Here is a 57671-nt window from a genome sequence, read left to right as displayed (position 1 = left end):
CAACGTGCAAAGGAGCGTCTGTAGTTGGGTGGAACTGGATCTCCTTCATAATAGCTGTGTGGCTCTCACCGTCGATGATGAGGTTGATAACATATACGTGAGGAGTGTAGATAACCTTACGCAACTCAGCGAAAGGAACAGCGAATGACAATGCCTCTGGAGCACCGTTCTCACCCTTCTTCTCACCATACAAGTTACAAGGAATAAAACCTTCCTTACGCAATGACTTAGAAGCTTTCTTGCCAAGGTCTGTACGCTTCTGACCTGTTACATTAATCTCTTTCATTTGTGTTACTCTAAATTAAGTATTAATAATTAGTGCCTTAACTCGCCATCACACGGATAAGCTTTGCAAAAGCGGGTGCAAAATTACAACAAATATTTGAAATAAGCAAATTTATGAAGAAAAAAATGCTAAAAAGTAATTCTTTGAGGACTCAGAAGGGGGTAAACGGGCTTTCTATCCTTAAAAAAGTAGAAAATATCCACTGGTTTCTTGCATGTTCCATATAAAATATGTATTTTTGCCGTGTCAAATAACGACAGTAATATAAACCTTTAAATTATTAGAGAATGATTAATAGGGATTTAATTAGAAGAAAGATTGTACAGTTAACCTATGCGTACTATCAAAACGGCAATCACAACATGGATAATGCTGAGAAGGAATTGTTGTTTAGTCTTTCTAAAGCGTACGACTTGTATAACTACATGTTGCAACTCATTGTGGCTGTCACTAAAGAGGCTCGCAAGCGTTACGACGTGGAGTTGGCTCGTGCTCAGCGTGAAGGGGCAGAGGCTCCATCGCAGAAATTTGCGTTCAATCGTTTTGCTGTTCAGTTGGAAGAAAACAAAATGTTGGGTGATTGGATTGATGCGAAACATTCTTCATGGGATGATGACATTGAATTCGTGCGCAAGCTCTACACTAACATTACAGCCAGCGAGGCTTTTCAGGAGTACATGGCTTCAGAGGAAGACAACTATGAGGCAGACCGTGAGGCTTGGCGTAAGTTCTACAAGAATTTTGTGATGAACAATGATGAGCTGGATGCTCTTCTGGAGGAAAAGAGCCTCTATTGGAATGATGACAAAGAAGTGGTTGACACATTCGTGCTCAAGACCATCAAGCGTTTCGAGCAGGAGAATAAGGCCGACCAGGAACTTCTTCCTGAATATAAAGATTTGGAGGATCGTGACTTTGCCCGTAAGCTGTTCCGTTCTACCATCCTCAATTGCGACCAGTATCAGCGCTATATGAGTGATGCTTCCCGCAACTGGGATTTCTCCCGTCTGGCTTACATGGATGTGGTTATCATGCAGATTGCCATTGCAGAGATGGTCAATTTCCCAAATATTCCTGCTTCTGTCACTATCAATGAATATGTTGACTTGGCCAAGGTGTATAGTACTCCTCGAAGCGGCGGATATGTGAACGGAATGCTCGACAATATCGGCAGATTCCTCATCGACCGTGGTATCATTGCCAAGGAATTGCCTCCTCGCAAGGAACATCACAGAAGATAAAGTTCCGTAATGAAAACAGACTGAGGTCGATAGACTGAAGTTGAAAAAAGAATATTAATAACATTTTAAATAATAGCAACTATGAATTTATTATTGGTAGCACAAGGTGGTGGTGGTAATATAAGCTTCCTCGTTATGATGGTAGCAATTTTTGTTATCATGTGGTTTTTCATGATTCGTCCTCAGCAGAAGAAGCAGAAGGAAATCCGCAAATTCCAGAACTCTCTGCAGGAAGGTTCTAAGGTTGTTACTGGCGGTGGTGTTTATGGCACCGTTAAGCGTATCAACTTGGAGCAGAATACTGTAGATGTTGAGATTGCTCGTGGCGTAGTAATCACTGTAGCTAAGGGCTACGTGTTTGCTGATGCTACTGCTCAGACTCCAAATGCATAATATAGGAAAAATATGGCAAGTGATTAGAAACTTTTTGTTCAGTGCGCTGAACAAGGAGTTTCTGATTTTTTTGTTCTTTCTCTTTCTCAGCGGTGCTTTCTGGCTGATGATGGTGCTCAATGAGACTTATGAGGAAGAATTAGAGGTGCCTGTGCGCCTTGTCAATGTGCCTCGTAATGCCGTTGTGACCGACGAACCTGCTGATACTGTGCGGGTTATGGTGAGGGATAAGGGTTTTACATTGGTTACCTACAAATATGGCAAATGGTTTAAGCCGCTCTCGTTCAAGTTTGCTACTTATGCAGATGAGGATCAGGGGCACGGCGTGATTCCGAATGCCGACATGGTGAAGCAGGTGCAGAGCCAGCTCTATGGCTCCAGCAAACTTCTGTCAGTAAAGCCTGAAAAGCTGGATTTCTATTTCACATATGGTGCTTCCAAGCAGGTTCCTGTCAAGTTCAGGGGAAGGATTACGACGAGCAAGACTTATTATCTGGCTCATACGGAATTTCTGCCGGGTACGGTGACGGTTTATGCCAACAAGAAGCGGCTCGACCAGTTGCGCTATGTGGAGATAGAACCATTCAACTATCGCAACTTGCAGGATACGATCCACAAGACGGTGCACTTACAGAAGATTGTGGGCGTCAAGATCGTTCCGAATGCGGTGCGCCTTTCAGTCTATCCTGATGTTCTGACCGAAGAGACAATCGATGTTCCGATTACGGCCATCAATATGCCTCTGGGCATGGTGCTCCGCACATTCCCGTCTCGTGTCACCGTCAGATTTACGATAGGTGCCAGCCTGTTCAGAACTGTCAGTGCCGACCAGTTCAAGGTGGTTGTCGATTACAACGATCTGTCTTCCAATCCGGCTGATAAGTGTACGCTCCAGCTGCGCAGTGTGCCACGAACCGTGAGCAAGGCAAGGCTTGATGTGGAGAAGGTGGATTATCTGCTTGAACAGCAATAGGGAATAGGAGGATCTATAAAAGTAGAATCTGATGAAAATAGCTATTACAGGAGGAATCGGAAGCGGCAAGAGCTTTGTTTGCAGAGAACTTGCCAAGCGTGGAATCGAGGTTTACGACTGCGATGCTGCGGCCAAAAGGCTGATGCGTAGCGATGAGCAGTTGCAGGCTGCACTAAAGCTGCTTGTGGGCAATGAGGTCTATGCGGACGGAGTGCTTCAGAAACCAGTTCTCGCTCAGTTTCTTTTGGCGAGTGAGACCAACAAACTGGCAGTCAATGATGTGGTTCATCCTGCTGTGGCTCGCGATTTCGAACAGAGCGGAAAGAACTGGCTGGAAAGCGCCATTCTCTTTGACAGTGGTTTTGTTCATCGCACCCGTTTCGACTATGTGGTCTGCGTGACGGCTCCACAGGAAGTCCGTCTGCAGCGGATTATGCAGCGCGATCAGATTTCCCGCCAGAAAGCAGAGGAATGGATAAATGCCCAGTTGCCTCAGGCTGATGTCGTTTTGCAGAGTGATTTTGAAATCAGAAATGATGGAAAGGAAGATTTGAATCTGCAGATTGACAGACTCCTGAATCAGGTGAAATAGGACTTCTGCTGAGAAGCGATAGGAGTTTTCTTCCTTCGAATGAAAGAGGGGAGAATTTCTTCTTTGAAAAATAAAAGGAAAAAGTAAACAAAGAAATAATAAATAAGAAATAAAAAGAACAATGGAAACAATTCTTTCAATTGCAGGTAAGCCAGGCCTTTATAAACTGGTATCTCGTGGAAACAGAAACCTCATCGTGGAGACTATTGATGAGACTCACAGACGTATTCCAGCTTTCGCTACAGACCGTGTAACAAGTCTTGGCGACATCGCTATGTACACAGATGCTGATGAAATCGCCCTCTGGGAGGTTTTGGAGAGTGTAGGCAAGAAGGAGAACAGTCAGGTAAGCAGCCTTAACTATAAGAAGTGCTCTGCTCAGGAACTTCACGACTATTTCGCAGAGGTTTTGCCTAACTACGACCGTGACCGTGTACACGATAGCGACATCAAGAAGTTGCTCCAGTGGTACAATATCCTCGTGAAGAACGGCATTACTGATTTCAAGGCAACTTTGGCTCCAACAGATGGCGACAATGTAGATGATCGTCAGGAGGAAGCAGCTGCTGAGTAATCCCTATACATTATTATATATATAAGAGGGTGTGTTATAAGTCACATTCAGTGCGCCCGAAAAATGTCCCACAGATATTACAGATGTTCACAGATTTATTTTTTTTGTTTCAAAAAATCTGTGTAAATCTGTGAAATCTGTGGGACTATGTATTTTAGCAATTTCAAAAATCCTACATTTCTATGCTAAAATTTGGAGAATTCAGGAAAAAATTGTAATTTTGCAGCCGCTTTTGCATGGTGAACAGATTTCCACCTTGTCAGGAGCAAAATCTGAGTGCTTGGTAAACCTCGTAAAAAACAAGAAAAATGGAAAAGAAAACAACTCAAGTGAGTGTGCTGTTTATGCTTTTCAGCATCCTCTTTTGCGTTTGTCTGATTGCGGCAAACGTGCTCGAAACAAAGCAAATCGCCTTCGGGCCAGTATCTCTGACCGGTGGACTCATTGTATTCCCAGTGAGCTACATTATCAATGATGTCGTTTGTGAAGTGTGGGGTTATCAGAAAGCCCGCCTGCTGATATGGACAGGTTTTGCCATGAATTTCTTCTTCGTGGCTCTCGGTGCCATCTGTGATGTGATTCCTGCAGCACCTTATTGGACCAATGATGCTGGTTTCCACGCCATTTTCGGTCTGGCTCCACGCATCGCTGCCGCTTCCTTCGTAGCCTTCATCGTAGGTTCATTTGCCAATGCCTATGTGATGAGTGTGATGAAGATTCGTGATGGTGGCAAGCATTTCTCAGCCCGTGCTATTCTCAGTACCGTGGCAGGAGAGAGTTGCGACAGTATCATCTTCTTCCCATTGGCATTGGGAGGCGTAGTTCCTGCTTCTGAGTTGCCTTGGCTCATGCTCTGGCAGGTTATTCTCAAGACAGTATATGAAATCATCGTGTTGCCTGTAACCATCCGTGTGGTCAAGGCCATCAAGAAGCATGAGGGTGAGGATGTTTATGACAACAACATCTCTTATAATGTCTTCAAGATATTCAGTCTCAACTAATTACGTAATTCACAAATAAAAATTTACCAAGACAGTGGATAGAAAACAAGATGGTTTGCAGGCTCTCGGAGCCAAAACCGAATATAGAATGGATTATGCACCTGAGGTGCTGGAGACCTTTGTCAACAAGCATCCGGGCAATGATTACTGGGTACGTTTCAACTGCCCTGAGTTTACATCGCTTTGTCCGATTACCGGTCAGCCCGACTTTGCGGAGATTCGCATCAGTTATATTCCTAATGTGAAGATGGTGGAAAGCAAGAGTTTGAAGCTCTATCTTTTCAGTTTCCGCAATCATGGTGATTTTCATGAGGACTGCGTGAACATCATCATGAAGGATCTCATCCGTCTGATGGATCCTAAGTACATTGAGGTGACTGGTATTTTCACTCCTCGTGGCGGTATCAGCATCTGGCCTTATGCCAATTACGGCAAGCCTGGTACTAAGTACGAGAAGCTGGCAGAGCAGCGTTTCGCTACGCATGAATAAGTAAGATAATGATTATTCAAAAGAAGAAGCTACATCTTCGGCAGAAATGCTGGAGAATGTAGCTTTTTTCGTTTATATAGCATGGAAAATCCGCTCGGCATCGGTTACCTGATTATCCAGCTATTATAAATGAGAAATGACAAATGAGAAATGAGAAATGGGGGGGATGAGGAATGGGAAATCAAATAAACGCTTGGATTAAAATAAAATCGCAGAATCTCCGCCTCTTCCTCGCCTATACCGGGCGCAAGTATGATTACAGTAAGGCTTCCGGGCTCACCGATTATAATACAGACCGTATTGAGATCGGAATGCTCTACAGGCTGAAGGCTTATTAAAAGAGGAGGGGAAAAAGGAATCCTCTTGGTTTTTATTGAGGGGACTTTTCCTTTCCTTTGATAGAGAAGGAGTCTTTCCTTTTCTTAGATAGAGAAGAAACTTTTCTTTCTTCTTATAATATATGGAGAAGAACTCTTTTGAAAGAGGAAAAACTAAGATTTCAGTTCCCCTTATTTCCTGCGAGGATAAAAATAAAGAGGAAAAGTCCTTGTTTGAAGTAGGGGAAATTGAAAAAATCACAAAAAATCAAACCAAGTTTGCTTTTTACAAATAATGGTTCGTTTTTTATAAATAACTTCAGCAAAAATCATCGTATCTTTGTATTAGAAACAATAACTAATAGAATAAATACTAACTTAAACGACATAACATGATGGCTGACGAAAAGAAATTCAGAGTAGAGTCTGACCTTTTAGGTGAACTCAAAGTTCCTGCTGACGCACTTTACGGTGTTCAAACTCAGCGCGGTATTAACAATTATCATATCTCTCGCAAGACGATGTGTGATTATCCTGATTTCATCATCGCTATTGCATACGTGAAGCTGGCAGCTGCCCAGACCAATCATTCTCTCGGAGTTATCAATGATGAGATTTCCGGAGCTATGGCTGAGGCTTGCCGCGAAATCATAGACGGCAAGTGGCACGAGAACTTCCCTATCGACATGGTACAGGGTGGTGCTGGAACTTCTGTCAATATGAATGCTAATGAGGTAATCGCCAACCGTGCCCTCGAAATCTTGGGACGTGAGAAGGGGGACTATCTGTATGTTTCTCCTAACGACCATTGCAACTGCGGACAGAGCACCAATGATGTTTATCCTACATCCATCCGTCTCGCTCTCATCCGCATGAATGCTCATCTCGTGGGCGCTCTTACTGGACTTATCAGTGCTTTCCGCTACAAGGCTGAGGAGTATTTCGACACCATCAAGATGGGACGTACTCAGTTGCAGGATGCAGTTCCGATGACTATCGGACAGGAGTTCAACGCATACGCCAACAACCTGGAGGAGGAAATCCTCAATCTGGAGCGCAATGTGAAGCTTCTCCACGAAATCAATATGGGCGGTACTGCCATCGGTACAGGTCTGAATGCTGTTCCGGGCTTCGCTAAACTCTGTGCTGCCAACCTCAGTAAGTTGACCGGTGAGAATTTCATCTCTGCCAGCGACTTGGTGGAGGCTACACCAGATACAGGTGCTTACGTAAGCTATTCTTCAGCTTTGAAGCGCTTGGCAGTGAAACTTTCCAAGATCTGTAACGACCTCCGTCTGATGGCTTCAGGTCCACGCTGCGGTCTGAACGAGATCAACCTTCCTGCTAAGGCTCCTGGTTCATCCATCATGCCGGGCAAGGTAAATCCAGTTATCCCAGAGGTGACCAATCAGGTTTGCTTCAAGGTAATCGGCAACGATACAACTATCAGTTTTGCAGCCGAGGCAGGTCAGTTGGAATTGAACGTGATGGAACCTATCATCACAGAGAGCCTCTTCGAGAGCCTTACCTGGATGAAGAATGCCATCGAAACCCTTACAGAAGAATGTGTATTGGGCATTACTGTCAACAAGGAGCGCTGCTATGAGATGGTAAAGAACAGTATCGGCATCGTGACTGCCCTCAATCCGATTATCGGTTATAAGGCCAGCACCAAGGTAGCCAAGGAAGCTCATGCCACAGGCCGCTCAGTCTATGACATCGTGATAGAGCAGGGACTGATGAGCAAGGAGGAGCTCGACAAGGCACTCGACCCTAAGGAAATGCTTCATTCTCATAAGTTCACCTTGAAATAAATGTGGGATATGAAGAGTTGAAAAACAAAACTTTCCATAACTAATTGAATCCAAGTATATACATTCATTGAAGAAGCCTGCAGGCGAATCCAACTATCTCTCTCTCGGATTCCGCTTGCAGGCTTTGATTTTTTATTTTGTTTTCCAGAAATTTTCTCTTTTCTTTTAGGGAAACTTTCTCTTTTTTGGGGGAGAACCCTTCTCTTCTCTTTTAGGGAACCCTTCTCCTTTTCTTTTAGAGACCTTTCCGGAGATTTTTCTTTTATTTTTTCTTATTTCTTTCCCCTATACGCCAGTGGCGTCATTCCCGACCGCTGCTTGAAGAAATTGGTCAGGGCGCTCTGGTCGCTGAAGTTCAGATAGTCGGCTATTTCCCCCATTGTCATGTCCGACTGGGTGAGCAGGTTGCATATTTCCTTGTAAACCAGTGATGTAACGTGCTCATTCACCGTAGAACCGCTGATTTCCCTCACCAGTCTTGAGAGATAGGCGGTAGAAACATTCAGCTTGTCGGCATAGAATCTGATCTGTCGCTCCTTGCGGAAGAAGCGGTAGAGGTGATGTAGGAAAATTTCATACACTTCCTTCTTGTGCCCCAAGTCGTTGGAAACGGAACATTGCTCGTAGGGCAGTTCCTCGATGATGAGTTTGAGCACGTTGAACATACTCTTGATCATCTCAATCTTGTTGATGTGCTGGTGCCTTACAATGTCTCTCACGAAGTGGAAAATATCTGCGATGCTTTTCATCTTTTCAGGTGAAGGCTGGTATCGGGTAGGCTGGTCGGTGAAATGCTCGTCCACCAGAATACATTCCGCCTCAAAGTCGGGCGAAACCTCCTTCAACTCTACGATTTCCTTAGGCGAAGCAATGAGAAATTCGCCCGTTTTCACTTCCAGGGCTTCGTCCTTATTGCTGTTGAAATGCAGCAGGCATTTGCCCTGTTTCAATAGCAGCAGTTTGGTGAAGAGTGTACGTTCCTTCACCATTTCCGCCAGTTCTTCCGAGCTTACGCAGTTGTTTTCCTCGCCGTTGATGGCGAAGTGGGCAGCGTAGGCGCCATAAATGTCTGTCAGATGATATTTGGCAGCAAATTCTTCCAGGTTATAGACTATCTGTTGTTTCATGTTTACTTATATCCTTATAGAAAAGTTATTTTCTGGGGGCCGGTTCCCCCGATGAGAATCCCCAGTTACCCTTGGGTTTCCCCGATGAGAATCCCCGGTTTCCCTTTTGGGGGATGATTCTATGAGGGCAAAAGTACAAAATATCCATCAGACATCAACATTTTTTTTCTAAAAAAATGTTTTCCATTTTCTTCAGCTCCTTCTCAAACCGGTGTTTGTAGAGGAAACCGGCAATCGTGAGGCCGAACGGGAAGGCGATCCATATGCCCAAAATACCGATGCCGCAAGGAAAACCGAGCGTATAACCCAACGGCAGACAGATGATGAAGTAGGCAATGAAAGCATAGGTCACCATCGGTTTCACGCAGGCAATACCCCTCAGTGCATTGGCAAAGGTATATTGCAGACCGTCGCCAAACTGGTAGATCATCATCATGATGATCAGCAGGGCCACGTACTGCTGCACCTCCACATTATCATTGAACCATCCGCCTATCTGATGTCTGAGCAGCAGCACCGGAATGCCCATGCAGAGGGAGAACAGCAGGTTGAGTCTCCAGCCGTCGTAGGCATTTCTTCTGACTGCAGCAAAGTCGTTCTGTCCCACGAAATGGCTTACTCGGATGGCCAGCGCCGCAGCCATACCGGAGAGTACGAGGTAGAACAGTTGGGAGATAGTTATCATCACCTGATGGGCAGCCAGCGGAATCGTTCCGAGCCATCCCACCATCACGCAGCTCAGCGTAAAGGCGCCCGATTCCAGCGCCAGTTGCAGCGCCACAGGCCAACCCAGGCGGTTCATCTCCCGGAAGTCAGCCCCGTTGATGCGGCTTGCTATGATATTGTTGCGATATTCCCTGTATTCCTTCGTGACGGCGATGATGCCTACCATCGCCACAGCCATGAGTACACGACTTGCCAAGGTAGAGATTCCGGCACCTAATAATCCCATTTCCGGACAAGGTCCCACACCATAGATGAGCACCCAGTTGCCGAAGATATTGACGATGTTTCCCATGATCATCACCCACATCGCTACTTTGGTATTTCCGATTCCGTCGAGAAACTGTTTCAGCGTATTAAAAACGCCCACGAAGAGCACCGAAACGAGGTTGACGATGAAGTAGGGGCGTATGAGCGTAAGGAGTTCCTCGGGCTGACCGATGCGATGGAGATTGAAGTAGAGGACCACCAGGGCGAGCGAGAAGATTACGCCCACCACCATATTGGCGAAGAAGGAATTTTTCACTTTTTGTCCTATTTCGTCCGTTTTCTCCATGCCGTAGAGTCTTCCGATGATAGGGGTGAGACCATAGGAGAAACCCATGTAGGAAACGAGGATGAAGGTGATGATATTGTTGACGAGACCTGCCGCAGCCAGTTCCTCCGTACTGTGATGTCCGATCATGAGCGTGTCGGCGAATCCCAGAATGATGGTTCCCAACTGTCCGATGATGATAGGAACCCCGATGCATAGGAGTTCCCGATAGTAATGTCTTTTATGTTCCGTGATGGAAGTATTATTGCCCATAGTTAGTAAAATTAAACCTAATTGTTTGTAAAAAGCAAAGATACTGCTTTAGAAAAGTCGTGCAAAGTTACTGCTTTTTTCTGATATAAGCAAGAAATTGGTGTGAAATAAAGGATAAAGTGATTGTAAAACCTTAATGACACTTAATGACACCCACTCTTCATGACACCTTTCCTTCGTGATGCCTTCCCTTAATGACTGGAAGAGTGTAAATAATGAGCCTAAAATTTTGCATTATCAAATGACCACCATCATGCCTTTGCTCTACCAGAGTGGCTATATGACCATTAAGGGCTACGACAAGATGAGTAAACTCTATGAGTTGGCCTTGCCTAATCAGGAGGTTAAAGTCGGTTTGTTCGGCACAGTCTGCTTCCGCATTATCTGGAGCGTCACACCGCCAAGGGTAGGCTTGATGTGATGATGGAGACAAGGGAAACAATCTATGTGATGGAAATGAAGTTTGATAAGAGTGCAGATGAGGCTTTGTAGCAGATCAACGACCGCAAGTATGCCGATAGCTTTGCCCATAGAAGAAAGCCTGTGATAAAGGTCGGTTTGAACTTCCTGCAGAAGGACGGAGTGAGCAGTTTGGAGTGGAAGATAGAATAAATTAATCTGGCTTGCCATTCAATAAAGTTATAGTATTTGTAAATTCAGATACTAAATCATTAAACAGAGGATTGTCTCTTCTGATAATCAATGCTGCGTAATTCTCATTTTCTTCTTCATCGTAAACAACTTGAGGGAGAAAAAGAAAATCATCATTCTCTGCATAAACAGAAAACCAATAACTGAATAGACGACTTCTCATTTTTTGCATTCCATCGCCAGTTTCACATATATATAATAATGCAGCTTGATTTTTACGAAAGAATTCATCCACAATACACATTACCGTTTCTCTAACTTTGGAATCTCGTGGTGATTTGGTTCCTTCATAATTAGTCAACGCAAACTGATATGACTCTCCGCTTTGCAGCAATTCGTCTTTTTCAAAAGCAACACTAAAGCTTACTCCAAAGTCGCTTACAAACTTGAATAAGCCTGTTGAAAAATCCAATTCAACAATATAAGGAGAATTGGCATTTATTCTATCTAATTCCAATTCTTCCATTACAAGACATTAAAGTTTACAGGTTCTTCGCCCGTACGTAATTTGTAGTCTTCATAAAGCATCTTCTGCATCTTGTCAACCATGGCTTTCTTTGTTGCCTTGGCTGATTCCCAACGTCTAAGAGCCTCTTCTCTTGTTAATTTATTCATATTCAATCCTCCATTATTAATAACCAAATATATCCGTTAAAACCTTAAAGGCACCCACTCTTAATACTATCCCCTCTGCATTTCCATGATGAAGTCGTCGGCAATGTAGCTTTCTCGCCGTTCCCTCCACGCAGGATGCAGCGAAGGCAAGTTTGATTTCTTCCAGGGGCAATTGTATTCTGTTGCGTTCTTGTACCATAAGCTCCCCCTCTTACTCCTCAATATCTCTTTTTCTGAAATTTTCTGCAAATATAAGCATTATTTTTCTAATATGCAAGCTTTTCCGATTTTAATATTAAATAATTGAGTCTGTTTGAGTGATTTTAGAGTGATAACTATCTGAAAATCAAATAGATAACGAGTTGAAAAAAGTTCTTTCTAAAGCTGTGTCATTTTGCAGGATGGTTCCTACAGGGTGTCATTAAGAGTGGGTGTCATTAAGTGTCATTAAGAAAAAATGGAAGTGTCATTTAGGGCTATAGTATAATATATAAATTTTATATATTATACTATAGAGCAAATTTGCGCCCCCGAAAACCTTAATGACCCTTAATGACACCCACTCTTAATGACACCTTTGTTTTCCCAAAGATATTAAATGCAAAATTCAATTTTATATATATCGCTATAAATCAGATACTTACAGACTTTTTTATAACTTTTTTGCCATATTCTTGTTTTCTGCTCAGAAAAATTGTACCTTTGCACCAGCATTGCGAAAGAAAGCTCCTCTTGTACTGAAAACAGCCATAAAAGACGACTCTCCTTGGTCTAAATTGATGACAGGCGCCGCTCATCAATAACGGCCAAAATAAGGGCAAAGGATGACAAACTCGGAAGAGCATTACAGGATATGGGACTGAAGAATCGGCACATTCCACCTCTTCGGGTGTTTTAAGTTGCGTGTGATATAGTATAAAAAAATAAAAACCTCCAGCTTCACAGTTGGGGGCTTTTGGAGAGTACCGGGGAATTATCCCCGGAGTGATTAACTTACAAACACAAAAGCTCTAATTAGAGCTCTTGCCAGTTCTCACTTCTCTCACGAGAAATAAAGAACTTTTATGCAAAGATAGTATATTTTTCCCGAACCACCCAATTTTCTCTGATTTTTTTTACAACATTAACATTAGCGTGTGTTTTTAGTGATATTCACACATAAAGAAGTAAAGTTCCGAAAGTTTTTCACTACCGTAATAAGAGCTTTCGAGAATAGACAAAAGAGTTTGGGAAGATATACTGATACATATGAAAATGCTAAAATCTTCGAGAAGAGGTGTCATTAAGGGTAGGTGTCATTAAGTGTCATTAAGGTTTTCGGAATTCTCCCTATCCCATAATAATTGTTTTTTTAGGATGCGAAGATATGAAAAATAAGCGGAAAAGTGAAGTATCTGGATTCTTTTTTGTATTTTTGCAAGCAAATTGTAAAGGCTTATGAATTCGAGATTTTTAACTAATTATACCGAGACATCTTTTCTGTCAACCATTCAGATGAATTTACGACGTTGTAAATCATTTGATTTCTCAGTCAGTTTTATCAAGAAAGCTGGCTTAGTACTTTTGGCGAAAGACATCAAGGCTGCTTTGGAACGTGGAGCTAAAGGCAGAATCATCACTTCTACCTATCAGAACTTCACGGATGTGGAATCTTTGAACTTTTTTATGAGCTTAACGCAATTTCCTCATTTCGAATGCCATCTGGATGATGAATGCTTCCATGATGAGAAAAACTATTCTACCAATGGATTTCATTCCAAAGGCTATATTTTCGAGATGGAAGATAATAGGGTAGAAATGGTTGTGGGATCATCCAATATCACTCGTTATGCTTTGCTGAAAAACATAGAATGGGATTTGGTGGTGGATTGCGAGCGAGATGCAGAGGCCTATCTTGATGCAATGGCTGAGTTTGAAAAGCTATGGAGCAAGACTTATGAATTGTCTCAGGACAGAATCAAGACTTATGCCACCAAACTCAACTTTGCCATTGAACGCTGGGATATGGATTATGATATGGCTAACTCTGACATCAAGCCCAACTATATGCAGCGCAAAGCACTCAGAGAATTGAATCGCTATCGTGCCATCGGACAGGAGCGTGCATTGGTAATTTCTGCTACGGGGTCGGGAAAGACTTATTTGGCAGCTTTCGATGCGCTCAATTTCAATCCAGACAGATTGCTCTATATCGTTCATGAAAGCTCTATCCTGAAGAAATCATTAGAAACCTTCCAAAAGGTATTTGGTGGCGCTAAGACTTGCGGATTGTATAATGCAGAGGCTAAGGAGTCTGGTGAGGATTTCCTGTTTTCTACCAATGTCTCTATGTGCCGTTCGCTCGAACTCTTTGATAAGAAGGAATTTGATTATATCATTATCGATGAGTGTCATCATGCTGTGGCGGATAGTTATCGCAAGATTATCGACTATTTTGAACCAGAGTTCTTGTTGGGCTTGACAGCTACAGAAAATCGTATGGACAATCAGGATGTGGTAGAAATCTTCGGCAATAATATCCCTTATGAGTTGAGGCTCCGAGATGCAATCATCAACGATCTGATTGTGCCTTTCCATTATTATGGTATTCGTGATGAATTGGTAGATTATGGCTTGACCTCTTCAGGTGAACGCCGATTAATATCGCAAATCTCTATGCCTGAAAACTGCGAGTTTATTCATCAGCAGATTGAAAAACATCGTATGGAAGGACAGAAACTGAAGGCGCTGGCTTTCTGTAGAAACATCCAGCATGCAAGGATGATGGCTGATAACTTAGGCGATTATTATCATACAGCATTCTTGAGTGGGAAGAACAAAGCTGGTGAACGTATTCGTGCTTACAATGATTTGCAAGATGAAAACCGGGATTTGGAAATCTTGTTTGCTGTAGATATTCTGAACGAGGGTGTGGATATTCCGGGTGTCAATATGGTGCTCTTTTTGCGCCCAACGGAGTCGAGTACTATCTTCTTACAACAATTGGGTCGAGGTCTTCGTAAATATACCAATAAGCCCTACGTTACGATACTCGACTTTATCGGAAATAGCTATAAGCGCAGCGTTCATATCGCTTTGGCGCTGGGTAGTCTTTCTCGCAATTCCATATTAGAGAAGAAACTCCTGAAGTTTATGGTGAGGAATGATTTCAAAAGTTTGGGCTTGAGTGATTATGGTGTAGAAATCCACATCGACGATCTTTCAAAAGAGGAAATCATCGATAAAATAGAGAGCGAGAATTTTAATCGCATCAACTATCTGAAGATGGATTATCAGAACTTCAAGGCTTATCTGAAGACTCCATCTTATCCATCGCACATGGATTATATGAATAGTGATTATGCTCCTAATCTCTTGAAATTCATGAAGATAAAGATTGGCTCCAAGAAAACAAATTCTTATTATGGCTTCTTAAAGGGTATAGAGGAAGAGGATTTACCTGTATTCTCAGAAGAGCAGATAGCTTGCATCAATTATCTTTCAAGTCTTTTGCCATTGGTAAGAGAGCATGAGTATTTGGTAATCAAAAATTTACTAAGCGGAGAGACTGCGTTATCTCATATAGAAGCCAATATCCAGGAGGAGATTCCTGGTTTTAAGCCAGAGCAACTGGAGCATGCTTTGCGATTCCTTGAAGATGGAATGGCAGTGAAGATAGAAGAGGGTGAAGTGCATTTATGTGGTGAAAGAGAACAGGAATATGAGGCTTATCTGCAAGATTTACTCAACTATGGTTTGACACAATATGATGCAAGATATGCTGATGAAACAGAGGATTTCCTGTTATGGCAGGATTATCGCCAGGACCAGGTGCTCTTGAAGATATTGGAGAATCCGAAGCACAATCAGTATGGCACATACTATAAAAATGGCAATATGTATGTCTTTGCTGGTTTGAAGAAGGATGCTTCCCTGGATGATCATTTGAAGTATAATGACAAGTTCTTGTCTCCAGATGTTTTCCAGTGGGAAAGTATTGCCCATATTTCTGCCAAGGATGAGGCTTTGCAGCGGGCAGCCAAAAGGGTATTGGTATTTGTGAGAAAGGTGAGTGCCGAGAATGGTATCACCCTGCCTTATACATATATAGGTACTGGTCACTTGGAGAATGCAAGAAAGGGTGTGACAAAGAATGGATCTATATTATATGATATTCACATGGACAATCCGTTGCCGCAAGAATTGCAGGAAGATTTCCAATGGATGGAGTAAATGATATTTTAAATCGAGTAGATGATATTTTAAGTTGTTAAGACAATGATACATTATAATGTGGTAGCAGCCGTTGTTTGCCATAATGGCAAGTACCTCTGCATGCAGAAAGGCAAGACGAAGTTTGAATATACCAGCTATAAATGGGAGTTTCCTGGTGGCAAGATTGAACCTGGGGAAACTCCTCAACAGGCATTGGCTCGTGAGTTGATGGAGGAGATGGAGTATCCTGTAGAAGTAGGAGAGGAGTTGGTAACCGTGAATCACGAATATCCTGATTTCTCGATAACCATGACAGCCTTTCTGTGTACGCCAAAAGGCGATGCTGATGGGTTCAAGAGGCGTGAGCACGCTGATAGCAAGTGGTGCAGGCCTGTAGAGTTGAAAAATCTCGACTGGGCTGCAGCGGATGTTGATGTAGTTAGAATTTTGCTATAAAATACTCGATGGCTGCTAACAAATCATCGAGATTGTTCTTGATGACATCTAACACTATATCCCCGTCTATATTAAAGTAACCATGTGCAATATGGTTACGTATGCCAATAACATCTTGCCATGGTATTTCTGGACGTTCAATTAATAGGCGAGATTGAGTTAATCTGTCAATTTGCTTGACTCCTTCTCCAATTGCCTCTATAAGCATACAACTAGCTGCAAGATTCTTCATTCCCTCAGGCGTACTATAGTAATCATCAACAACCTGTACATCTCTGTTCCAATCTTGCAATTGTTTGATAGCTTCCTTAATTTGTATTAAGGTGCCAACTATTCTATTTGATGATGTATATTCCGTCATGTTCTATTTCTTTAAGAAGGAATGGATTTATATGCTTGTGCATTCTTACTATATCAACAGAGCATTCTAATAAGTTTTCTAAAAAACGCTTTAATCTAACCACAAGGAACATTTTGGGTTCCATATCTACACATATATCAACATCACTACCTTCTTTCTGTTCATTTCTGGAAACTGAGCCAAAAAGGCGCAATGACTTTACTCCGAAGTTCTTTTTCAGCTCTTCGGCATGAGATAAAATCAGTGATATATAGTATTCCTTTGACTTCATAATCATCATTTTTGTTTCTACCGCAAAGATAAGATAAAAACTTGAAACTACCAAGCATAAGCCTTCTTTTTTATGAATTATTACACGATTATAGATTTGATTCTATGTGATATTCGATTTTGGGATATCCGATAAAAGAATATATATTTGCGCCTAAAATTAAAGTAAAAATGGACAAGAGCATACATTCACATTTATATCACCAAGTCATTGGTCGCTTGCGCAGCAAGCGCGAAATGGGGGGGTAACACAGGCTCAACTCGCTGAACTACTGAAAGTTAATCAGGCGTTTATAAGCAAGATTGAGACTTGTGAACGCCGCCTTGATATCATAGAACTTCATCATATTTGCCAGGTTTTAGGCATCTCGTTTGTCGACTTCATTCAGGAAGTCGATAGGGATATACTGTGCAAAAGAGAAGGTGAATGATTAAAATAAGCTAAAAAAGAACAATGGCTAATAGAAAATATACCTTTATAGATTTGTTTGCTGGTTGTGGAGGTCTTTCTGAGGGCTTTTATAGAGTAGGCTTTAAGGCTTTAGCCCATGTTGAAATTAATCATTGGGCATGTGAAACCTTAAGGACTAGAATGCGCTATTATGGTTATAAGAATATAGATAAAGAAGTAATAGAACATGATATAACTACCCCTGATATTATTGATAAGATTGATGAAGCAGTAGCAGGAAGAACTGTTGATGTTATTATTGGTGGTCCTCCTTGTCAGGCCTATTCTACGGCAGGTCGCGTACGTGATGGAAAAGGAATGGCTACAGATCCAAGAAACTTTTTGTTTGAGAAGTATGTAGAAATACTAGAATATTATTCTCCGAAGTTTTTTGTATTTGAAAATGTAACAGGGGTGTTGTCTGCAAAAGTTAATGGCAATCATATATTCCCCAAAATTATTCAGGCTCTAGGGAACAAATATGATATTATAAGTGATCCTACGGTATTAATTCATAATACCGCAGATTACGGAGTACCACAAGTACGAAAAAGGGTAATAATAATGGGGGTAAGAAAAGACATAGACAAAACATCTGTGGCTGAACTCTATAATGATGTCATAAAAACTCATTGGAACCCTGAAACTCCGTTAGATGAGCGTGAAGGACGGCAGAAGTTTGTAGATGTAAAGCAAGCTATCGGTGATTTGCCGGCGGTAGAGCCAGGTAATGATGCATCTACAGAGACTTTTGATTATCCTTGTGATAATACCTTCTTGAAAAGAATAGGTAAAAGGGGAGTTTATCCTTTAAGAGACCATATAGCTCGACGACACAATGCTCTAGACAGAGAACGTTTTACGGTGATGATTCACAATCATTGGACATTTGGACAACTCAGAAGAGAAATGCCTCAATACGAACATGAGCATGCTCGCGTGTTTGATAATAGCTATGTGGTTCAGTGGTGGGATTTACCATCTAAGACAATATTGGCTCATATTCATAAAGATGGATTTCAATTTATCCATCCTGATGAGAAACAAGCGAGGTCTTTTACTGTTCGTGAAGCAGCAAGAATACAATCGTTTCCTGATGATTTTGAGTTTATAGGGTCAAGAGGAGAAAAATACAAACAAATTGGCAATGCTGTTCCACCTTTGTTCGCAGAGGCTTTGGCAAAGTCGATTAAAAAGAATTTAGATAAATTAGTCGCATGATTTTTTCTACGGTAAAAAACATATCAAACAAGGATGAGTTTTTAGAATTAATTCTTGTCTATATAAGGATTGTGGAGGTAATAGCAGAAAAAAATAAAACTGTTATTACCAATGCAACATTGTCGGATTCCATTATATTAGAAATTAAAGATATGGGAATAATTGACAATATGGAAGATTTGACATTGTTGAAAACCATAACAAAAGATTTGTATGGTAGATTTATAAACTGTGTTTGGTTTTATATTACCAACAAGAAAATGTTTGGTAATCAACTCGACAAATTAAGCAATAAGAAGCGCAAACAAATTCAAGATAAATGCAAGAAAGAACACAAACCTACTTTTGCAGATTTTTTTGCAGGAGCAGGTGGATTAAGTTATGGATTTACCCAAGCTGGTTTTAGAGTGTGTTTCGCAAATGATTTTGAAGATGTTTGTGTGAGAACATATAGATATAATCATCCAGAAATTGCTTCTAAAAAAGTAATAAAAGGAGATATTCGGAAAATTGTCGATAACGTTCAAGACTATATAGATGAAGATGTAGACATAGTAGTTGGCGGTCCTCCTTGCCAAGGATTTAGCAGTGCAAATCAACAACGTGTAATAGATGACCCTCGCAATGAATTGTATAAATATTATATTAAAGGCATAAAAAAGATTTTGCCTAAGTTTGTTGTGATGGAAAATGTAAAAGGTATGCTAAAAGTTGCAGATCAAGTTGTTGAGGACTACGAAAGTATAGAAGAAGAAAAAAATGGTACAACTTATAGCTATACTGTTTCATACAAGTTATTAAACTCATTAGATTTTTCTGTCTCACAAAGTAGAGAAAGGTTAATTTATATTGCTATTAGGAATGACATTGCTGAAAAGCAAAATATCACTCCAAGTACAATATTTGAAGAAATCAGTAAGGCTAACGAGAATAAACATCATTATCTATTGCGTGATGCTCTGGAAAATATCAAACCATTAGATGCTCCAAGAATAAAGAACATGAATGAGAAAGACGACGAAAATTCTGGAAAGAAAATAGATGTTAATACTTTCTCTGGGGATGAAACGCCATATCTACGTTTAATAAATGGCGGACGCAAAATCCCTATTCTTTACAATCACAAGGCACGATATGTAAATGATATAAATTACGATATATATCGTCTGTTGAATCAAGGCGATGATGCTTCTGATCCTAAAATTTCAGACATAATGCCGTATACAAATAGGTTGCACTGCTTCAAAGATAAATACTACAAACTTGTTGCAGACAAACCTTCACGAACAATTACAGCGCATTTGAGAATGGACTGTCATTCGCATATTCATCCTTTTCAGACAAGGGCAATTACGCCAAGAGAAGCTGCAAGATGTCAATCATTTCCTGATGACTACTTGTTTCTTGGTGCTTATCTCAAAACATACATGCAAATAGGTAATGCCGTTCCTTGTCTAATGGCAAAAGGAATAGCCAATATTATTAAAAAATATTTATAGTTATGGGATTGACAAGAATAACGCAATATATTCATAGACCTAATGCAACAGAGATAGGATTGGGTAATACTCACGAGTGTTATATGCTTGTGGGTACAGATGTCGATATGTCTGATATCTTTCCTTTAGGTATAGATGTGTCTATACATGATGCTAACTCTTCTAAAGAATATACTCTTAAATCTTCAAATGTCCGAGAGTTTAGAATTAACCAGATGGGTGATATTTATAGAGACTATAATGTTACTCCTGGTGACGAGATTCTAATTAGCCACATAGTGAAGAATGGATGTTCAGAATTATGCTTTACCGTGAACAAATTAAATAGGGTTGTTTTGTTCGTAAAGAATGAGACAAAGAATGGAGAGACGAAAAGAGTGGCAGAAATAGTAAATATTGATAGATTAAAACCTTTTGAGAAAGGTCTGAAATATTATGAAATAAATGTCAACAATAGAGGTAAGCAAGATTTACTTAAAATATCTTTTGATGGAGCAAAAGCAAAAAGAGCTGACTCTCCAAATTTGACAGACTATTATCTTGTACAAATTAATGACGACAAGATGCCTAATGGCACGTATTATTTAACTCTAAATACAGATGGCAACACGTTGGCAAAATTGCCTAAAAGTGACTTTAATACTATTGAGTTTGATGATAAAAAAATACGATCTATGGGAGCAAGTGTAAAAAAAACAAAAATAATGGCACCTCTTCAACAAATTTATTACGGCGCCCCAGGCACAGGAAAATCGTTTGAGATTAAGAGAATTACAAAGTTTTACTCAACTATCCGTACAACATTCCACCCTGATAGTGATTACTCAACGTTTGTTGGCGCATATAAACCAGTTATGGCAGAAAGTACAGTCTATGGTTTACAAGGTGAACCAATAAAAGTTTCTCAAAAAGATGGCACAAAAGTAGAATTAAAGGAAAATCGCATTACTTATAGTTACGTCAAGCAAGCGTTCTTAAAAGCGTATCTTGGCGCATGGCAGAAGTATGCAAAGGGCGGTGAAACGACAGAACCTCTGTTCTTGGTGATTGAGGAAATCAACCGTGGCAACTGCGCACAGATTTTCGGTGATTTATTCCAGTTGCTTGATAGAAGCGATGATGGGTTCTCGACATATCCAATAGAAGCAGACTCGGACTTGCAAAAAGAGATAGAGGCTGCGTTTGATGAGGGTGGTGAATATGCTCTTGAAAATGGGTTTGATGTGGATGGCGTTGTTGAAGACTACACCAGTAACTATGAGGACAGTTCCCTCACGAAAGACATCAAGAAGGGTAGAGTGCTTTTGTTTCCAAACAACCTCTATATCTGGGCAACTATGAACACAAGTGACCAAAGTCTATTCCCAATCGACTCCGCTTTCAAGCGCCGTTGGGACTGGAGATACGTCAAGATTACAGATGCAGGCAAAGGATGGAAGATACAGTGCGGTGGTGAATATAGCGACTGGTGGGCTTTCGTCACAGAAATCAACAAGAAGATTGCTAAAGAAACAAGCAGTGATGATAAGAAACTCGGCTATTTCTTCTGTAAGCCAGCAAAGGATAATGAGTTTATCACAGAAGACAAGTTTGTTGGCAAAGTGTTGTTCTATCTTTGGAACGATGTTTTTAAGGATGGTGATATAACCTTGTTCAAGGTGAGCGACAATGGAAGCGATGAAATTAGTTACGATGCTTTCTATAATGATGACAACAAGGTGAATATTGCTGCCGTCAGAAAGTTCTTGGTGAATGTTGTTGGCGAATCAAACATTCTTAAAAAAGGTGATATTGTTCCAAATGATGATGTTATACCGATAGAAACTTCTGGAGAAGCAAATGATAATACCAGATATATATTTAATGGAAAATCTGGGCTTTCCAAGAAAGACCTTGGCTTAAATATCGTGATTAAATATATAACCGAACATAAAGACAAGACTTTCGAGGAGCTTCAAAGTGATTTAGCATTTGACAATACAGTTAAATATAAATATGCCGGAATAATTGCTCGTGAAGATTCTATTAAAAATAGCTATTTGCGCTATTATGTAAATGAACAAACTTCTGCAAATGGAATCAAGTATAAGGTCTTAAATGGATGGAGCATATACAATATTGATTTCATCATCGGATTTGCAAAGAAACAAGGTTGGACAGTAGAAGAAGTAACAGAATAAGACTATGCGCATATTAATCGAGGAATACCAATATGATTATGAGGACGTTTGCGACGTTCTCAAAGGTCTTGGTGTGCTTCAAGACGTGGAAGGAAAAGTAAGCCTAAGCTATGTAGGCTACTATTTCAACGACGATCCTGATGTGAACGATTGCGTGTTTATTCTGCCAAAGGTACTGTTGGAAGGTGAGTTTAGACATGAGAAAGTATTTGGACATATAGACCCAAAGGACTTAATCAATGCTGACGATTGCAAGATGTCAGTCGATGAACATAAGTTTATCTACGAACTAAGCGTATGGATATACCGTGCCATCTGCGTTTTCCGTGACCATGAGTTTGACCGCTACGCAAACAAGAAGCAGGCAAGCATTGTGTTATATAAACAAGCACCGATGATGGGACACATGAGGAAGCGCAAGGCAAGCACTTTCCTCGATGTGTTGTTGGCGTTGCAAGAATGGAACAAGAAGAATGAGAGTTTCGTGATGTTCATCGTCAAGAACCTCCATTCGGGTTACAACAAAATCAACTGGATACGCACAATATCCCGAAGCCAAGTAGTCATTCAAGAAAGCATCGGTGGTACACGTCGTCAAGATGCCAGTTATTTGAACCCTATCAACAAGAAGCGTCAAATCAACTTTGACGAAGAGTTACTTGTCATATATTACAGTATCTTGGAATATATGAGGGCGGAATACGGTTTCCCTGTCAAGATAAACGTAAACTTCCCTTTGATAAAAGGCGAAAAGTTCAAGCGATACATCAACGGCTATGGAAAGAGAAGACTCAAACAAATCAAGTACAAGTATTTCTCCGACAAGGCGTTGGAGCTTTGGAGCTATTGCTATGCGTTCTTTAACAGACCTGACAATGTAACGCTGAACGTAGACCAAAGAGAGTATTTGCTTGTGAAGAGTTTCCATGTCGTGTTTGAAGCCATCATTGACGAGTTGATAGCAGGTGACCAGAAGTTGCCAAAGGACTTGAAAGACCAACCTGACGGAAAACGAGTGGATCACATCTATCAGTACCAGGAGCTGACCAATAATGAAAACGATGACAATATCTATTATATAGGTGATTCCAAATACTACAAGCGTGGCAACTCACTTGGTAAGGAGTCAGTATATAAGCAGTTTACCTACGCAAGAAATGTCATTCAGTGGAACTTGGACTTGTTCAACGATGGCAAGCCAGAAGACCAAAGCGGCCATGTAAAGTTGCGTGACGATGTTACCGAGGGCTACAACATCATACCAAACTTCTTTATTTCTGCCAACCAAAACGTTCTTATCCCAGAGAAAGAAATTCATTTGATAGACAGCGACAAGGAAGAGGGAAAGCGTAGAAAGCAGTATTACATCAGCAGGCAGTTTGATAACAGACTGTATGACCGAGATACGTTCTTATTGGCACACTTTGATGTGAACTTTCTCTTTGTGGTAGCTCTCTATGGTCGCAACAACTCTTCAAGTAAAGAGCAGTGGCGCAACAATGTACGAAAGATATTTCGTAAGGAAATTCAGAAGATGCTCAAAGATAACTTTGACTTCTACGCCATGACTGCGCACGCTGAGGTGAATCCAGACACATATATCAAGGAGAATTTCCAAACGCTCCTTGGTAAGGTTTATCATCCTTTCGACAATAGGGAAGGTAGCGACCAACAATATTTCTCACTTGCACTGCGCAAGCCGGAGAAAGAAGAGAGCGAAGCTATTAAGAAAAAGGTGATGGATGAGAACGAAGCCGTGATGTTTGAGTTGAAACAAGCGTTCTATATCGCCAAGTGTCCGCTTGGTGTAGATCCAAGAACGTTGCCAGAGGATGTGATGCCTATTGTGGAAGCACGTCCGCATGATGTCATTCCGAAGGAGTTTCTTACCATGCACTATTTGGAGAACTACCCATTGGCAACGTTTCTCATTGGTATCGTGAATGGTATCGATCATTTGAACTGGATATTCAGTAGACGAGGTGGTAAGCGTGATGATGCCTACAATGTGCGACTGGGTAAGGAAGCGCATGGAGGTGTGGTGAAGAGTCGTGATTACGTGAAGCACGCTAAGTTTGTGATTTTATATAAGGATGGCGAGCATAAGGTTTACAAGGCATTTCGTGTGAAGAACACTGGTGAGCTGTCTCGTGAGCAAATGATAAAACAAGGTTATTTGAATCCGCGACACGACAAGTATTTCTGTTATTTTTTCGATGAAGAGATAACGCTTGGAGAATTTGATATTCAAGGAATACTCGAAGCCGACAAGAAGAAATACGAGACTGATGCGAAGTTGAAAGAAGCGTATGCTGAGGGGCAGCCAGTGTTTATGAGTGGTGAGGAGTTGATAAAGTTTAGGAAATAAATGTAAGCCATCGGCTAACCCCGTCTTGCATATTCTCTGAAAATCTTGTAGAAATCTTCAAAATTCTACAAGATTTTCGGAGATATTCAAAGAAATTCTAAAGTACCGCTGCACAGACCTTGCGGAACCAGTCAAGTTTCTTGCCGCTCATTTCTGCTATGGATAAGTTCTCTTTGTTCACATCTTTTGGCTCAAATTCATAATAAGAATCTTCGGTAGGGAGATAATCCTCTGGAAGATCTTCTATGGAGTGGGCCTGAAAGTTGTGATGATTGCCTTCTTCATCAATATCGACTGTATATACAATGTCGTCTAATGGCGAACTTAATACGTTACGCAATGTTTGCTTTTTATTCGTGTACTTTTGTATATTGTCGTAATCGGTTCTGATGAACATCCAACGATTGTTTGTATCATCTTGGTCTATCCAATAGAAGAGAAAGTTGTCACCTTTGTTGGTAACGTAGTGTGACAACAATGGTCCATCGAAATATATAAGATCGGCTACTTTCTTGAATTTGTCGAAGTTGCGCTTCTTTATGCAAATACCTTTTATTGTTTTCATAATTTCCCTCCTATAGTTTAAATGTTTTGGATAAGTCACATGATGGGAATTCAAACAAGTTATAATGTCCGTTGCTTGCTGGTGTAGTGATATTGCCATCTTTGTTAGTTACAATTCCTGAAGAAATACGATTACCTATAGCTTTGTATATGTTTCTCATATCATGATGTAGTTGGGTAAGTAGCTTTTGGACATATTATTTCAGCTTGATACTTATATATTCCCATCTTTTTATGTTTTAAATCTGCTGCAAAAATAAGAAATATATCTCTTTTCTCCAAGTTTTTGGGCTTTTCTTTTGGGTTTTCAAAGGAAAAATGTAAATTTGCAACAAAATGTAGAACGTTTTAATATAAAGGTTATGGCAGCAACGGTTTTAAATAGTACACAAGTACACCTCTTGCAAATGTTTCAAGTAGATGATTCTCAGAAAGGTTTGGAAGAATTGAAAGAATTGTTATATTCTTATTATTCAAAGAAAATGGATGAATCTCTGAATGAACTTTGGGATTCGGGTGTGCTTGACCAGAAAAGACTTGACGAAATCAATAATATGGATTTACATAAATTAGAAATGGCATGAGTCGTTTGGTTTTAGATACGAATTGTCTTATATAGATTGTGTCGCCACGGAGCAAATATCATTTCTTATGGGATAGTTTTGTTCGTGGTGAAAATACTCTTTGTGTCTCTAATGAAATTATTATGGATAGAATTACGAAAGAACAATATGAGTTTGCACTCAACAGAATAGAAGATCTCCTGCCATTGGTAACGGACGATACGCCTGCCAACGATAAGAATGCCATAGAACTGACATTAATGTCGGACATTGTTGAGTCATACGAAAAGAAACATTTTCCTATCGGAAAGCCTTCTGTTTCTGAACTTATCGAACTTTCTTTAAATGAAAAGAAAATGACTCAAAAACAACTGGCTTCAGAAATTGGAGTAAGTCCTTCACGTATTAACGATTATGTAACAGGGCGCTCTGAGCCTACTCTAAAAATAGCTAGATTGCTATGCAAGGTTCTGAACATAACGCCTGCTGCGATGTTGCAATGTTAAACAGATGTTGATGATAAATTAAAGATGTCGGACCGTTTGACCATACAACAGCGTCACAACAACATGGCGGCAATCAAAGGCAAGGACACCAAGCCGGAAGTCCTTGTCAGGAAATTCCTGTGGTCGCACGGATTCAGATACAGGCTAAACCATCCACGCTTGCCAGGAAAGCCTGACATCGTGCTGCGCAAATACCGCACCTGCATCTTCGTGAACGGATGCTTCTGGCACGGACATGAAGGATGCAAATACTACGTCGTGCCGAAATCCAATACCCAGTTCTGGCAGGATAAGATTCTGCGCAATCAGCAGCGGGATCTTGAGGTAATGCACAAACTGGCTGAAATGGGCTGGCACACGATCGTGGTATGGGAATGCGAACTGAAACCTGCCGTCAGGGAACAAACCCTGGAATCGCTTGCCTTCACTCTCAACCATATTTTCCTACAAGACCGCTGCGTCAGACATTATGAACTGCCAGAGGAAGACTCGGCTATGGCGGCGGAGCCGGAACCGAAGCATCGGGAATAGTCTGCAATAATCTCTTCAGGTGTCATTAAGTGTCATTAAGTGTCATTAAGGTTTTCGGATGATTTTTTCTTCTTATCCTCGAAAAAGTGTATGATTTAACATTCGTTATCATCGAAAAAGTGTATTATTCTCTTGTTTTTATCCTCGAAAAAGTGTATTTGCAGCCGAATATTTATTTGTGACAGGTGATTTCCGGTCGTGGTCATTATTTCTGATGACCCCTCCCTTCCTCCAAAATCATTATATGTAGGTATTGCGAATCTGTCTAAATAGTAGTACCTTTGCAGCTCAATTTTATATCAGTGATTCATTAATTTATAACATTTTACTATTTTAGACTTTTAAGAATGGAAATGAAGAATTTGTATTGGGGAAAGACCATCGGATCTATCCTCATCATCCTGCTCCTGATGCCGCTCGGACATGCGCTCATGATCATCATGGAACATACGCTCGAACCTACCACGCTGCACTACTCGGCTTTCGCTATGGGTTTTGTGGGACTCATCGTCACCATCTGCGGCGTGTTCGTAAAGGGGGATACGAAACAGACTTGCTATGGAATGACGGGTGCACTGCTCTTCTGGACCGGATGGGTGGAATTTCTCTTCGCCTACTATGCACAGAGATACGGCGTGCACTGCGACCTGGTGGGCAACGGTATCGTGCAGACGGCTACGGAATATGTGAATGGTGTAGGGGTTCATCATACTTATACGCTCAATGGCACTCCCATCGAGGAATTCGGACGTGCGGAACTTAAAGAAATACGTGGCTCCAGACCTGAATACCTCATCATGCCTGCCTCTTTCGGTATGTGGATGATGTTTATCGTGATGTACGTGTTCTGCACCAAAACGGGCTGCGATTTCATCCGTTGGATTCAAAACCACTGTGGCGTGAAAGAACGTGTGGAACTGCGTCCGATGGCTCATCATCCTGCCATCGTCACCTTCATGGAATGGAACATCATGATGTGGGGATTGTACCTGCTGCTCATGTTCTGCTACGACCCTGTCTTCCTCGGTTCTACTCACCCTATTACCTACGCCGTGGGCATTCTCTGCCTGATAGGTTCGGGCATGATCTTCAAGAAGGAACTGCACATCAAGAGCTGGGGCAGAAACCTGAGAATGGCGCTTGCCAACGTGATCGTGCTCTGGTCGGCTGTGGAGATAGCTGCACGCAACGGCTTCTTCAAGGAGATATGGGTGGACCCGGGAAATCACGTCGTGGAGATGGTGGGAATCCTGGTGGTTTTCATCGGTCTGATAGCCGGCTTCTGGTTCTACAGCGGCAAAGACCAAACTGCTGAAATCGTGGATTAGAATTTTAGAGATATTCCGTCTAATACCTACAAATGGGGATTAGGCGGAATACATATTTTTAGGTATTGCACATTCCGGAGAAACCTTGTACCTTTGCACCCCGAAAAGGAACTGGAGGCCTGTGACGGGCTGCCGATTCCTCTACTTTATCCCCATCAAGGGAACAACTCAATAAAAGGTAATAGATTAGTAATATAAACGAAAGATTGTATAAAATGAAGAAATTCTTTACGCTTATTTTTGCCACTATGTTGGCTTCCTCTATGTCGGCTCAGATGCATGGTGCTCTGAAGTTTTCCGGTGCTTCTGAAATGGCTGTGATGGGCCAGAATACTCCTTGCGAGAGCGATACGGTGAAATTTGAAATGGTCAGCATGTCGGCTGGCAACATCACGCTCCCTGCTATGGAAGGTATGGCTACCATCCCTTCGTTCACTATCGAGAATGTGACGTTTACTATGGGCGAAAATCATGTCATTACGATGGCCGACCAGACTTTCAGCGCCAAGGTGACTGTGAATAATGAGGAGAAATCCATCACCGGTTCATCGCTTACCGGTACTTATAATATGGCTGACAATTCGCTCACGCTGAAAGTGGTGTTCAAATACGGCAAGATGCCTTTACCGCTCACCTACAGCATCAAGTCTTACTACATCAAGGAAGTGAGCAGTCCGATAGCTGTGAGCATTGGCGGTATGATGAATTATGAGAATGCGGGCGTTACTTATCAGGTGCGCAAGTATATGGATGGCGAGACGCAGAAGATGGACGTGACCGTGCCTACCTATACGCTTGACAATACTGTGATGGGCAACATGACTCTCGGCACTTACACTATCAAGGGGCTTACCTACGATGAGGCGAAGGGTGGTTTTTATCGTGACTACAAGAACGACGGTCTGAAATTCCACGTTGTCTGCAAGGGCGGAAGCATGAATATGGACAATGATTATAGCTTCAACGCCGAGAAGGACAATAATATCCTCGTGAAGTATGAAGGCAGCAAGGTGAGCGACATCATCAACAGATTCCAGATGGGTTCTATGCCTTTCTATATCTCAACCAACTTCAAGGCGGTGACCAACGGCATCGGCGCGGTGAAGGGCGAGACGGCTAAGGGCGACGGCAAAATGTACAACCTGCAGGGCCAGATGGTAGGTGACAACTACAAGGGCGTGGTGATCATCAACGGTAAGAAATTCCTAAAAAAATAATTTTGATAAACTTGTTTAGCAGATGATATTTCATACGATCATGAATCATCTCAAAATGACCGTTGCTGGAGTGGGAATCCTGATGCTCACTTCCTGCAACGGTATTTTTGACGATATCTACGACCAGCCGAAGGAGATAGTGCCGGCGAAAGGTCAGCTTCTGATAGATGCTACCAGTTGGACTGACTGGTATTATGTGGATCTGAACCTGCTGCAGCGACTCACCGAGGCGGGGGATGAGGAGGCGCTGATGAAAGCGCAGACGGAATTTGTGGCTTACCCGATTCCGATGACTGCCACCGGCGAGAAAGACGAGTCGGAGGCGGGACATGAGGCAGCTACACAGGGCAGAAAGGCGGGACAATATATGTACTGGTTTGATGTCTTCGGAGAGGGAATCAAGAAGAACACCTTCTCTTATTATACGCCTACTGAGGGACAGGAGGAGCCTGAGGAATGGACCCTGGCCGTACACCGCAATAACGTGAGAACCAACGGCGGGGCTGTGCTGGAGACTTCCTATACTTCGATGGACGAACTGCCAGAGAGCAGCGAGGCTTTCAGAAACATGAACTTCCAGGAGGATGAATGGAGCGAAAACCTGGTGTGGGACAGTCAGGACCTGATGCTGATGGGCTACGTGCCTTCGCAGGGCATCAGCGTGAACAAGGTGCTCTCATCATGGCTCAGCATGAAAATTCCACCTATGCCGCCTGCCTTCAGCATGAACAATCATGTGTTTATCCTGCGCCTCAAGGACGGTACTTATGCTGCCCTGCAGCTGGAAAACTATCTGTCGCAGGAGGGTAAGAAGTGTTTTCTCACCATCAACTACAAGTATCCTTATTAGTAAATGCAAAGGGTTTCCGATGCAATCCTGATTTTTAGAAATAACAATGAAGAAATATATTTTATTCTCCATGCTCATGGCTGGGACGGCGCCGGCTGCGGCTGCGATGGACTCGGATGATGCTTACGTGGACTCCGTTTGTCGCCAGTTCGACCTCAACGAGGTGGTGGTGACGGGCACTCGTACGCCTAAATTCCTGAAGGATACGCCGATTCAGACGCGCGTGATCAATGCCAAAGAACTTGCCCGACTGGATGCTACCAATGTGCAGGACTTGCTGCAACAGGAATTGCCGGGCGTGGAATTCTCGTATGCGATGAACCAGCAGACGCATCTCAACTTCTCCGGTTTCGGAGGACAGGGCGTGCTCTTTCTCGTGGACGGCGAGAGACTGGCGGGAGAGACGATGGACGACGTGGATTTCACCCGTCTGAATATGGATAATGTGGAACGCATCGAGATCGTGAAGGGTGCGGCTTCGGCCCTCTACGGCAGCAATGCTACGGGCGGCGTGATCAACATCATCACCAAGCGCAACCGACAGCCCTGGACGCTCAACGTGAACGCCCGATATGCTAAGCACAACGAGCAGCGATATGGGGCTACGTGGGGGCTGAACTCGAAGCACTGGAACAATATGCTTTCTGCCCACTTCAACCGCATGGACAATTACGATGTGCACAGTGCGGCGAATCCTGTGACCCGCATCATCTCTACGGTGTATGGGGATAAGACGGTCAATCTGAAGGAGCAGTTGACGTGGAGTCCTGCCAGCAACTTCAGTCTGACGGGGCGTGCGGGATATTTCTTTCGTGAAACAGTGAGGTCGGCCGACCAGCCTGAGCGCTACCGTGACTTCTCGGGCGGTCTGCGCATGAACTGGCAGATTTCGGATGCTGACGACCTGCAGGCAAGTTATGCGTTCGACCAGTATGACAAGTCGGACTATCAGCGCATCACCCGTCTTGACATCCGTGACTACAGTAATGTGCAGAATTCCTTCCGCCTGCTCTACAATCATACTTTCGGGGGTGGCGACGTGCTGACCGTGGGTTCCGATCTGCTGCATGACTATCTCTACAACACCAATCTGGAGGGAGAAACCAGGAAGCAGGACAGTTGGGATCTCTTTGCCCAGTACGACTGGCGCCTCAACGACCGGTGGGAGCTGGTGGGTGCGCTGCGCTACGACTATTTCTCCGATGGCAAGGATTCTCATCTCACGCCGAAGCTGAACGTTTGTTACAAGCCATTGCGCAATCTTGCCATCCGTGCCGGCTATGGTATGGGATTCAGGGCGCCTACGCTGAAGGAGAAGTACTACAACTTCGATATGTCGGGCATCTGGATCGTGGAGGGCAACGAGCATCTGAAATCGGAGGTGAGCCATAACTTCAATCTCTCGGCCGAATATGCGAAGGGCCACTACAACTATACGGCCTCTATATATTATAATAAGGTGAAGAACAAGCTTTCTACGGCGGCTCCTTATTTCAAGACGGCGGAAGACAAGCTGCCTTATCTGCCTTATTCTAATCTGGACGACTACAGCGTGTGTGGTGGTGAAGTAGGGGCACAGGCGAAATGGAACAATGGTCTGGGTGCTCGCATCACTTATGCTTATACGAAGGAGCAGCTGGCGAAGGACAAGGACGGGAATTCCATCAACAACCAGTATATTCCTGCCCGTGAGCATGCGCTGAACGTGCGTATGGACTACGATCGCCAGATAAGCAGCAACTATGGGCTGAACATCGGTTTGCAGGGGCGTGTGCTTTCGGGCGTGGAGAATGTGGAATACAAGGACTATTATGATGTGAGCAAGGGCACGATCTCCGTGGAATATCCTGCCTACACGCTCTGGAAACTCTCGCTGGTGCAGCGCATCGGCAAGGCGGTGAAGGTAAATGCGGCGCTGGATAATCTCTTCGGTTATAAGCCTAAGTATTATTATCTGAACAGTCCGATTACGGATGGTGTGACCTTCCAGATAGGAGTTTCCATTGATATTGACAAGTTTTTCTAATGTTCATTTAGGAAATTCTCAAGTTGTCTTTAGGAAACTTACTGAAATTAACTATAATTTCTTCTGCATAATAAAAATCCCAATCCACGGAATTTATTCCAAAGGATTGGGATTTGTTCTTTCTTTCTCTTTCATTGGATAATCTTCCTCGAAAGTCCTTTTTCTTTGAAAGTCAGTATCCTCTCTGTTTCTCGTAAATAAAGCCGTTGGCGATAGGTGAGAAAAGAGGGTTAAAAATAATAGGTGCAGCCGATGGTGGCGGCGCGGTTGCCAAAGTGCTGGCTTGCCATGTCGTGGAAGCGGCCTTCAAGCGTCCAGTGCTTACCCAGATTCTTATATACTCCCACTTCGGCATAGAGATTAGCTGGGGTATAGGCATTGCTGCTGCGGCGCGTGCACCAGATGATGTTGGAAGTGAGGCGCCAGCCATCGGCTAACGTGAACTGCGGTGCCAGCTTGAATACGGCAAAATGGTTGTAATCTGCATCGCGCTGCTGAGTTTCCTCAGAAGGGGTCTCGCTACGCTGCCAGAAGTAGTTGATACCGGCAGTGAGGCGCATGATGCCCTTATGCCAGAAGGCGGTGGTTCCGATGCCGAGCGTATTGTCGTGGATGGAGTTGAGCAGGTGCTGGTGGATGTTCTTTACCGAGGTGCTGAGCACGAAGGCTGGGCGGCTGTAGGTATGCTTGAGTTCTACCACGTTGGCCATACTGTTGCCTATATCCGCAGTATAAACCGGCTGCCAGGCACCCTCCATATCGCCTGCGGTTACGAAATCGCCGAACTCAGGATTGAAGATGCGGCGGCAGTAGGTGGCCTGCAGGGTATGTCCCGGTGTGAAGGTGTAATAGGCACTTGCCGAGTAAATGTGGTTGCGGGTGGTATGCTTCCAGTGCTCTTCGGGCGCTATCTGCTTAGGTCGGAAGTTGATGATGCGGAAGCGGTCGCCTGCCATGAATCCCCACTTGCCGATGTTGTAATCCAGCTGGGCGTAGAAATCCTGATAGTTGGAATGGTTGATGTAGCCGGCAATGCAGTTCTTCTCGATGGAGAGTCCTCCCTCGAATCCTGCCGTAATCCAGAGATTGGAGGTGATGACCGGAGTGGCGTATTCTACCACCATGAAGGGGTAGGTGGAGTGGTTCTGGTAAGGCGATGTTTGGGCTTCTTCCTGTGTGCGGCCGTTGTCGCTGATATGCTCGGCACCGAGGGTAAAGAGGATGCTGGAACCGTTTTCGGCGAGCGTGCGGGTGTAGTCGGCCTGCAGATGATAAGCGCGCACGTAATCGGCTGGGGTGTGGGTGAAATGGTTGCGGGTATAGGTCTGCATCGCATCTATTTCGAGCACATCCTTCGCGGTAGGCGTCCAGAGCAGATTGAGCTTGGCACCCTCGTGGGAGTAGTGGTTCACGGTGGTGCCTGAGATGCCCTGGTAGGCGTCCTTATCGCTGCTGGAGGTGCGCTGGAAGTTGCCTTCTACATGACTGAGCACACGGAGTTTATCCTGCTGGCTGATGACGCTGACGATGCCTTTTGCGCCGCCGTAGGTATCACCGAAGAGTCCCCATCTGCCAGTGGTTCCGTTCTCCTTCTTGCGTAGTGTGATGTCGATGACTTTCTTCAGACTGCTGCATCCCTTCATCACTTCAGCGTTCTGGCACACCTTGATGGTTTCTATCTCCCGAGCCTTGAAATGGTGGAGGAAGGTGGCGTAATCGAGTCCGTATTCCTGGTTGTCAATACGGATGACGAACTTGCCGTAGAGGTTGGCGAAGGGATCTCCGCCGATGATGTTGTTGCCGTCGAGTGAGATAACTTCCGGGCACATCATAAGTACGTCGAGGAGTGATTCTTCGCCGGTGAGTTCCATTTCCGGCAGATGCATGATGTATCTGTCGCCGATATGTTCAATCGGTGCAGCTTGTGTCTGGTATGTAGTGCTGACCATCGCCAGTGAGATGAGGAGCAGGCTTTTTTTCGTTATACTGTTAATCTTCATTTCTGTTTATATGATTGGTAAAGGATTATAGTTGCAAAGATAAAGCAAAAATCGGGGAATAACGAAAAAATGAAGGAGTTTTTTCGTTTAATGTGTAAAATAAGGTGTCATTGCGTAAATAAAAATCCCCTGGTGCTTTCTGTTACATCAGGGGATTCTTTTATTTCGAAAAGAGGAGGGTGATGAGCGGGGTGGTGATGATACTGCCCACCGTGGTGATGAACGTCATTTCGGTGATGAGAGATGGATTGCGGCCGTATTTCAGACAGAACATCGTGCCGAAACTCGCTACAGGCATCGCAATGACCACCGTATTGATGTTGTTGACCTGATCGCTTACACCACATACCTTGAACAGGAAATAAATGCTCAGAGGCACTGCCACAAGACGCAGAAGCGAGGAAAGATATACCTTCGGACTGCCGATAATCTCCTTCACCGGCAACTTAGCCATCGAGGAACCGATAATCATCAGGGCTGCCGGAACCGTAACATTGCCCACCATCGTTACTGGACGTGCAATGATATCAGGAGTATGAACCCCAAAGGCTACCAGGAGAGCAGCCACGAAGGCAGCAAGAAGGGCCGGAGAAAACAGTACCTTAGGATTGAACTGCTTAATGCTGTACTCGCCCTTGATGAGCATGACGCCTGCTGTAAAGATAAAGAATGTGTTCGGCATGTTGAGCAGGGCTGCATAGAAAATGGCCTTCGGACCGAAAATGCTCGACACGATAGGGTAGCCGATGAATCCTACGTTGGCAAACATCAGGGCAAAGCCAATCATGCCCTGATCATCATGATTGCGTGTGATGAGACGGGGCACCCCGAAACCGAATACAAGCAAAAGGATGTAGGTAAGGAAACCTACGCCCAAAAGCGGGAGGATGAGCGTGCGGTCGGGCAGCTCATCGCCCATTACAGACGAGAGCACCAGCAGAGGGCAGGTGATATCTACCACCATGCTGGATAACTTCTTGTCAAACTTGTCGCCCATATATCCCAACTTGCAGGCGACGTAACCTAAAATTACGATGATGAAAAGTACCACCATCACTTCCAAATTCTCCATTTATCCTGAAAAACTATACCTTAATATATATATGTATGCCGGAATCCCGATATTCTATCGGAATTTCCGGCAAAAAACGGTTTAATCAATGAATCGCCTGGTGATATCTCCGTAGTTCTCGATGCGACGGTCGCGGAGGAATGGCCACCAGCGGCGCACATCCTCACTGTGCTTGATGTCGATTTCTGCCACGATGCTTTCTTCTTCATTGTCGCTGGCACGGTAAAGAAGCTCGCCCTGAGGACCGGCAATGAAACTGCTGCCCCAGAACTGGATTCCGCCTGTCTGCTCGCTTGGATCTGGTTCGTAACCTACACGATTGACGGCTACTACTGGCAAGCCGTTGGCAACTGCGTGGCCCCTCATCACCGTGGTCCATGCTTCACGCTGGCGCTGTTGTTCATCCTCTGTATCATACTTGGCGTAGCCGATGGCAGTAGGATAGATGAGGATTTCTGCTCCCTGGAGAGCCATCAGTCGCGCTGCTTCTGGATACCATTGGTCCCAGCAGACGAGCACACCGAGCTTGCCCACGGAAGTTTGGATAGGCTGGAAACCGAGGTCGCCAGGGGTGAAGTAGAACTTCTCATAGTAGGCAGGATCGTCTGGAATGTGCATCTTGCGGTATTTGCCGGCGATGGTTCCGTCTTTCTCAATCACTACTGCCGTATTGTGGTAAAGTCCTGGTGCGCGTCGCTCGAAAAGAGAGGTGACGATGACTACGCCGAGGTCTTTGGCCAACTTGCCGTAGAAATCGGTGGAGGGGCCAGGAATCGTTTCTGCCAGGTCGAAATTATCCACATCTTCTACTTGACAGAAATAAAGCGTATTGTGCAATTCCTGCAATACGATGAGTTCTGCACCGCGGTGGGCAAGGTCGATAATGCCTTCTGCCAGGCGTCTCTTGTTGTCGGCAACATCTGCCGTAATATGTAACTGTAAAAATCCGAGTTTCATTTTTCTCTTTCTTCTTTTTCTTATTTCTTCTCTTTTCTTTTCCGAAAATTCTTCTCTTCTTCTGAGGAATTTTTCTTCTTCCGAAAGAATCTTTCTTTTCTTCTTCTTCCGAGAAATCTTTCCGAAAATCTTTCTTTTCTTTTCCGAAATTTTCCCCTTCTAAAGAGCCTGTAATCCAGCTTTTTAGGTCTTAAACAAAATCAATCTCAATTGATGAAATCTTTCGTAAAACCAATTTAGAACTGGGCAGGTTCCTGCATTCTGATAACTCCTTCCGGCAACTGCATGGTGAGGCAATGGATACTTCCATGCTGGCGGACGATGGTGAGCGAATCTACACCGATGATTTCTCTGTCTGGGAAGGCGAGCTGGATCTGCTTTTTGGCTTCCTCGTCTTTCTCAGGCTGGTTGTAGGTAGGGTAAATCACGGCTCCATTCAGGATGAGGAAGTTGGCGTAGGTAGCCGGCAATCGGTCGCCATCATCATAGATTGCGTCCGGCATTGGCAATTTCAGCAGTCGGTAAGGATAGCCTTCGAAGGTGAAGAGCTTCTTGAGTTGGGCTTCGAGTGCCTGGAAATCCTCATATTGTTCATCCTCAGGATTGTCGCACCCTACATATAATAAGGTGTCGTGGGGAGCTACTCTCACGATGGTGTCTATATGGCCGTCGGTGTCGTCACCAATCAGATTGCCATGGTCGAGCCAGACGATGTGGTGCGCCTGGAAGAAATTCTTCAGGAGCTTTTCCAGTTGCTCACGATTGAACGGCTGGTTGCGATGAGGCGCCAGGAGGCACTGGGAGGTGGTGAAGATGGTGCCCTTGCCGTCGCTCTCGATGCTACCGCCTTCGAGCACAAATCCCTGATGGTTGTTGACCGCACTGTTCTGGAAAGCTCCCTGATAATACAGGTTTTGCGTGATGGCATTGTCTTTCTCCCAACGGAACTTTTCTCCCCATCCATTAAACTTGAAGTCGAGGAGGGTGAAAGGCATCATGTAGCCTGAGTTCTGCGACTTGCACACCAGAGTAATCGGACCATGATCTCGTGCCCATGTATCATTGCTGTCGATTTCAAAGAGGTGGACACGGTTCATTTGGTCGGCCGACAGTCTTTTGGCAAGCATCGACCTGGTGCTCTCCAAGATAGGAGTAGCTACGAGGAGGTGTTCATATCGGGTAATGATATCAGCCAGTTCCAGATAAGTATCTGTTATCTGTCGCAGATAGGGTTTCCAGTCTGTTTCAGCGTGAGGCCAAGTGAGCATAATGCCGCTCTGACGTTCCCATTCGGCAGGAAGTACGAATTCGAAAGGTAAAGTTGAGTGATACATAAGCGTTCTGATTTTTTAAAAACAATTTGGTTGCAAAAATAAGGAAAAAATGTGAATTGGGCGAAGAGTATTCGGATAATTTTATCGGAAAGTATTAAATTATATTAAACAAAAGGAGTGTTCGTGATATTTTTGCGAATAAATGCGTAACTTTGCACTCTAAAGCATAGTTTTGCACTCTAATCGAGATGTCTGATAGGACATGAAAAGACGATGAAAGTGCATGAAAATAAAATATTTTAAGAGCGTGAAAATATATCAGGTAGTTGATGCCCTTGAACATTACGCGCCTCTGCCCTTGCAGGAAGGATACGATAATGCCGGCCTGCAAGTTGGATTGACAGAGGCGGTAGAAGTGTCAGGGGCATTGTTGTGTCTTGACGTGACTGAGGCCGTCGTAGATGAGGCCATCCGAAAGGGCTGTAACCTCATCGTGAGCCATCATCCGCTGATCTTCCGCAAACTGGCGAGAATTTCAGACGAAAACTATGTACAGCGCACCGTGAGAAAGGCTATCAAGAACGATATTGCCATCGTTTCCATGCATACGAATATGGATGCGGCAAAGGGTGGTGTCAACTTCAAAATAGCTGAGAAACTTGGACTCCGCAACCTTCGTTTCTTCGGAGGCGAGAAAGAGATTGACGGTGTGAAAGGCGGAGAAGGAGTGATTGGCGAGATAACTGACGAGACTGACGCGCTGCATGCTGACGGAATAGCTGCCGACGACCTGGTGCTGATGCTCAGGGAGCGTTTTCAGGCGGAATGCGTGCAGTGCAACCAGTTGCTGCGCAGGCCTATCAGAAAGGTGGCGCTTTGTGGCGGGGCAGGTTCTTTCCTGCTGGATGCTGCCATCGCGGCTGGTGCTGATGCTTTCATTACGGGCGAAATGCACTATCATGAGTTCTTCGGCCATGAGCAGGAAATCCAAATCTGCGTCATCGGTCACTATCAGAGCGAACAGTTTACGAGCGAAATCTTCCGCAGCATTATCACGGAAAAATGCCCTGGAGTGAAGTGTGAAATCTCAGAAATCAATACCAATCCGATCATTTACCTGTAAGGGGGGATAAAATGAAAAATGAGAAATTAGAAATGAGAAATTAGAAATTTTTCGTGGGTTCTAATTGGGGGATTGTTTTTCCCTTCCTCTTTCAGGGGGTTCTAATTGGGGGATAGTTTTCCCTTCCTCTTTTCAGAGGTTCTAATTGGGGGATAGTTTTCCCTTCCTCTTTGTCCTTTTGAGGGCAGAAGGGGAATTTTGTAAGAAAATAAAGAAGAATAAAAATAATTATTTTAAATATTAATAATATGGCAAAGAAAGATCCTACAGATTTGACAGTGGAAGAGAAGTTGAAGACTCTCTATCAGCTTCAGACCACCTTGTCTTCTATCGATGAGAAACGTGCGTTGCGTGGTGAGCTTCCTCTGGAAGTTCAGGACTTGGAAGATGAAATCGCCGGTCTTGCAACTCGTATCGAGAACATTGATCGCGAAATCGACCAGTTTGACAGAGCTTTGTCTCAGAAGCATGCTGAGATCATGGACGCTCAGGCAAGTGTAGAGCGCTATCAGGCTCAGTTGGAAACTGTTAGCAACAACCGTGAGTATGATACTTTGAGCAAGGAAATCGAGTTCCAGGAGTTGGAAATCCAGCTTTGCAACAAGAAGATCCGTGAGGGTGAACAGAAAATCCGCGAAAAGCAGGCTGACCTGGATCATGCTTTGGCACAGAAGCAGGACCGCGAAAGAGGTTTGGTTGAGAAGCGTGCTGAGCTCGACGGAATTATGGAGGAAACTCGTGAGGAAGAGGAGAACCTGAAGGAAAAAGCTGCTGAATTGGAGAAGAAAATCGAGCCACGTCTGCTTGCCAGCTTCAAGCGTATCCGCAAGGGTGCCCGCAACGGTTTGGGTATTGTATATGTACAGCGCGATGCCTGTGGCGGTTGCTTCAACAAGATTCCACCTCAGCGCCAGTTGGACATCAAGATGCATAAGAAGATTATTCCTTGTGAGTACTGCGGCCGTATCCTCATCGACCCAGAATTGGCTGGTGTTAAAATCGACAATCCTGTAGCAGAGGAGAAACCAAAGCGCAAGCGCACTATTCGCAAGAAGAAGTCTGAGGATGCAGAATAAATCCCGGCAGAAAACCTCTGCAGAATAGATCCTTCGGAATGACTGATTATATTCTTTGGAATATACAGATTATATTCTTCGGAAAAAAACTGCGGAAAAGATAAATAAAAAGCTCGTCAGAATAATCTGGCGAGCTTTTTATTTATCCGATATTTTATTATTCATCGGATGAGACACGGTTTCTTAACTGCCTCCTCTGATTTTAGCACGGATTTTAAGCGGAAACCCGACCTGACGGGCTTAGCGATATCCCTCTAAAGCCGGAATGTTATGGTGTTAGACTAATGGCTGCAAGGCCCCAACCGTTTAAATTCCGTGCATAATCCGTGGAGCAAGAAAGTTCCGTTAACTCTTCGTAATCCGATGAAGAAAACTGATGAAGTTCTTTATAATCCCCTTGCTTTGAAGATTTTCTCCTTAGCGTCGTTGATTTCCTGGAATTTCTTCTCGGCAGCCTTGCGCACGTCTTCGCCCAGGGCAGCAACCTTGTCTGGATGATGTTTGAGCGCCATCTTGCGATAAGCTGCTTTCACTTCATCATTGGTGGCTGAAGGGGCGATTCCTAACACCTTGTAAGCATCGTCGAGACTGCTGGTGGCTGAGGAACCGCTGCGTAGATTGAGCATCTGAATGACATCTTCTACGGAGAGTCCCATGTGAATGGCCACTTCCTTGAGGGCTGCAATCTCTTCTGGACTTACTACAGCATCGGCCTGCGCTATCATGACCAGGAAATTGAGCAACTGAAGGCGCTGCTCATAAGCCATGTTGGCACGTATCTGATGACAACTGTCCTGTATCACCGTACGATATTCAGCCATGCCCAGGCGCTTCTGCTGCTCGAAAAGCTTGAGCAGGATTTCTTCACCCTGCTGCTTAGCCTGTTCTCCGAAATTCTGACTCAGAAAACGGCGCACCAACTCCATTTCTGAATGCATCACCCGGCCGTCGGCCTTGATGATGTAGGAGGTAAGTACGAGCAGCGAAAACATAAAACTGTTGCGCTGACCCTCATAGCTCCTGTTGGAGTGGGCGTATGCCTGCTGGTTGCTGCTGTCCTCGTTTACACTGTCAAGACCCTTGTCGAAAAGGGCGCCAAGGGCAAAGCCTGCAAGAGCTCCGAGCGGACCTCCTGTCATGAAGCCGAGAAAGCCGCCAATCCATTTTCCTGCTGCCATATTCTTCTCTTTGGGGAGTGATTACTGGAAGTAGTAGAGGAAGGTTGCAATACCAGAAAGTGCTGGCTTGCGCTGGCCTTCTATCTCAATGTCAAACTTGATGCTGGTCTTGCAAATGCCGCGGAGATTGGCTATCTCATGCAAGGTAGCTACGAGGCGAACACGGGAACCGGTGATGACTGGCTGACCGAAACGCATCTCGTCCATACCATAGTTTACCATCATTTTCAGGTTGTTCACTTCGATAATCTGCTGCCACATGTAAGGGAGCAATGACAGGGTAAGATAGCCGTGAGCGATTGTACTGTGGTAAGGGCTCTCTACCTTGGCACGCTCTACGTCAACGTGAATCCACTGTGGATCGAGTGTTGCGTCTGCAAACTTGTTGATACGATCCTGATCTACCTGCAACCATTCTGACTCACCCAACTTCTCTCCGAGGTGAGATGCAAATTCCTCATAGGAATTAATTACTAATTTTGCCATTTTTTCTTATTTAGTTTATTATTTGTTATTTCTTTATTATTTTATCTTTCGTTATTTTTTAGAAAATTCCCTGCTTTTCATGAGGTTTTTCCTTGAGTTTTTCAAAGGATTTTAATCTCTTCTGAAAATGTCTCGAGTGTAAACTTTGTCCTCTACATCGTCTAGGCATTTGTCGTAGCGGTTGGCAATGATGGCCTGGCTCAACTTCTTAAACTTTTCGAGATCATTGACCACCAAACTGCCAAAAAATGTGGATCCGTCCTTGAGCGTAGGTTCGTAGATGATGACCTGTGCGCCCTTTGCCTTGATGCGTTTCATCACACCCTGAATGCTGCTCTGGCGGAAATTGTCGCTATTGCTCTTCATCGTCAGGCGATAGACTCCGATGGTGCAGGCTTTCTCTTCCTCTGCACAATAATTATTTTGGTAGGCATAGTCATAATAACCAGCCTTGTTGAGCACACGGTCGGCAATGAAATCCTTTCGGGTTCTGTTACTTTCCACGATGGCCTGAATCAGGTTCTCCGGAACGTCAGCATAGTTGGCGAGCAACTGCTTGGTGTCTTTCGGGAGGCAATAACCTCCGTATCCGAATGAAGGATTATTATAGAAAGTTCCGATGCGAGGGTCGAGTCCTACACCATTGATAATGGCCTTAGAGTCGAGTCCTTTCATTTCTGCATAAGTGTCCAGTTCGTTGAAATAGCTTACACGCAAGGCGAGGTAGGTGTTGGCAAAGAGCTTCACGGCCTCAGCCTCGGTCAGTCCCATAAACAGGGTGTCAATATTCTCCTTGATGGCTCCTTCCTGCAACAGCTCAGCAAAAATATGAGCAGCCTTGTCGAGGCGCTCATCGCCTTCCGGACGGCCTACGATGATTCTACTGGGGTAGAGATTGTCGTAGAGAGCCTTGCTCTCACGGAGAAATTCCGGCGCAAAAATGATATTGTCACAACCGTATTTCTGTCTGACATTCTCAGTATAGCCCACAGGAATCGTGCTTTTGATCACCATGATGGCGTTTGGATTCACCTGCATCACCAGCTCGATGACTTCTTCAACATGGGTCGTGTCGAAGTAATTTTTGACAGGGTCGTAATTTGTAGGAGTTGCAATGATGATGAAGTCTGCGTCTTTATAGGCTTCTGCTCCATTGGTCGTAGCCTTTAGCTGGAGTGGTTTTTCTGCCAAATACCTTTCTATATATTCGTCTTGAATTGGCGACTTTCGGTTGTTGATTAGTTCGACTTTCTCTGCCACCACATCCACGGCTGTTACCTGATGGTGCTGGCTGAGCAAAGTGGCAAGGCTAAGTCCAACATAGCCCGTTCCTGCCACAGCTATTTTTATGTTTTGATTTACCATATTAATAAAGATTACGTTTCAATCTCGTTAGGCTGAGATCATATTTCAAACCCTTTAGTCTGAGATGATATTTCAATCCCTTTAGTCTGAGATAATGTTTTAATCCAAATAAACTCTGCAAAGATAATGTAATTTGTGGAGAGTACAAAAATAAATCGAACTTTTTATAAAAAAATAACCCGCTCATATTTCTCGAATTTCAAATCAGCTGGCCAGTTGCCCGGAAATTCTCAAAAAATGAAGGGGTTAAAAGGGGAGAATTACGGAACGATTTTCTATAAAGTTCTGGGATTTTTTCTCCCTTCTCTCTTTTTATTCTGTCAATAATTCTTCGTAATCCGGAATATCCTCTAAGAATAAATATTTTTTATCGTTATAATCCATTTTGCAAATATAGTGTTGCAGCCCATTACTTACCACTAAGTAATCAACATGGAGGAGCATATTATATATGGAAATCTGGTCGAAAACTTTTTGTGTGATGGGAATATGGGGAGCTTTGTATTCGATAATCATTCTTGGTTTCAGTTCTCTGGAGTAGAGTACACTGTCTGCCCGAAGTGTTTTTTCACCCACTTTCAGTTGGATTTCATTTGCCATGAGTGCTGCAGGGTAACCCTTGTGTTCCACCAGGAAGTGGACGAAATGCTGCCGCACCCATTCTTCTGGAGTGAGCGCAATATATTTTTTTCTCAGAATATCGAATATCTGAGGTTGCGCTTTGGTGCCGCGCAACTTGATTTCAAATGGGGGAAGATTCAGTCTTGTCATGTCTATCTTTCTTTTTGAGGAAATGCTCCTTATACCTTATTATATATATAGAAAAGAATTCCTATACCTTATTATATATATATATATCTTATTATGTATAAAGGAAAGATTTCCTATACCTTATTATATATAGTTTCAAAATTATTTTGTACCTTTGTATGCAATTAATAATAGCTTATGCTTTGCTCCGCAATCTGCGAAAAAGGCATTGCAAAGATACAAAAAATATCGGAATGGCAGAAAAAAAACAAGCAAATAGTTACGAGTCGATCATGAAAGATCTTAAGGCTCAAATCTATTTTCCCGTCTATATCCTGATGGGAGATGAGTCTTTTTATATAGATAAACTGTGTGATTATATCACAGAAAATGTGCTTCAGCCGGAAGAAAAAGACTTCAATCAAGTGATTCTTTTTGGAGCGGACACGACAGCTTCGCAAGTTGTTGATCAGTGCAAAGGGTATCCTATGATGGCTGAGCATCGGGTGGTGATTTTGAAAGAAGCTCAAAATTTGAAGAATTTTGATGCAATCGAGAAGTACTTCGAAAATCCTGTAAAATCAACCATCTTTGTGATGAGCTACAAAAACGGAAGTATTGATCGAAGAAAAAAGTTGGTTCCGCGCGCCGAACAGATTGGTGTGGTCTTTGAAGGAAAAAAACTCAAAGACTATCAATTGCCTGGTTTTATAGAAACTTATATGAAACAGCAGAAGGCAACCATTGAACCGAAGGCCACCCAGATGGTGGCTGATCACATCGGTGCTGATTTGCATCGACTGACTTCTGAACTCGACAAGCTTCTGATTTCTCTTCCTGAGAATGATAGGAGAGTGACTCCGGAACAGGTGGAAAAGGTGATTGGTGTGAGCAAGGATTTTAATGCCTTCGAATTGAGAAATGCGATTGTAAACCGTGATGTTTTCAAAGCAAATCAAATTATCAACTATTTTGACAGCAATCCGAAGAGTGGTTCGCTCTTTGCTTTACTCCCGATGCTCTTTTCTTATTTCCAAAATCTGATGCTGGCTTATTATGCACCCAATAAACAGGATGAAAAAGCGCTTTCATTATTCCTGGATTTGAAGTCAACTTGGGCTGTGCGTGATTATATCACAGGAATGAGAAACTATAATGGAGTGAAGGTAATGCAGATTATCGATAAATTTAGAGAGGTGGATGCAAAGAGTAAAGGTATCAGCAATCCGAATACTTCGGCTGGTGAACTCATGAAAGAATTGATTTTCTTTATTCTCCACTAATGATGTGGAAGCTCTCAAATTCTTCATTTTTGAGGAGGTCTTTCTGAGAAATAAGTCTGCTCCTGAACCATGTTTTCTGAGCTGAGTTTTCTGTTTATGAAGGGTGGGGGAATGTTTTTCCCTCGTTTTCTGACAGCATATTGAAGAGGTGATCCGATAAGGAATCACCTCTTTTTTGTTTCTTTTCACCCAGATCCTGGTAGGGTGGGATGAGGGGTTTTTTACTTGTTTATCTCAAGACCATTAAGCCTGTCTCTTTCCTAATTGTCGAGAGAGAGGGCTTGAAAAATGTAAATTTGGGAAGTTTTAGTCTGTTTATGGGGATTTTATAGGCTTGAAAATGGTTTCAAAGGAGGATTTTTGCCTATATTTTACTTATTTTTGCACTTTTCTGAGCTATATTCTTGCTTTATCTTGAAGGGGTATTTCTTGCGTAAATAGCAGAAAATCAGTATGTTACGTATCTTTTCTTAATTTTAGATGGTTCAAAACTCTCGAATTTAAGAGTAGATTCGGACTCGTCTGCGAGAACGAGAAAAACAGAAAAATAGAGCATTTTAGATTTTCTAAAATTTAGCGTTAACATTTAGTAAGGTTTATAATTTAAAAGTTTAGCTATTTAAATATGTAAACCGAAATGGAATTTAAAATTTAAAATCATAAATCTTGAAAACTTAATATGATTTTTATTTATTCATATTTATAAATATAAATATAAATAGAGTGTTTAATATTCTAAAGTGTATAAATATACGTAGATATTATTGCGTTTGCAAGTAACTGAAAACCAGTATTTTAACTTTTTTAGTTAGAAATAAAAAGGGTGAAATTCATTGCTTGAATCTTAAACTTTGCATAAACCGCATAAAACTACGATATTATTAGGTTCTAAACATGGATAACCCAGTAGATTATATAGATTTATTAAACTAATTCTTTGTAAAATAGATAAAATTATAAATGTAGATTTATAAATATAAACCATAAAACCGACTTTTATAGATTACTTTTATAAATATAAATATTGAAATCTAAAGTTTAAAAATGCAAATAATCTTTAGATTTTTCTTTTATTCCAAAAAAAAGTTTTATCTTTGTAAAGTCTAAGAAAAGAGGGCTTTTTTAGCCCTATGAGTCCCATTGTTCCGAAATAGCATATCTCACAGATGGCTTTTGGGGGCTTCTGGTGGGACTTCAGAAAACTTAATAAATGTAAATTTCTACAAGTTAAAGATATGAAAGATAGAATCAGACTTATCATGGAAGATCAGCATCTCACCCAGAAGAGTTTCTCGCAGCTTACGGGAATTGGTGAGGCTTCGCTGAGCAGTATTTTTAATGATCGTACAAAACCGACGCTCAATCACATAGACGCCATTCACAAAAAGTTTCCTCAGGTAAGACTCGAATGGTTGCTCTATGGAACTCCTCCTATGTATATAGAAAATGAGAATCAGAATGATGCTTCCTCTACTCCATCTTCAAGTTCGCCAGATTCTTCTCCTGCCATCGGTGGACTGGCTTTTGACTTTGGTGACGATGCATCTCAGTCTGCCGCTGAAGCTTCTTCTCGTGCTTCATCAGCCAATGAGTCTTCAGCAGCCTCTTCACAGATGCATCAAGGCTCGCTTTTTGATCAGCCTAATATGCCCGGTGTAAATCGTACACCAAAAAATCAGCCTCATGAGAACGTGAAATATATTGACAAGCCTCAGCGAAAAATTACCGAAATTCGTATCTTCTATGATGATCAGACCTGGGAGACATTTGTTCCCAAAAAGTAGTCGCAATGTCGTTTTGAATTGAAGGCAAAATAATGTCGAAATCATAGTCTCTATATCGGTTGTATAGACGCCGACAATGGTATGATTAAAATCTGGCTTAGATCAGAAATGACGTTTGAATCATTGTCAGAATTGTACCCTGATGGGGGCTGAATGAAATATCAGATGATGGTCAGAATGACGTCTTGACGATGGCTTGTATTTCCGTGAAGAGGCATTCATGATGTCCTTCATCATTCTTCAGAATTGAATATTTCGTTCTTTTAAAAAAGATGCAGAATCATTCCTCAGGGTGTGATTCTGCATCTTTTTCCTCTATAAAAATAAAATATGTGTATTTTCTTTTGTATTGTCGAAAAATTGCATTACCTTTGCATCATGCTTCTGATTTTTGCCCGGTAACCTCATCCGGGACGATGGAAAATCATGCTGGGCAGTAAGTAAATCATATAGGCTGAATGCAGCCAAAAGTAGTCGAACAAGAAACATATTAAATCGTAGTGATGAAAAAGTACATTATAGATCTTAAAGTAGTTTCAGTGGAATCATTGAGTGACAAGCATGTTTTGATTAAGCTTACCGATGATAAGCCACTTCCTGAAATGTGTCCTGGACAATTTGTAGAAGTCAAGGTGGAGCATGAACCTAATACCATGTTGCGCCGACCTATCTCCATCAATTTTGTAGATCGTGACAGAAATGAACTTTGGTTGCTCGTTGCCATGATTGGTAATGGTACTCGTCAGTTGGGTAATCTCCAGGCTGGCGATTATCTCAACTGTGTGCTTCCTTTGGGCAATGGATTTTCCATGCCTGCAGAAGCCGGACAGAAATTCCTTCTTGTGGGTGGTGGTGTTGGTGTGGCTCCTTTGCTCTATTTCGGAAAATGCATCAAGGATATGGGGGCTGAACCTATCTTCCTCCTCGGTGCAAGAAAGGCAACTGATCTGCTCGAACTTGATGAATTTGCTAAAATCGGAAGAGTATGTATTACTACCGAGGATGGCAGTGCTGGCGAACAGGGATTTGTAACCAACCATTCTGTTTTGCAGCATGAGAGCTTCGATATGATTTCTTCCTGTGGTCCTAAGCCGATGATGGTGAGCGTGGCTAAGTATGCGCAGAAGGCCAACGTGGAGTGCGAGGTTTCACTGGAGAACATGATGGCCTGCGGTCTGGGCGCTTGTCTCTGCTGTGTGGAGAAAACTACCAAGGGAAATCTTTGCGTCTGCAAGGAAGGACCGGTTTTCAATACTAAGAAACTTCTTTGGAATTTGTAAATTAAATCAACCGAGCGTTTGAAGAAAATCAGAACGCAAATGTAATATATTATTATTGTTATGGCATCATTAAATGTAAATATACATAATCTGAAGTTGAAGAACCCGGTAATGACAGCTTCCGGCACATTCGGATATGGTCTGGAATTTGCCGATTTCGTACCATTGGAAGAAATCGGTGGTATTATCGTGAAAGGTACTACTTTGGAATCGCGTGAGGGTAATGATTATCCTCGTATGGCTGAAACTCCACAGGGCATGCTCAATTGTGTGGGACTGCAGAACAAAGGTGTGGATTATTTCTGCAAAAACATCTATCCGCAGATTAAGGACATTGACACAAATATGATTGTCAATGTTTCGGGGCATTCTCCTGAGAGTTATGCTGCCTGTGCTGCTCGTATCAATGAACTGGATAAGATTCCTGCTATTGAACTCAACATCTCTTGTCCTAATGTGAAGGATGGGGGAATGGCTTTCGGAGTGACTTGCGAGGGGGCTTCCAGCGTGGTGAAGGCTGTGCGTCAGGTTTATCATAAGACCCTCATCGTAAAGCTCTCGCCTAATGTTACCAATATTGCTGATATCGCAAGAGCTTGTGAGGCTGAGGGTGCAGATTCTGTTTCTCTCATCAATACACTGATGGGAATGGCGGTAGATATTGAAAAGCGACAGCCACTGTTGAGCATCCGTACGGGTGGACTGAGCGGACCATGTGTCAAGCCTGTGGCTCTGCGTATGGTTTATGATGTGGCTCATGCTGTGAAAATTCCTGTAGTGGGACTGGGAGGAATCTCTACTGCCAAGGATGCTATTGAATTCCTGATGTGTGGAGCTACTGCCATCGAAATCGGTACGGCTAACTTCGTTGACCCAGCTGTGACCAAGAAGGTGAAAGACGGAATCAATGACTGGCTCGACCAGCATGGTTGTACTTCGGTACATGAAATCATTGGCGCCATCAAGTAATCGAATGTTGGCTAAACTCGTGCCATCAGGCAATCAGAACTTTCTAACATATAATATAACTTTTTATAAAGATAATGTTATCGGATATTGAAATTGCAAAATCAGTAAAGTTGCGTCCTATCAACGACGTGGCAGCTGAACTGGGTCTTCATGAGGACCAAATCGAAAATTATGGTAGATATATTGCTAAGGTGACTACCGGGGCTATTGACAAAGAGAAGTTTGCCGGTCATCATCTTATCCTTGTTACTGCTATCAGTCCAACCAAGGCAGGCAATGGTAAGACTACGGTGAGCGTGGGTCTGGCACTTGGTATGCAGAAGATTGGCAAGAATGCTGTGGTGGCTCTCAGAGAACCTTCGCTGGGTCCTTGTTTTGGTATGAAGGGTGGAGCTGCTGGCGGTGGCTATGCTCAGGTGCTTCCTATGGATAAAATCAATCTCCATTTTACAGGCGATTTCCATGCTATTACTGAAGCCAACAATATGATTGCTGCCCTTCTCGACAACTACCGTTATCAGCACGAGGCTGAAGGATTCAAGCTCAAGAAGATTCTCTGGCGCCGCGTGATGGATGTAAATGATCGTGGTTTGCGCCGCATCATCACCGGTCTTGGCGATAAGAATGGCATTGAGACAGAAACAGGCTTTGATATTACTCCTGCTTCTGAGATTATGGCCATCATGTGTTTTGCCACAAGTATCGATGATCTCCGCCGCCGCATCGACAATATCCTGCTTGGTATTACTGAGGACGACAAGCCTTTCACAGTGAAAGATATGGGAGTAGGTGGTAGTATCGTGGCATTGTTGCTGGATGCGTTGAAGCCAAATCTCGTACAGACTACTGAGGGAACACCTGCTTTCGTACACTGTGGTCCTTTTGCCAATATTGCCCACGGATGTAATTCTGTAATGGCTACAGCCGCTGCTCTTGAATACGGCGACTATGCTATTACTGAGGCTGGATTCGGTGCAGATCTGGGTGCAGAGAAGTTCTATGATATCAAATGCCGTAAAACAGGATTGCAGCCAGACTTGACTGTGCTGGTCGTTACTCTTCAGGCGCTGAAGATGCATGGTGGAGTGGCTCTGGAAGATATCAAGGAACCAAATATCGCTGGTATGGAGAATGGTTACTGGAATCTTGATAAGCATGTCAGAAACTTGCAGAGTTTCGGTCAGACAGTTGTCATTGCCTTCAATAAGTTTGCTACTGATACAGACGAGGAGATTGAGGTGCTTCGTAAGCATTGTGAAGAAATGGGTTGCGGTTTTGCCGTCAACAGTGCCTTTGCTGAAGGTGGAAAGGGAGCTGTGGAATTGGCGGAATTGGTAGTGAAGACTATTGATGAGCGTCCTTCTTCGCCTCTTTATCTGGCTTATGGTGACGATGAGTCTGTGGAGAAGAAAATAGAGTCTGTAGCTTTTAATCTTTATGGAGCAGGTAGTGTAACTTTGAGCGATTCTGCCAAGGCTATGATAGATGAAATCAAGAAGTTGGGTGCAGAGAAATTTCCAGTTTGTATCGCTAAGACACAGTATAGCTTCTCTACTGATGCGAAGGCCTATGGTCCTACAGATGGCTTTGAATTGCATGTACGCGATATTACAGTTAATATGGGTGCTGAGATGATTGTTGTCATTGCAGGTCCTATCATGCGTATGCCTGGTTTGCCAAAGAGTCCTCAGGCAGAACGTATTGATGTTGTTAATGGTGAAATTACCGGCTTGTCTTAATCAGCCGGAATTTCTCTTAAGAAATCGTTTTCTCAAGAAGAAACTTAAAAAAGGTCTTTTCTCTCAAGAATAGGCTTCTTGTGAAACAAGTTGAACATGATTTTTTGTGCAGAAGAACTTTACTAAAAAAATCTTGAAAACATAACTATAATAAAAATGCCCAGTTTCTAAAACCGGGCATTTTTATTATAGTTATGTTTTTCCTTTCCTTCGCTTCTTTCCTCCCTTTCTCCTTTTTTATTCTTTCTCTCGATGATCCGTTTCTTTGTTCATTGCGTTGGAGGAAGCAAGGCTGAATTCGCAACCACAATAAAGCTGATTATAGAAATCGTTGATATGGAGGAGTTCGTTGCGTCTCATCTGCAGTCCTCCTTTTCGCCAGTTTTGTTCCCACCATTCCACTTCAGGGCAGTCTTCTACGGCAAAGTGTCCAGCCATATCTATCTGTTTGATATTTTTCCAGCGCGATGAAGCCAGAGTTGTTGTCAGTAGGTGTATTCCGTGCGTTTGAGCGTAGGCAGCTGCTCTTTTTAGGCGAAATTGAAAGCATACGGAGCATCTTGAACCGCGTTCTGGTTCATTTTCAAGTCCTGTGACGGCTTTTCTCCATTCGTCATGGTTGTATTCGTCTTCAATGTACGGAACTCCCTGTTGGGCAAGAAAACGGATGATTTCCTGCTTGCGGGTTTCATATTCTTCAAGCGGGTAGATATTGCTATTGGAAAAAAAAACAGTTGGTTTCATACCATTGCGCAACATACATTCTACAATGGCAGATGAACATGGGGCGCAACAGGCGTGCAGCAAAACTTCATGCCCTTCTGCTTTGCTTCCATCTGGAAGTAAAAGCTTTACATATTTATATTGTTCTTCTGGAAGTATCTTCATCTTAATTATTCTGTTTTATAAATGGAGTTTATTGATTTCCTCGATAGTTTTCTTATCTATCCCTCAATGGATTTTCGTTCTCTCCATCCATTGATTTCCTTTCAAATCGCTCCGTTGTTTCCATTATGGAATTTAAATGAAATGTTTATATTTATTATTTGTAGTTTGACATATAGTCTTATATAAACAAAAAACAAATGGGGTACAGTCTCTCGACACCCCCCATTTGCCCAAATATATGCGAAAACTATTGCAAAGATACTGCTTTTTTCTAACTTCTTATTTTTTAGAACTGTTTTTTTTTGTAAGATGCTGATATTTAACTAATTATTAACAGAATTATTGGCTGAATATTAATGATTGTTAACCGGTTCGCGTTAATCTGTCTTAAATATTATCCCAATCTATCGAACGTATAGTTTTTTTTATTAAATTCGCAGAAAAAACTAACAACATGAAAAAATGATTCACAACTAAACTATATGGAGGAATGATTATGAATATCAGCACAGGCATCAAGCAAGCGGCAATTTTAGCTATAGGCATCATTGCACTTGGATATTGTATCAAGTCAGGTTTGGAAGGCTTGGCGGGTAAGGATCGGAAGGTTGTGGTAAAGGGCTTGTCGGAAAAGGAAGTGGAGGCCGACAAGGTGACATGGCCTATCCTCTCGAAGGAAATAGGTAATGATTTGCCTAATCTTTATCAGACTATCAATCATACGACAAGTACCATCCGACAGTTCTTGCTCGCAAATGGAGTGAAGGAGAGCGAAATCAATGTGAATGCTCCGGTGGTCATCGATCTTAATGCTGAGCGCTATGGGGATAATCGTCAGCCTTATCGCTATAATATTACTTCCATCATCACAGTCACTTCCAACAATGTGAAACTCATCAGGAGCCTTATTGCCCGGCAGGGAGAATTGCTCCAGAAAGGTATCGCCATTGTGGATGGAGGATACGATAATCCTGTAAAGTACGAATATGTGGCCTTTCGCAAGATGAAACCAAAAATGATGGAGGAGGCGATAGCAAATGCTGAGCAAACCGCAGAGCAGTTTGCTAAAAACAGTAAGAGCAAGATAGACAAGATTATGAATGCGGATCAGGGGCAGTTCTCTATTGAAGACCGTGATTCCAATACTCCTTATATTAAAAAGGTAAGAGTAGTAACTACTGTTACTTATTCATTGAAGGATTAATGCTTTGGCGGATTATCTAAAATAAAGACTCATCGCAGGGAATCAATTTTTCCCCAACGATGAGTCTTTTATTTTTAACTGAAGTTTCGCAAGTGAATAAATATCAACTTGCTTGTTTATAAATATACATATTACGTAGCGTATGGGCAACAGGATTACTTTCGATGAAATCTGCCAGCAACTCTGTAGCATCTATAGAGTAACGCTCTGCTGCTTCCAGAACGAAGTCCAAAATGATAGCCCATATCTTGTCCGTTACGGACAACTCGAGAGTGTCATTGGTAACCTCTGTAAAGAGACCACCGATGGTTTCATACGCTTCAAATCTCTTCACTGTACACAAGATGTTATACTGCATCATTGTCAAAGTGAAGCTAGCAATTTGAGCGGCAAAATGTACAGACTGGCATTTACCAAAGTTCAGCAAGGTCTTGCAATCCTTGTATGCAACTTCGGTAGCCCATCGTCTGGCATAAATACGATACGCTTCAAGGAAGCTAAGAGAAAGGTCTGTGGTCAACAACCCATTCCAGTTTCCCTTGCGTCCTCGTTTGCAAAAGAACAAACGGACTGGCACACCATCCAACTTAACGTCCATTGTACAATAGGTACAGCGAAGTATTTTGTTGTGTTTGCATGCCTTCTCCTTTTGCAGGTGCTTGATGATTTGCTTGGCATTCATCTTGCCATGCTTCGTTGCATAGTTGGTTTTGCCCAGTTTAATCATGCCCAACAGGTGACACTTGATATGTCTGCTGGAAATGAAACGCACAAGCTTAGTGTTTGTAAACCAGCTATCTACGAGCAAGTAATCAAAGCGAACACCTCGCTTGATGGCATACTTGACCATATCTATGGCCTTGTCTGTCTTCTTCATCAGATATTCATCCACACGATCTTTTACCGCTTGCCCTTCGTGGTCCTCGGTATAGCGAGCTTTGCGTTGCTTAGCAGTAAGTCCCTGAACCTTTTGCTTGTCCTTTCCCTCCTCACCATGAAGAGAAAAATCGAGAAAGAGCTGGCTAACGCCATCGGACAACATCATGGTCAGACACTTATAACCAAGGATGCTCTTTTGATGAACATGAGACCAGATTCTTCCTATGAGTTCGGTCGTCATACCAGTCTTAGGTGCATCAGTATCATCAATAATCAAACAAACCGGCTTGTCATGATGAACAGTTGTGCTGCTTGATATCTTCTTTATCAGCTGAAGATTCATTGCATATAGTAACTTGCGCCACTTGACGTTGCCATCATTCATAAAACGATAGAACATGTCTTTATCACAATTGAACAATTTACTCAAGGACGAGTTGGAGTATCGACTCGCATTCTTGACTACGAAGAACGGGAAGAGCATGAGGAGGTTGAGTACCTGCAAAGTGGTGAACTTGCAGTTCTCTTTCTTCTCTACTCCAATCTGGCTGGAGCGTATATTTATATGTTCCATCACACCCATAATGCACTTAATTGCACGATTATCGTCATTTTTTGCGAAAAAGCTTCGCAGATCTGAAATAATTTTTGTATATTTGCTCACGGCTTTGAAGTTTTATCTTTATTGTTTAGCGATTATAAAGATACTCATTTTCTGTGAGTTATACAAACTTCAGAGCCTTTTTTATTCCAAAATTACGTTAAATCACGCTTGTGAATTTTCACTTGCGAAACTTTAGTTTTTAATATGCAAGCAGAAAATGATTTTTTCTGTTGTGGAGGGATTATAGAGCTATTTCTTCGTACTCCAATCCGAAAACATCGGCTATTGCCTTGAAGACAATCTTCCCATTTACGATGTTCAGTCCCCGATACAGAGCCTTGTTGTCTTTGCAAGCCTGTTTCCATCCCTTGTCGGCAAGAGCTATGGCGTACTTCAACGTGGCATTGGTCAAAGCTGTAGTAGAAGTATGAGGTACGGCTCCAGGAATGTTGGCTACGGCGTAATGTACGATGCCATCTATTATGTAGATAGGATCGGAATGGGTGGTAGGATGGGATGTTTCGAAGCAACCACCTTGGTCAATAGCTACATCCACAAGTACGGTGCCAGGTTCCATCAATTTCAACATGTCCTTCGTGATAAGATGAGGGGCTTTATCACCTGGAACAAGTACGCTGCCCACCACAAGATCAACATCAGGCAATGCCTTTCGAATATTGTGCTCATTGGAGTAGAGTGTATGTACATTGATAGGTAGTTCCATCTCCAGTTGGCGAAGACGAGGCAGACTGATATCTGTAATCCATACGTCAGCTCCCAGTCCGGCAGCCATTCTTGCAGCAGCCTCTCCTACGGTTCCGCCGCCCAGTATCAGAACTTTAGTACGGTTTACTCCAGGCACTCCGCTTATGAGTTTGCCTTTTCCTCCCTTGTTTTTCTGGAGGTAGTATGCGCCATTGATGGTGGCCATTCTTCCAGCTACTTCGCTCATCGGAATGAGCAGAGGCAGATGATGGTCATCAGTTTCCACGGTTTCATAGGCAAGACATACGGCACCGCTCTTGATCATAGCGTCGGTAAGAGCTCTGTCGCAGGCGAAATGGAAGTAGGTAAATACCAGCTGGTCTTTGTGGATGAGGGGATATTCCTCAGCGATTGGTTCCTTTACCTTGACTATCATTTCTGCTTCTCGGTAAACACTCTGAATGTCGGGAAGGATTTTTGCTCCAACCTTTATATACTCTTCATCAGCAAAACCGCTGTTTTCGCCAGCAGTGTGTTGTACTACTACTTCATGACCATGAAGAATGAACTCAGCTACTCCAGCAGGGGTCATTCCCACGCGGTTCTCATTATTCTTGATTTCTTTTGGAATACCTATTTTCATGACATTTGGTTTTAAAAGGTTAGACATTATTTTAACGGTCTAAAGATACGGAAAAAAACAATTGGTTGTATGATTTGTAAAGAAGATTTAACATATCTTTCTTGTCTGTTTAGGATTAGAATATAAAAATGATTAAAAAGAGAGAAATCTTTCATTTTTTTGCTTATCTTTGCATAAGATAAGCTGCACTCGGCAATATGAAAACAAGTTTTCATTGCGCTCGTTTGCATTATCTTTGCATAAGAAAAATAGATAGAGTATAATAATAAAGTATAATAGACTTAAACAATAAATTGCTTATGATGAATATTCATACCAGTTTCAAGCAGGCGTTTTTGCTGTTTTTTATAGTTCTTCCTATTTGTTTTGTGGGTTGTACGAAGAAGGCGTCAAATAAGGCGCAGGTGGCACAAAAGGAGAAAACTGTCGCTTTGGGAAAGGTGAATGTGCTCACCGCTTCTGACTTCAAAAAGAAAATCATGGATTACGAGTCTCATCCCGATGAGTGGGTGTTTGCAGGCTCCCGTCCTGCCATCATTGATTTCTATGCCACTTGGTGTGGACCTTGTAAGATGATGGCTCCCATAGTAGAATCTCTTGCCGGGAAATATGCCGGCAAGATAGATTTCTATAAGGTGGATATCGATCAGGAACCCGAGTTGGCTTCCGTCTTCGGCATCCGCAGCATTCCTACCTTCCTCTTCATCCCGCTGAAGGGCAATCCCACCATGCAGATGGGTGCCATGCAGAAGGAAGATTTCGAGGAGATTATCGGGAAAGTGATGAAAAAGTAAAGAGGTCTTAAATATTTACTATACATCACGATTTCGCTCCTGAAAACCTATATATTTGAGCTTAAAAATAAGGGGTTTTAGTGAAAAAATCCGCAGTTTTGAGCTCTTAAGTGAAAGAATAAGCCGAAAAACGCTCCATAAATAGGGATTTCTTATCATAGTATAAATACACAATAATTGTTCCCTCACTAATTTACGTTTTACTGCCAACAGATAATTCTGTCTTCCATAGCAAAGAACTTATAAGTACTTCATAACAAGGCACTTAGCTCTATTCTTTGGATTGGTTCTGATTCACTCTATATGATTTATCAGCATCTAAAATGTTCCGTATTTCATATCTTATGGCAAAGATAATAAATCTTTTATATAATATCGAATTTTATTTTTTTTTTAACGGAAAAGTTATTTTTGAGGCTATTTTTGCGATTTAAGACCCTCGAAAATGGCGAAAAAATGAAGCAGAAATGCAAAAAAAAGTACCCCCAAATGCAGTTTTAGTAAAGAAATACAACAAAATGATAGGCAAGAAATGGATATTGAACATGGATTTTCATAGAATTTGAGAGACAGGAGCATATAAGAATAAGATTTTTCAGGAGAGAAAAGAGGGTTTCAATAATCATATAACACGCTGATAATCAAAGACTTCTAATTACATCTTATGTACTAATACACTTGCTATGAAGAAAACAAAATCCGGTCATTTGGTCAAAGTCATTTTCGGTCAAAATGAAATTTGAATCGGTCAAAATGGTCTATAATATAATATAAATATATATTTATATTATATTATAGGATGACCGAGCGCTCCCGAAAACGATTTTGACCGAACATGACCATGACCAAATGACCGCTTTTCTAAAATTCTGAGTCACAAGCCTTCATTTTCTTCAAAATCAGTCAAAATGCAGCAATTGATTTCCGAAATATCATTGTAAAGCACTATCTGTCAGACACTTACAGACACCCCTAAAAAATCTGTAGCGGAAAAATTTGTTTTCAACTCCAAATTGTTGTACCTTTGCACCAGCAATCGAAAGAAAGCTTCTCTTGTACCGAAAGTCGGTCTTTACAGACGACACATTTGAGGCACGATTGATGTCAGGCGCCGGACATCAATAACGACCAAAAGAAGGACAAGAAACGGGGTTTCTGGGGAATTGAAATATCAACCATCAAAACACACACAAAGTATGATTAACTACAGCATTACCATGCGTTCCGTGAACAGCAACCTCCTTGAAATCAACCAGGCTAAATCACGTATCAACCAGGCAAAACGAGAGGGTAAGAACCACCGACCAGGCCGACCTCAACCTTGTGAAGACCGAGGGCGTATGGCGCATCTACGACATGCAGTATAACTTTGAATACACCAACCTCGCCAAGCAGAACCTCATCGGACTGGAGACCATCATGCGCTGG

53 protein-coding genes and 2 pseudogenes (2 of these 55 cut by a window edge) are annotated in these 57671 nt (G+C 42.7%); 36 read left to right on the top strand and 19 right to left on the bottom strand.

The genetic code is table 11. The features are described 5' to 3' along the window. Positions 1 to 286, bottom strand: partial view of a 50S ribosomal protein L25/general stress protein Ctc gene (locus KUA50_RS07140; protein ID WP_218457716.1) — the 5' portion only. The gene continues 323 nt to the left of window position 1, outside the view; the window shows 286 of its 609 coding nt (coding positions 1-286); its start codon is at positions 284 to 286; its stop codon lies off the left edge, out of view. A gap of 287 nt (positions 287 to 573) precedes the next feature. Between KUA50_RS07140 and nusB the strand changes: the two genes are divergently transcribed. The 10 genes and pseudogenes from nusB to KUA50_RS07090 all read left to right on the top strand — a co-directional run bounded on the left by nusB (position 574) and on the right by KUA50_RS07090 (position 7681). After that, positions 574 to 1527: a transcription antitermination factor NusB gene (gene nusB / locus KUA50_RS07135; RefSeq protein WP_022110932.1), complete on the top strand. Its 954-nt coding sequence runs from the start codon at positions 574 to 576 to the stop codon at positions 1525 to 1527. An 81-nt stretch (positions 1528 to 1608) separates the two neighbouring features. Then, the gene (yajC, locus tag KUA50_RS07130) at positions 1609 to 1920 is read left to right on the top strand and encodes a preprotein translocase subunit YajC (protein WP_218457717.1); all 312 of its coding nucleotides are present in this window, start codon (positions 1609 to 1611) and stop codon (positions 1918 to 1920) included. Between the two features lie 19 nt (positions 1921 to 1939). After that, positions 1940 to 2893 (top strand): CdaR family protein, encoded by a 954-nt coding sequence (locus tag KUA50_RS07125; RefSeq protein ID WP_318346076.1) that lies wholly within the window; start codon positions 1940 to 1942, stop codon positions 2891 to 2893. Between the two features lie 31 nt (positions 2894 to 2924). After that, complete coding sequence (gene coaE / locus KUA50_RS07120) at positions 2925 to 3485, top strand: dephospho-CoA kinase (RefSeq protein ID WP_022110935.1); 561 nt, start codon at positions 2925 to 2927, stop codon at positions 3483 to 3485. A 121-nt stretch (positions 3486 to 3606) separates the two neighbouring features. Beyond that, complete coding sequence (locus KUA50_RS07115; protein ID WP_118116428.1) at positions 3607 to 4059, top strand: DUF5606 domain-containing protein; 453 nt, start codon at positions 3607 to 3609, stop codon at positions 4057 to 4059. 308 nt (positions 4060 to 4367) lie between these two features. Then, a complete protein-coding gene (locus KUA50_RS07110) occupies positions 4368 to 5060 on the top strand; it encodes a queuosine precursor transporter (RefSeq protein ID WP_118116426.1) in 693 nt (230 codons plus the stop codon). Positions 5061 to 5148: 88 nt separating this feature from the next. Next, positions 5149 to 5550, top strand: a complete 402-nt coding sequence (gene queF, locus KUA50_RS07105; RefSeq protein ID WP_256624336.1) for a preQ(1) synthase — start codon at positions 5149 to 5151, stop codon at positions 5548 to 5550. 203 nt (positions 5551 to 5753) lie between these two features. Beyond that, positions 5754 to 5888, top strand: a pseudogene (locus KUA50_RS07100) (porin); the annotation flags it as partial. A 122-nt stretch (positions 5889 to 6010) separates the two neighbouring features. Next, entirely contained in the window at positions 6011 to 6163 is a 153-nt protein-coding gene (locus KUA50_RS07095) for a hypothetical protein (protein ID WP_218457721.1), read from the top strand. Positions 6164 to 6262: 99 nt separating this feature from the next. After that, entirely contained in the window at positions 6263 to 7681 is a 1419-nt protein-coding gene (locus KUA50_RS07090; RefSeq protein ID WP_218457747.1) for an aspartate ammonia-lyase, read from the top strand. A 272-nt stretch (positions 7682 to 7953) separates the two neighbouring features. Here KUA50_RS07090 and KUA50_RS07085 read toward each other — a convergent pair whose 3' ends face one another. Together KUA50_RS07085 and KUA50_RS07080 are read right to left on the bottom strand one after the other, a co-directional pair. Next, on the bottom strand, positions 7954 to 8808 hold the full coding sequence (locus KUA50_RS07085; protein WP_218457722.1) for a helix-turn-helix domain-containing protein: 855 nt from the start codon (positions 8806 to 8808) through the stop codon (positions 7954 to 7956). Between the two features lie 154 nt (positions 8809 to 8962). Beyond that, positions 8963 to 10339, bottom strand: coding sequence for an MATE family efflux transporter (locus KUA50_RS07080; protein WP_218457723.1), 1377 nt, complete (start codon positions 10337 to 10339; stop codon positions 8963 to 8965). Positions 10340 to 10568: 229 nt separating this feature from the next. Between KUA50_RS07080 and KUA50_RS07075 the strand changes: the two genes are divergently transcribed. Together KUA50_RS07075 and KUA50_RS16865 are read left to right on the top strand one after the other, a co-directional pair. Further along, a complete protein-coding gene (locus tag KUA50_RS07075; protein WP_218457724.1) occupies positions 10569 to 10760 on the top strand; it encodes a hypothetical protein in 192 nt (63 codons plus the stop codon). After that, complete coding sequence (locus tag KUA50_RS16865) at positions 10760 to 10831, top strand: hypothetical protein (protein WP_413777453.1); 72 nt, start codon at positions 10760 to 10762, stop codon at positions 10829 to 10831. The genes KUA50_RS07075 and KUA50_RS16865 overlap by 1 nt, the downstream gene beginning before the upstream one ends. Positions 10832 to 10952: 121 nt before the next feature. Here the strand turns inward: KUA50_RS16865 and KUA50_RS07070 are convergent, their stop codons facing one another. Next, positions 10953 to 11456 (bottom strand): DUF6169 family protein, encoded by a 504-nt coding sequence (locus tag KUA50_RS07070; protein ID WP_022110944.1) that lies wholly within the window; start codon positions 11454 to 11456, stop codon positions 10953 to 10955. Then, positions 11456 to 11605: a hypothetical protein gene (locus KUA50_RS07065; protein ID WP_022110945.1), complete on the bottom strand. Its 150-nt coding sequence runs from the start codon at positions 11603 to 11605 to the stop codon at positions 11456 to 11458. Before KUA50_RS07065 ends, KUA50_RS07070 begins: the two co-directional genes overlap by 1 nt. A gap of 1494 nt (positions 11606 to 13099) precedes the next feature. On the opposite strand from KUA50_RS07065, the gene KUA50_RS07060 reads away from it, so the two are divergent. Further along, the gene (locus KUA50_RS07060) at positions 13100 to 15817 is read left to right on the top strand and encodes a DUF3427 domain-containing protein (RefSeq protein WP_218457725.1); all 2718 of its coding nucleotides are present in this window, start codon (positions 13100 to 13102) and stop codon (positions 15815 to 15817) included. A 45-nt stretch (positions 15818 to 15862) separates the two neighbouring features. After that, positions 15863 to 16255, top strand: coding sequence for a (deoxy)nucleoside triphosphate pyrophosphohydrolase (locus KUA50_RS07055; RefSeq protein ID WP_218457726.1), 393 nt, complete (start codon positions 15863 to 15865; stop codon positions 16253 to 16255). Here KUA50_RS07055 and KUA50_RS07050 read toward each other — a convergent pair. Then, on the bottom strand, positions 16239 to 16616 hold the full coding sequence (locus KUA50_RS07050; protein ID WP_134842345.1) for a DUF86 domain-containing protein: 378 nt from the start codon (positions 16614 to 16616) through the stop codon (positions 16239 to 16241). The genes KUA50_RS07055 and KUA50_RS07050 overlap by 17 nt on opposite strands. After that, positions 16591 to 16896, bottom strand: a complete 306-nt coding sequence (locus KUA50_RS07045; protein ID WP_233522241.1) for a nucleotidyltransferase family protein — start codon at positions 16894 to 16896, stop codon at positions 16591 to 16593. Before KUA50_RS07045 ends, KUA50_RS07050 begins: the two co-directional genes overlap by 26 nt. Before the next feature lie 187 nt (positions 16897 to 17083). Between KUA50_RS07045 and KUA50_RS16860 the strand changes: the two genes are divergently transcribed. The 5 genes from KUA50_RS16860 to KUA50_RS07025 all read left to right on the top strand — a co-directional run bounded on the left by KUA50_RS16860 (position 17084) and on the right by KUA50_RS07025 (position 24605). Further along, entirely contained in the window at positions 17084 to 17317 is a 234-nt protein-coding gene (locus tag KUA50_RS16860) for a helix-turn-helix domain-containing protein (RefSeq protein WP_218457749.1), read from the top strand. A gap of 23 nt (positions 17318 to 17340) precedes the next feature. Next, entirely contained in the window at positions 17341 to 18558 is a 1218-nt protein-coding gene (locus tag KUA50_RS07040) for a DNA cytosine methyltransferase (RefSeq protein WP_218457727.1), read from the top strand. Between the two features lie 71 nt (positions 18559 to 18629). Then, positions 18630 to 20057, top strand: coding sequence for a DNA cytosine methyltransferase (locus KUA50_RS07035; RefSeq protein ID WP_218457728.1), 1428 nt, complete (start codon positions 18630 to 18632; stop codon positions 20055 to 20057). Between the two features lie 2 nt (positions 20058 to 20059). Next, on the top strand, positions 20060 to 22237 hold the full coding sequence (locus KUA50_RS07030) for a hypothetical protein (protein ID WP_256624334.1): 2178 nt from the start codon (positions 20060 to 20062) through the stop codon (positions 22235 to 22237). A gap of 4 nt (positions 22238 to 22241) precedes the next feature. Beyond that, positions 22242 to 24605, top strand: a complete 2364-nt coding sequence (locus tag KUA50_RS07025) for a restriction endonuclease (protein WP_218457729.1) — start codon at positions 22242 to 22244, stop codon at positions 24603 to 24605. A 97-nt stretch (positions 24606 to 24702) separates the two neighbouring features. Here the strand turns inward: KUA50_RS07025 and KUA50_RS07020 are convergent, their stop codons facing one another. Continuing rightward, positions 24703 to 25170, bottom strand: a complete 468-nt coding sequence (locus tag KUA50_RS07020) for a DUF6575 domain-containing protein (protein ID WP_218457730.1) — start codon at positions 25168 to 25170, stop codon at positions 24703 to 24705. A gap of 361 nt (positions 25171 to 25531) precedes the next feature. On the opposite strand from KUA50_RS07020, the gene KUA50_RS07015 reads away from it, so the two are divergent. The 7 genes from KUA50_RS07015 to KUA50_RS06985 all read left to right on the top strand — a co-directional run bounded on the left by KUA50_RS07015 (position 25532) and on the right by KUA50_RS06985 (position 32190). Further along, positions 25532 to 25753, top strand: coding sequence for a hypothetical protein (locus KUA50_RS07015; RefSeq protein WP_218457731.1), 222 nt, complete (start codon positions 25532 to 25534; stop codon positions 25751 to 25753). Positions 25754 to 25875: 122 nt separating this feature from the next. Beyond that, a complete protein-coding gene (locus KUA50_RS07010; protein ID WP_022120483.1) occupies positions 25876 to 26238 on the top strand; it encodes a helix-turn-helix domain-containing protein in 363 nt (120 codons plus the stop codon). Positions 26239 to 26262: 24 nt separating this feature from the next. Next, complete coding sequence (locus KUA50_RS07005) at positions 26263 to 26769, top strand: very short patch repair endonuclease (protein WP_218457732.1); 507 nt, start codon at positions 26263 to 26265, stop codon at positions 26767 to 26769. Between the two features lie 353 nt (positions 26770 to 27122). Then, on the top strand, positions 27123 to 28097 hold the full coding sequence (locus tag KUA50_RS07000) for a hypothetical protein (RefSeq protein ID WP_218457733.1): 975 nt from the start codon (positions 27123 to 27125) through the stop codon (positions 28095 to 28097). A 215-nt stretch (positions 28098 to 28312) separates the two neighbouring features. Then, complete coding sequence (locus tag KUA50_RS06995) at positions 28313 to 29314, top strand: calycin-like domain-containing protein (protein ID WP_218457734.1); 1002 nt, start codon at positions 28313 to 28315, stop codon at positions 29312 to 29314. A gap of 40 nt (positions 29315 to 29354) precedes the next feature. Beyond that, the gene (locus KUA50_RS06990; RefSeq protein ID WP_218457735.1) at positions 29355 to 30164 is read left to right on the top strand and encodes an HmuY family protein; all 810 of its coding nucleotides are present in this window, start codon (positions 29355 to 29357) and stop codon (positions 30162 to 30164) included. Between the two features lie 46 nt (positions 30165 to 30210). Continuing rightward, positions 30211 to 32190, top strand: a complete 1980-nt coding sequence (locus KUA50_RS06985; RefSeq protein ID WP_218457736.1) for a TonB-dependent receptor plug domain-containing protein — start codon at positions 30211 to 30213, stop codon at positions 32188 to 32190. A gap of 230 nt (positions 32191 to 32420) precedes the next feature. Here the strand turns inward: KUA50_RS06985 and KUA50_RS06980 are convergent, their stop codons facing one another. From KUA50_RS06980 to KUA50_RS06965, 4 genes are all read right to left on the bottom strand, one after another. Beyond that, a complete protein-coding gene (locus KUA50_RS06980) occupies positions 32421 to 34190 on the bottom strand; it encodes an outer membrane beta-barrel family protein (RefSeq protein ID WP_218457737.1) in 1770 nt (589 codons plus the stop codon). Between the two features lie 160 nt (positions 34191 to 34350). Further along, the gene (locus tag KUA50_RS06975) at positions 34351 to 35262 is read right to left on the bottom strand and encodes an AEC family transporter (protein WP_218457738.1); all 912 of its coding nucleotides are present in this window, start codon (positions 35260 to 35262) and stop codon (positions 34351 to 34353) included. A gap of 81 nt (positions 35263 to 35343) precedes the next feature. Further along, positions 35344 to 36219, bottom strand: a complete 876-nt coding sequence (locus tag KUA50_RS06970; protein ID WP_218457739.1) for a carbon-nitrogen hydrolase — start codon at positions 36217 to 36219, stop codon at positions 35344 to 35346. 236 nt (positions 36220 to 36455) lie between these two features. Then, a complete protein-coding gene (locus KUA50_RS06965; protein WP_218457740.1) occupies positions 36456 to 37553 on the bottom strand; it encodes an agmatine deiminase family protein in 1098 nt (365 codons plus the stop codon). Positions 37554 to 37800: 247 nt separating this feature from the next. Between KUA50_RS06965 and KUA50_RS06960 the strand changes: the two genes are divergently transcribed. Beyond that, entirely contained in the window at positions 37801 to 38616 is an 816-nt protein-coding gene (locus tag KUA50_RS06960) for a Nif3-like dinuclear metal center hexameric protein (protein ID WP_218457750.1), read from the top strand. Positions 38617 to 38864: 248 nt separating this feature from the next. Continuing rightward, the gene (locus KUA50_RS06955) at positions 38865 to 39692 is read left to right on the top strand and encodes a zinc ribbon domain-containing protein (RefSeq protein WP_218457741.1); all 828 of its coding nucleotides are present in this window, start codon (positions 38865 to 38867) and stop codon (positions 39690 to 39692) included. A 386-nt stretch (positions 39693 to 40078) separates the two neighbouring features. Here KUA50_RS06955 and KUA50_RS06950 read toward each other — a convergent pair whose 3' ends face one another. The 4 genes from KUA50_RS06950 to KUA50_RS06935 form a co-directional block, all read right to left on the bottom strand. Continuing rightward, positions 40079 to 40870 carry a TerB family tellurite resistance protein gene (locus tag KUA50_RS06950; protein WP_218457742.1) on the bottom strand — a complete coding sequence of 264 codons (792 nt, stop codon included), beginning with the start codon at positions 40868 to 40870 and terminating at the stop codon, positions 40079 to 40081. Between the two features lie 21 nt (positions 40871 to 40891). Continuing rightward, positions 40892 to 41356 carry a MaoC family dehydratase gene (locus tag KUA50_RS06945; RefSeq protein WP_218457743.1) on the bottom strand — a complete coding sequence of 155 codons (465 nt, stop codon included), beginning with the start codon at positions 41354 to 41356 and terminating at the stop codon, positions 40892 to 40894. 111 nt (positions 41357 to 41467) lie between these two features. Further along, the gene (locus KUA50_RS06940; RefSeq protein WP_218457744.1) at positions 41468 to 42721 is read right to left on the bottom strand and encodes a nucleotide sugar dehydrogenase; all 1254 of its coding nucleotides are present in this window, start codon (positions 42719 to 42721) and stop codon (positions 41468 to 41470) included. 312 nt (positions 42722 to 43033) lie between these two features. Then, positions 43034 to 43492 carry a type I restriction enzyme HsdR N-terminal domain-containing protein gene (locus KUA50_RS06935; RefSeq protein ID WP_218457745.1) on the bottom strand — a complete coding sequence of 153 codons (459 nt, stop codon included), beginning with the start codon at positions 43490 to 43492 and terminating at the stop codon, positions 43034 to 43036. A gap of 233 nt (positions 43493 to 43725) precedes the next feature. Between KUA50_RS06935 and holA the strand changes: the two genes are divergently transcribed. The 5 genes from holA to KUA50_RS06910 all read left to right on the top strand — a co-directional run bounded on the left by holA (position 43726) and on the right by KUA50_RS06910 (position 50526). Further along, positions 43726 to 44754 (top strand): DNA polymerase III subunit delta, encoded by a 1029-nt coding sequence (gene holA / locus KUA50_RS06930; RefSeq protein ID WP_218457746.1) that lies wholly within the window; start codon positions 43726 to 43728, stop codon positions 44752 to 44754. A 1235-nt stretch (positions 44755 to 45989) separates the two neighbouring features. Then, positions 45990 to 46538, top strand: a complete 549-nt coding sequence (locus tag KUA50_RS06925) for a helix-turn-helix domain-containing protein (RefSeq protein WP_218458231.1) — start codon at positions 45990 to 45992, stop codon at positions 46536 to 46538. Between the two features lie 503 nt (positions 46539 to 47041). Next, positions 47042 to 47818, top strand: coding sequence for a dihydroorotate dehydrogenase electron transfer subunit (locus KUA50_RS06920; RefSeq protein WP_022111071.1), 777 nt, complete (start codon positions 47042 to 47044; stop codon positions 47816 to 47818). Positions 47819 to 47878: 60 nt separating this feature from the next. Continuing rightward, the gene (locus KUA50_RS06915; protein WP_118116371.1) at positions 47879 to 48787 is read left to right on the top strand and encodes a dihydroorotate dehydrogenase; all 909 of its coding nucleotides are present in this window, start codon (positions 47879 to 47881) and stop codon (positions 48785 to 48787) included. A gap of 74 nt (positions 48788 to 48861) precedes the next feature. After that, positions 48862 to 50526, top strand: a complete 1665-nt coding sequence (locus KUA50_RS06910; protein WP_022111073.1) for a formate--tetrahydrofolate ligase — start codon at positions 48862 to 48864, stop codon at positions 50524 to 50526. A gap of 237 nt (positions 50527 to 50763) precedes the next feature. On the opposite strand, the gene KUA50_RS06905 is transcribed toward KUA50_RS06910, so the two are convergent. Continuing rightward, on the bottom strand, positions 50764 to 51414 hold the full coding sequence (locus KUA50_RS06905; RefSeq protein WP_218458232.1) for an epoxyqueuosine reductase QueH: 651 nt from the start codon (positions 51412 to 51414) through the stop codon (positions 50764 to 50766). A gap of 496 nt (positions 51415 to 51910) precedes the next feature. Here KUA50_RS06905 and KUA50_RS06900 point away from each other — a divergent pair, with 496 nt between their 5' ends. Beyond that, entirely contained in the window at positions 51911 to 52618 is a 708-nt protein-coding gene (locus KUA50_RS06900; protein ID WP_218458233.1) for an SIMPL domain-containing protein, read from the top strand. A 103-nt stretch (positions 52619 to 52721) separates the two neighbouring features. Here the strand turns inward: KUA50_RS06900 and KUA50_RS06895 are convergent, their stop codons facing one another. Next, on the bottom strand, positions 52722 to 54161 hold the full coding sequence (locus KUA50_RS06895) for a transposase (protein ID WP_413777421.1): 1440 nt from the start codon (positions 54159 to 54161) through the stop codon (positions 52722 to 52724). Between the two features lie 181 nt (positions 54162 to 54342). After that, a complete protein-coding gene (gene ald, locus KUA50_RS06890; RefSeq protein WP_118116362.1) occupies positions 54343 to 55449 on the bottom strand; it encodes an alanine dehydrogenase in 1107 nt (368 codons plus the stop codon). A gap of 302 nt (positions 55450 to 55751) precedes the next feature. Between ald and trxA the strand changes: the two genes are divergently transcribed. Then, positions 55752 to 56243 (top strand): thioredoxin, encoded by a 492-nt coding sequence (trxA, locus tag KUA50_RS06885; protein ID WP_218458240.1) that lies wholly within the window; start codon positions 55752 to 55754, stop codon positions 56241 to 56243. A 1326-nt stretch (positions 56244 to 57569) separates the two neighbouring features. Beyond that, positions 57570 to 57671, top strand: a pseudogene (locus tag KUA50_RS06880) (TonB-dependent receptor domain-containing protein) (its annotated part continues 465 nt past the right edge of the window); the annotation flags it as partial.

Origin of the sequence: Segatella hominis (assembly GCF_019249725.2) — a bacterium.
In the GTDB taxonomy this organism is placed as follows: domain Bacteria; phylum Bacteroidota; class Bacteroidia; order Bacteroidales; family Bacteroidaceae; genus Prevotella.
This window is presented reverse-complemented; position numbering and strand designations above follow the sequence as displayed.

Coding starts and splice junctions, on each gene's coding strand:
- nusB (WP_022110932.1), top strand. CDS start 574: ATGATTAATAGGGATTTAATTAGAAGAAAGATTGTACAGTTAACCTAT.
- yajC (WP_218457717.1), top strand. CDS start 1,609: ATGAATTTATTATTGGTAGCACAAGGTGGTGGTGGTAATATAAGCTTC.
- coaE (WP_022110935.1), top strand. CDS start 2,925: ATGAAAATAGCTATTACAGGAGGAATCGGAAGCGGCAAGAGCTTTGTT.
- KUA50_RS07115 (WP_118116428.1), top strand. CDS start 3,607: ATGGAAACAATTCTTTCAATTGCAGGTAAGCCAGGCCTTTATAAACTG.
- KUA50_RS07110 (WP_118116426.1), top strand. CDS start 4,368: ATGGAAAAGAAAACAACTCAAGTGAGTGTGCTGTTTATGCTTTTCAGC.
- queF (WP_256624336.1), top strand. CDS start 5,149: ATGGATTATGCACCTGAGGTGCTGGAGACCTTTGTCAACAAGCATCCG.
- KUA50_RS07095 (WP_218457721.1), top strand. CDS start 6,011: ATGGAGAAGAACTCTTTTGAAAGAGGAAAAACTAAGATTTCAGTTCCC.
- KUA50_RS07090 (WP_218457747.1), top strand. CDS start 6,263: ATGGCTGACGAAAAGAAATTCAGAGTAGAGTCTGACCTTTTAGGTGAA.
- KUA50_RS07085 (WP_218457722.1), bottom strand. CDS start 8,808: ATGAAACAACAGATAGTCTATAACCTGGAAGAATTTGCTGCCAAATAT.
- KUA50_RS07080 (WP_218457723.1), bottom strand. CDS start 10,339: ATGGGCAATAATACTTCCATCACGGAACATAAAAGACATTACTATCGG.
- KUA50_RS07070 (WP_022110944.1), bottom strand. CDS start 11,456: ATGGAAGAATTGGAATTAGATAGAATAAATGCCAATTCTCCTTATATT.
- KUA50_RS07065 (WP_022110945.1), bottom strand. CDS start 11,605: ATGAATAAATTAACAAGAGAAGAGGCTCTTAGACGTTGGGAATCAGCC.
- KUA50_RS07060 (WP_218457725.1), top strand. CDS start 13,100: ATGAATTTACGACGTTGTAAATCATTTGATTTCTCAGTCAGTTTTATC.
- KUA50_RS07055 (WP_218457726.1), top strand. CDS start 15,863: ATGATACATTATAATGTGGTAGCAGCCGTTGTTTGCCATAATGGCAAG.
- KUA50_RS07050 (WP_134842345.1), bottom strand. CDS start 16,616: ATGACGGAATATACATCATCAAATAGAATAGTTGGCACCTTAATACAA.
- KUA50_RS07045 (WP_233522241.1), bottom strand. CDS start 16,896: ATGATGATTATGAAGTCAAAGGAATACTATATATCACTGATTTTATCT.
- KUA50_RS07040 (WP_218457727.1), top strand. CDS start 17,341: ATGGCTAATAGAAAATATACCTTTATAGATTTGTTTGCTGGTTGTGGA.
- KUA50_RS07030 (WP_256624334.1), top strand. CDS start 20,060: ATGGGATTGACAAGAATAACGCAATATATTCATAGACCTAATGCAACA.
- KUA50_RS07025 (WP_218457729.1), top strand. CDS start 22,242: ATGCGCATATTAATCGAGGAATACCAATATGATTATGAGGACGTTTGC.
- KUA50_RS07020 (WP_218457730.1), bottom strand. CDS start 25,170: ATGAAAACAATAAAAGGTATTTGCATAAAGAAGCGCAACTTCGACAAA.
- KUA50_RS07015 (WP_218457731.1), top strand. CDS start 25,532: ATGGCAGCAACGGTTTTAAATAGTACACAAGTACACCTCTTGCAAATG.
- KUA50_RS07010 (WP_022120483.1), top strand. CDS start 25,876: ATGGATAGAATTACGAAAGAACAATATGAGTTTGCACTCAACAGAATA.
- KUA50_RS07005 (WP_218457732.1), top strand. CDS start 26,263: ATGTCGGACCGTTTGACCATACAACAGCGTCACAACAACATGGCGGCA.
- KUA50_RS07000 (WP_218457733.1), top strand. CDS start 27,123: ATGAAGAATTTGTATTGGGGAAAGACCATCGGATCTATCCTCATCATC.
- KUA50_RS06995 (WP_218457734.1), top strand. CDS start 28,313: ATGAAGAAATTCTTTACGCTTATTTTTGCCACTATGTTGGCTTCCTCT.
- KUA50_RS06990 (WP_218457735.1), top strand. CDS start 29,355: ATGAATCATCTCAAAATGACCGTTGCTGGAGTGGGAATCCTGATGCTC.
- KUA50_RS06985 (WP_218457736.1), top strand. CDS start 30,211: ATGAAGAAATATATTTTATTCTCCATGCTCATGGCTGGGACGGCGCCG.
- KUA50_RS06980 (WP_218457737.1), bottom strand. CDS start 34,190: ATGAAGATTAACAGTATAACGAAAAAAAGCCTGCTCCTCATCTCACTG.
- KUA50_RS06975 (WP_218457738.1), bottom strand. CDS start 35,262: ATGGAGAATTTGGAAGTGATGGTGGTACTTTTCATCATCGTAATTTTA.
- KUA50_RS06970 (WP_218457739.1), bottom strand. CDS start 36,219: ATGAAACTCGGATTTTTACAGTTACATATTACGGCAGATGTTGCCGAC.
- KUA50_RS06965 (WP_218457740.1), bottom strand. CDS start 37,553: ATGTATCACTCAACTTTACCTTTCGAATTCGTACTTCCTGCCGAATGG.
- KUA50_RS06955 (WP_218457741.1), top strand. CDS start 38,865: ATGGCAAAGAAAGATCCTACAGATTTGACAGTGGAAGAGAAGTTGAAG.
- KUA50_RS06950 (WP_218457742.1), bottom strand. CDS start 40,870: ATGGCAGCAGGAAAATGGATTGGCGGCTTTCTCGGCTTCATGACAGGA.
- KUA50_RS06945 (WP_218457743.1), bottom strand. CDS start 41,356: ATGGCAAAATTAGTAATTAATTCCTATGAGGAATTTGCATCTCACCTC.
- KUA50_RS06940 (WP_218457744.1), bottom strand. CDS start 42,721: ATGGTAAATCAAAACATAAAAATAGCTGTGGCAGGAACGGGCTATGTT.
- KUA50_RS06935 (WP_218457745.1), bottom strand. CDS start 43,492: ATGACAAGACTGAATCTTCCCCCATTTGAAATCAAGTTGCGCGGCACC.
- holA (WP_218457746.1), top strand. CDS start 43,726: ATGGCAGAAAAAAAACAAGCAAATAGTTACGAGTCGATCATGAAAGAT.
- KUA50_RS06925 (WP_218458231.1), top strand. CDS start 45,990: ATGAAAGATAGAATCAGACTTATCATGGAAGATCAGCATCTCACCCAG.
- KUA50_RS06920 (WP_022111071.1), top strand. CDS start 47,042: ATGAAAAAGTACATTATAGATCTTAAAGTAGTTTCAGTGGAATCATTG.
- KUA50_RS06915 (WP_118116371.1), top strand. CDS start 47,879: ATGGCATCATTAAATGTAAATATACATAATCTGAAGTTGAAGAACCCG.
- KUA50_RS06910 (WP_022111073.1), top strand. CDS start 48,862: ATGTTATCGGATATTGAAATTGCAAAATCAGTAAAGTTGCGTCCTATC.
- KUA50_RS06905 (WP_218458232.1), bottom strand. CDS start 51,414: ATGAAGATACTTCCAGAAGAACAATATAAATATGTAAAGCTTTTACTT.
- KUA50_RS06900 (WP_218458233.1), top strand. CDS start 51,911: ATGAATATCAGCACAGGCATCAAGCAAGCGGCAATTTTAGCTATAGGC.
- ald (WP_118116362.1), bottom strand. CDS start 55,449: ATGAAAATAGGTATTCCAAAAGAAATCAAGAATAATGAGAACCGCGTG.
- trxA (WP_218458240.1), top strand. CDS start 55,752: ATGAATATTCATACCAGTTTCAAGCAGGCGTTTTTGCTGTTTTTTATA.